This window comes from Acinetobacter sp. AND/436 (genome assembly GCF_049546925.1).
In the GTDB taxonomy this organism is placed as follows: domain Bacteria; phylum Pseudomonadota; class Gammaproteobacteria; order Pseudomonadales; family Moraxellaceae; genus Acinetobacter; species Acinetobacter indicus.
Map to the genome: position 1 here is coordinate 57672 of NZ_JBMXBO010000008.1, position 56570 is coordinate 114241.

Sequence of the window (56570 nt, forward strand, 5' to 3'; positions counted from 1 at the left end):
TCTGATCGGCATAGTGCTCAAAGATCTTTTGAATGGTGGCTTGAGTATCTGCTACTTTAAAGTTGATTTCGCCTGAGCACGGGAACTTGGCAATCATCTCTTCCACCAGACTCGATAAAGATTGACCGGTTTCAGACAGCACCGCAATTGCCAGTAGCCATGGAATCATGCCGCTATCACAATAGGCAAAGTCACGGAAATAGTGGTGAGCACTCATTTCTCCGCCATAAACCGCATTATGCTCACGCATCACATCTTTAATAAAGGCATGCCCTGATTTGGACTGGATTGCTTCACCCTGATACTGTTCCACCACATCAAAGGTGTTCCAGACCAGACGCGGATCATGCACAATTTTTTCACCGGACTGCTTCAGTAGGAAGGCTTGGGCTAGCAGCCCCACAATGTAATAACCTTCAATAAACTGGCCTTTTTCATCAAACAGGAAGCAGCGGTCAAAGTCGCCATCCCAGGCAATGCCCAGATCTGCGCCATGCGCCAGTACCGCCTCGCGGGTGCTATCGCGGTTTTCTACCAGAATTGGGTTCGGAATCCCGTTCGGGAAAGTGCCATCGGCTTCATGGTGAATTTTGACAAACTCCACCGGAACATTCAGGGCCTTGAATTTGTCTTCAATCGCATCAATCACATGACCTGCAGCACCATTGCCGGCATTCACCACCAGCTTCATTGGGCGAATCTTGGCTGGATCAATATAGGTCATCAGATGATCTACAAACGCCGGCAAAATATTGTAGGACTGGGTGGTTCCTTTAACTGCGACTTCGGTAAATGTACCGGCTTCTGCTAAGGCCTGAATTTCTTTTAAGCCAGTATCAGCACTGATTGGACGGGCATTTTCGCGTACCAGTTTCATGCCGTTATAGTCCATCGGGTTGTGACTGGCAGTGACTTCAATCCCGCCCTGGACATCCAGATGGAAGGCGGCAAAATAGACTTCTTCAGTACCGGTCATGCCCAGATCAAGGACATTTACACCTGCATCATTCAGGCCTTGGATGGTGGCCTGTTTTAAGTCTTCACTGCTTAAACGGATATCACAGCCAATCGCCACAGTTTTTGGCTGGTAAATCTGTCCATAGGCGCGACCAATTTTATAGGCAATCTCTTCGTTAAGTTCTGTACCGAGTTTGCCGCGAATATCATAGGCTTTAAAGCAAGTCAGTTGGGTCATTATTTGTTCTCCATGCAGAAGAAAAAAGGCCGGTGAACCAGCCTTTTTCTGTTTTGCTTATTCTACCGTCACCGATTTGGCCAGGTTACGTGGCTGATCCACATCGGTACCGCGCAGTACCGCAACATGATAGGACAGCAGCTGGACCGGAATGCTGTAGACAATTGGCGCCAGCACCGCACTGATTGATGGAATATGTACCACATGCTGACGCTCTTTGGTTTTAATGCCGCTGTGCTCATCAGCAAAGACAAACAGCTCGCCACCACGGGCCTGTACTTCTTCCATGTTGGATTTCAGTTTATCCAGCATGTCATCTTTTGGTGCCAGAATCACCACCGGCATTTCATTGTCGACCAGAGCTAGCGGACCATGTTTCAGTTCACCGGCGGCATAACCTTCGGCATGAATATAGGAAATTTCCTTCAGCTTCAGGGCACCTTCAAGCGCAATCGGGAACTGGGTGCCACGGCCGAGGAACAGGCAGTGGTTCTTTTCCACAAACAGCTCGGATAAGTGCAGAATCGCCGGGTTATGCTGCAGAGTATCCAGAATCACTTTTGGCGTGTGCCACAATTCCGCGATAATCTCGGTGACCGTTTTTTCAGCAATGCTTTGTTTGACCTGACCGATCTTCAGAATCAGCAGCATCAGCGCAGCCAGTTGCGTGGTAAAGGCTTTGGTTGATGCTACGCCAATTTCTGGTCCGGCTAGGGTTAACAGGCTGTGATGGGTTTCGCGCACCATTGACGAGGTGGCTACGTTACAAATTGCCATGGTGCAAATGTTTAGCGCTTTGGCTGCAGCACGTTTTTGGGTATCGCGCAGTGCAGCCAAGGTATCGGCCGTTTCACCTGACTGGGAAATACAGATGTACAGGGTGTTGTTGACAATTACCGGTGCGCGATAGCGGTACTCGCTGGCAATTTCGACCTGACACGGCACATCAATCAGCTGTTCAAACCAGTACTTGGCAATCATGCCGGCATGGTAGCTGGTACCGCAGGCAATAATCTGCACTTGCTGGATGTTGGCGAAGTCCTGCTCGGCCTGGGCCAGAAAGTCTTCACGCAGCGCATTGCCATTTAAGGCCTGAGAAATGGTTTGCTGAATCGCTTCTGGCTGCTCATAAATCTCTTTAAGCATGTAGTGCTTGTATTCACCTTTAGAGGCATTGCTGACCGTCGCATCCAGCTCTTTCACCGGACGATTCACCAGCTGACCATCCACAAAAACTTCAATGGTTTCACGGGTTAAACGGGCAATATCACCTTCTTCCAGATAAATAAAGCGATTGGTAATTGGCAACAACGCCAGCTGGTCCGAGCTGATAAAGTTCTCGCCAATCCCAACACCAATCACCAGTGGTGAACCTTCACGAACCGTGATCAGTTCATCCGGATGATCGGTATGGATAATACCGAGTGCATAGGCACCTTTGAGCTGTGGCACTACCTGTTTCACCGCTTCCAGTAAACTTGGGGTGGATTTCAGGGCATCATTGACCAGATGCGCAACCACTTCGGTATCGGTTTGCGAGGTAAATACATAACCAAGCGCTTCCAGATCATCTTTGAGTTCCTGGAAGTTTTCAATAATTCCGTTATGCACCACCGCCACATTGCCTGAAATATGCGGATGGGCATTATTTTCAGTTGGCTTGCCATGGGTCGCCCAGCGTGTATGTGCGATCCCCAACGAACCGGTTAATTCGGCTTCAATAACCGCCTGTTCCAGATTGGCCACTTTCCCGACACGACGTTCACGTAATACATGACCGCCATTGATTAGCGCCAGACCGGCAGAATCATAGCCACGGTATTCCAGACGCTTTAAGCCTTCAATCAGGATATTGCTAATATTACGTTCTGCAACGCCACCGACGATACCACACATAATCTTTTCCTCTTATTTTTTCAGTTTTTGGGGACGTTGATAATTATCTTTACTCAACTGTTTTGAGCGTTCAAAGGCCAGGCTATGGTTAGCCACATCACGGGTAATTACCGAGCCGGCACCCACCGTTGCGCCGTTGCCAATGGTTACTGGTGCCACCAGCGAGCTGTTTGAGCCAATGAAAGCCGCATCGCCAATGATGGTTTTGAATTTATTGGCGCCGTCATAGTTACAGGTAATGGTGCCTGCGCCAATATTGGAACCGGCGCCGACTTCTGCATCGCCTAAATAGGTAAAGTGATTGGCTTTGGAGCCGACACCAATTTGGGTGTTTTTGACTTCAACAAAGTTGCCAATATGCACCTCATTGGCCAGCACTGCACCCGGACGCAAGCGGGCAAATGGACCAATCTGTACATCTTCACCGACAACAGCATTTTCAAAGACGCTGTACGGCTGGACTTTGGTGCCGGCCGCAATTTTGCTGTTTTTAATCACACAGCCTGCGCCAATTTCAACCCGATCACCGAGTTCGACTTCACCTTCAATAATCACATTGATGTCGATACGTACGTCTTGACCTACTTTGAGTGAACCACGTAAGTCGAAGCGACTTGGATCAATCAGATGCACGCCTTGCTGCATTAACTGTTTGGCCTGGAAGCTTTGAAATTCACGTTCTAATGCGGCCAGTTGCACCCGGTCATTGACGCCTTCGACTTCAAAGGCCCGTTCCGGCTGCACCGAAGCCACCTGCATGCCATCGGCAATGGCCATGGCCACAATATCGGTCAGGTAGTATTCGCCTTGCGCGTTGTCATTGGACAGTTTTGGTAACCACTGATGCAGTTTGGCATTGCTGACGCAGTAAATGCCGGTATTGATTTCCTGAATCTGGCGCTGTGTCTCAGAAGCATCTTTGTGTTCAACAATAGCCTGAATCTGGCCATTGTCACGCACAATACGGCCGTAACCGGTCGCATCTGGCAGGGTTAACGTGACCAGACCAATGCCGGTAGCCTGACTGGCCTCGACCAGTTGCTGTAAGGTGGCCTGGCTAATGCACGGCACATCACCGGATAGAATAATTGAAACACCATCTTGACCCAGTACCGGCAGCGCCATTTGGACCGCATGTCCGGTCCCGAGCTGCTCGGCCTGTTCCACCCATTGAACCGTTTCATGGGCAAAGGCCTGTTGTACCTGTTCGCCGCCATGGCCATAAATGGTAATAATATTATCTGCTTGTAATTGTTGTGCCGTTTCAATCACGTGACCCAGAAGCGGGCGTCCTGCAAGGGGTTGAAGCACTTTCGGAAGGCTGGAGCGCATACGCGTTCCTTTCCCTGCGGCAAGAATAATCACGGTGGTAGACATGTATAATCCTAGTTATTGCTAAACCAAAATAAAATAAAGATAAATTAAAATACAGATTGCTGCCCAGAGTCCGGCAATCAGATCATCCAGCATAATGCCAAAGCCGCCATCGACCTGACGGTCAATCACCCGGATGGGCCAAGGTTTCCAGACATCAAACAGCCGGAACAGGGCAAAGCCTGCAATGACCCACATCGTATTCATCTGGCCAAAATAGATCAGCGGTAAAAAGGTAATCGACTGTCCGGCAAACTCATCCCAGACAATACGGCCATCATCATGGACGCCCATGACCCGTGCGGTTTGCCCGCAGATATAAATCCCGACCAGTGACATCAGCAGAATCGCCACAACCGAATAGGCAAAACCAAGCCACAGCCACAGCGGAATAAACAGCAGCGCAAAAGCCGAGCCGAAGGTGCCGGGAGCTTTGGGTAACAGGCCTGATCCAAACCCTACCCCACAGAAGACAACCAGGCGGTCGGGCCAGCTCATCGCTTTAAAATGAATGGCAGGTTTAGGCAAAGTGTTGGTATCCCTGGAATTGGAGCGAATGATCTACGCCATTCTGCACAAAATGAAGTTCGGGTGCTGCATGAATTTGTCCAATCTTGGTAACGCGGACATTCAGCGGTTGTTGTAAAAGTTGTTCAAAATGCTGTGGGCTGATGCTAAAGCACAGTTCATAGTCATCGCCGCCAGCCAGCGCATATTGCCAGCGCTGTGTGTCAGGTAAATGACGCAGAGTATCGCTAAGCGGTAACAGATCCAGATCCAGCGTAGCACCAACCTTTGAGGCTTTAAGAATATGCCCCAAGTCTTGGGCCAGACCATCTGAAACATCAATCATGCTTGAGGCCAGACCTTTCAGTTGCTGGCCCAGTTCGCAGCGCGGGGTTGGATAATCCAGACGCTGCTGCAGCGCATGTCCCGGATGCTTCAGGCCAAAGGCGGCATCACCGACGGTGCCGCTGACACAGATATAGTCGCCCGGCTGGGCACCTGCTCGGGTAATCGCCTGACCGGTATCCATCCAGCCTAAGGCGGTCACGGATAAGGTTAAATGTGGACTTTGGGTGGTATCTCCACCAATTAAGCGCACCCCAAATTGATCGCAGCAATCATACAGACCTTGGCTAAAGGCTTTCAGCCAGTCGTGATCAATTTGGGGTAGGCTCAAGGCCAGTAGAATACTGTGCGGCGTGGCACCCATGGCAGCAATATCGGAGAGATTGACTGCAACAGATTTCCAGCCAATGGCATGTGGATCAGTATCTAATGGGAAGTGTCGTCCAGCAACCAGCGTGTCGGCGCAAATCACCAGCTGTTGCTGTGGGGGAGGAGTCAGCACGGCTGAGTCATCACCAACACCTAAGTCGACAGAACTACCGTGCTGCCGATTGAAATAGGTGTCAATAATGGAAAACTCAGCCATCGCATCAATCTGTCAATTATTTAGATTGCTGTTTTTCTGCTGCACGTAATGAGCTGGCCAAACGGTCAAGAACACCGTTAATGTATTTATGGCTGTCTGCACCGCCAAAATGTTTTGCCAGCTCAATGGCTTCGTCTAAAACCACGCGATATGGAATTTCCAGATGTTCTTTCAATTCATAGGCGCCCAGACGAAGGGTTGCGAGTTCAACGCCGTCAAGGGCATCAATTTCGCGGTCAAGCACAGGGATTAAGAGCGCATCCAATGCTTCATGATTGGCAACCACTTGAGTCAACAATTCATGATAATAGCCGAGATCCACTTTGTGCATGGCATTTTCGACACGCGTGCGTGCTTCAATCTCGTGCACCGGATTGTGGCTCATCTGCCATTCATAAATTCCTTGTACAGCAAAACGACGTGCTTTACGTTTTGCTGCATAAGTTGCTTGAAGTGTTTGCGACATAGCGTTAAATAGCCTTTAACAAGTTAACCATTTCAATTGCAGTTAAAGCAGCTTCGCTACCTTTATTACCTGCTTTTGTACCCGAGCGTTCAATCGCTTGTTCGATACTATCCGTAGTCAATACACCGTTAATGACCGGTAAGCCAGTGTCCAGGCCAACCACACCTAAACCTTTGGCACATTCGCCTGCAACAAAGTCGAAGTGAGGCGTGCTGCCACGAATCACCGCGCCCAGTGCAATAATGGCATCGAAACGATCAGATGCTGCCAGTTTTTTCGCAACAACCGGAAGTTCCCACGCCCCTGGTGCATGAACAACAGTGATATTATCCTCTGATACACCATGACGTTTCAATGTGTCGATGGCACCTTCCAGCAAATGTTCCACCACAAAGCTATTAAAACGACCAACTAAAATCGCGTAACGGCCTTCGCTCGCGAGATGTAACATACCTTCAATACGGCGAACTGCCATAGCAAACCTCGATGATTTCTTAAGTTGTTTGTTGTGCGGTGACGTATTCCACCACTTCCAAGTTAAAGCCGGACAAGGCATTGAAACGTAATGGCGAGCTGAGCAGCTTCATTTTTTCAACACCTAAATCACGTAAAATCTGTGCACCTACCCCAATGGTCTGATACTGCTGAGACAGCGCCGCATTGGATTTACTTTTCTTCGGTGCATTTAAGCTGTCCAGTGCCGGACCTAAATCCTGCAGATGACGCTGGCCAATCCAGACCAATACGCCACGATCACTATTGGCAATTTCTTTTAAGGCACGGTCCAGATTCCAGGCCGGTTCACCATCCTGCTTGTTCAGTTTTAGCAGGTCACGGGTTGGGTTAAAACCATGCACGCGAACGGTGGTCACGCCATCTTTTGGCTCACCTTTGACCAGCGCCAGATGAATATCCGGGTTACCCAGTTCACGGTAACGATACAGGTCAAAGCTGCCATATTCGGTATCAATACTTTGCTGATCTAGACGCTCAACGGTTTGTTCATTGGTCATGCGGTAATGGATCAGGTCGGCGATGGTGCCCATTTTCAGACCGTGTTTTTCGGCAAACACTTCCAGATCGGCACGGCGCGCCATGGTGCCATCTTCTTTAATAATTTCACAAATCACTGAAGCAGGTTCTAGACCAGCCAAACGGGACAGGTCACAGCCGGCTTCAGTATGACCGGCACGGTGCAGCACACCACCTGGTTGCGCCATCAGCGGGAAAATATGGCCCGGCTGGACAATATCGGCCGGTTTGGCATGGGCGGCAACCGCCGTGCGAATGGTATGCGCACGTTCAGCCGCGGAAATTCCGGTGGTGATGCCTTCTGCGGCTTCAATCGACAGGGTAAAGTTGGTGCCATGCTGGGCGCCGTTGGCATCGACCATGAGTGGCAGGTTTAACTGCTGGCAACGCTCACGGCTTAGGGTCAGGCAGACCAGACCGCGGGCATGGGTGATCATAAAGTTGATGTCTTCCGGGCGAACATGCGTGGCAGCCATGACTAAATCGCCTTCATTTTCACGATCTTCATCATCCATCAGGATAACCATTTTTCCTGCACGGATATCTGCTACGAGCTCTTCAACTGTATTGAGCGGCATCAACCTTCACCTTCTTTTTGTCTCAACGGACATTTTCATGACATTAATTGTGGCATAGTCTAACGCTTTTTCGTAGGTTTTGCCTATGCTTATCCGTTTCCCGGTCTGCTTCATTGTTATACACAGTGGCTGCTGGCTTGAAAAGGGCCGGTGTCTGGAAAAAGCTTGAATTGTGCAGAATATTTAAGCAATTGATCTGTAAAAAAATATAAACAGCAAGCCGCGAAAACCAGGAATTTTTTTAAAAACGCTTTTATACATTTAGACTACGATTTAAATCAGCCAGATAAAACAGGAATGGCGAACAGGCTTGGGGTGAGGTTCAAAAATTTTAGAATAGGCAATAAAAAAGCCCCAATCTTTCGATCAGGGCTTTTTGAATTTGGAGCGGGAAACGAGACTCGAACTCGCGACCCCAACCTTGGCAAGGTCACCGAGATTTTTCCCCTTAAGTGACATTAATTATAAGTATTTGATTTAATTGGTAGTAAGTGGTTTTTAATAGAGTAAAATTTTGATCAATTAAGATCGTTTTAGGTTATTTTGGTCACTTTATTTTAGGTTTTATGTTTTCTGAAAGTCACCTATATTTTGATAGGGATTTTTATGATGAATAATAACAATATGCGATTTAATATAATGTTGATTAATCATTATACGGATAGTTTATATTTGATTCAGTAAATGAATATTATGCTCAATCCAGCCTTGGATCATCTGGAGGGTTTCTGATCGAATCTGCTCAGGTAATTTTTTGAGTGATTTTATTGAATCGGTTCTACCGCCTGTCAGTGGCTGGCTTTCGTACCGCTGATTTTAGTTGCTGTGACCAATAAATTTTATCAACTGCGATTAAAGAATTGTACCCAAACGGTTTTGATTTCAATGCGATTGGACTTGCAGCCTATACCGTGGCTATTGCGAAAACCTCTACGGTTTTGGCGGGGGTCACTGGTTCAGCCTCTGGTGGTATGAGCGGATCAGGGCACTGTTGCAAATAGAGATTTGAGTCGATGATGTTCCCTTTAAAAAGTACTTAGAGACCGAAAACCCTGTTGATTAGACACACTTCACCCTGAGGCTGACCATAATAAAATGACGATGCTTGTCCTTTACGTAGTGCACGCATGACTTCAATACCTTTAATTGTGGCATAAGCCGTCTTCATAGATTTGAATCCTAATGTGGCCCTGATGATCCGCTTTAGCTTGCCATGATCACATTCAATCACGTTATTTTTATACTTAATCTGCCTGTGCTCAAGGTCTGGTGGACATTTACCTTCCCGTTTTAACCGTGATAAAGCACGTCCATATGTGGGTGCTTTATCCGTGTTGATCACTTGTGGAATTTGCCACTTCTTCACATTATTTAAAATTTTTCCAAGAAAACAATATGCTGATTTGGTATTACGTCTAGAAGAAAGATAAAAATCAATGGTATCGCCACGTTGATCGACTGCACGATACAGATAAGACCATCGTCCATTCACTTTTACATAGGTTTCATCAATATGCCACGAGCTCAGATCTGTAGGATTACGCCAATACCAGCGTAAACGTTTTTCTATTTCAGGAGCATAACGTTGAACCCAACGGTAAATAGTCGTGTGATCAACATTCACACTCCGTTCGGCCAGCATTTCCTGCAGTTCACGATAGCTAATGCCATATTTACAATACCAGCGCACAGCTCAAAGAATGATTTCGCCCTGAAAATGCCGACCATGGAAAGGATTCATATGCTGCACCTTTAGCTAAAACAGTCTTCAGCTTACCATTCGTGGTTATTTGCAACAGTGCCCTTACTTCAAAGCCAAAATTTTTCGGGCACCATTAAGTACGAATAAAGAAACCAGTATGCCAATGATTAAGTCTGGATAAGCTGATCCCGTCCACGCCACGAGTACACCGGCAAATATAACGCCCATATTTACGACAACGTCATTCGCCGAGAAAATCCAACTGGCTTTCATATGTGCGCCATCTTCTCGATGACCAGAAATAAGATATAAGCATGTCACGTTAGCTATAAGTGCGAGCAGGCCAATAACAATCATGAGCGTTGATTCTGGCTCGCTTCCAAACATGAATCGTCTAATGACATCAACAATCACGATAACAGCAAGTAATAACTGAATCCAACCTGCGAAATGGGCTGCTTTTATTTGATATTTCGCAGCTTTTCCGACGGCATATAGCGCAATACCATAAACGGCTGCATCGGCAAACATATCTAGAGAATCAGCAATCAATCCTGTAGACGCAGCAATAATACCGCTGATGAATTCTATAAAGAAAAGTAGAGCATTAATACCTAATAACAGTTTAAGTACTTTAGCTTGTCTCACAGGATCAGGTTCATTAGGTATATCGCCTGAAGAAAGCTGTATTTCATCAAGTTTCGCCCCAAAACCCAGTCCTTCGAGTTTAGCCGTAATTTGCTGAATCCCTTCATTATGGAAGACTTTCAGTTTTCGATTGGGAAGATCAAAAGTAAGACCTTTAACTGCTTCAATATCTGCAAGAGCCATACGGACCATTTGCTCTTCAGCAGAGCAATCCATTTTAGGAATGGTGTAGGTACTTGTTTGCTTAGCCTGTTGATTGCTTATATAAGTTTCAGTCTTCACAAGCTTTGCACCAAAACCCAAAGCTTCAAGTTTGGTGGTTATATTTTCATCTTTTTGATTATGTAGAACCTTTAAAGAACGGTTAGGTAAATCAAAGATGAGTTTTTGAACACCATCAATTGAAGATAGCGCCATACGAACCATCTGTTCTTCCGCAGAACAATCCATTTTGGGAACTAAGTATTCACTCATGTAGTGCGAATCTTTTAAAATATCTTCAGTGCTTAAATTTTCTTTGGGATCAGAACCATAACAGGATTGAGCGGTATCTTCACAACTGTTTGAAGTGTTACAGCAAGGAGATGAAGATTTTTTTTCTTCCTCTTCACCACAACAGCTAAGCGTATTATCACAATTCTTTGAATTGTTTGCTTCTGCAATTGATGGATGATTTTCTTGTTGAGATTTCTTATCTTCGCATGGTGTTTCTTTACTACATCCACAACCACTCATAATTATACCCATTAAAAAAATTATAAACTTTGAATATTAGAATCCCTATAGTTACTATAGAGTCAAGAATCTTTGGAAATACTAACTCAATGCATTTAAAAATTGGTGAACTCTCTAAAAAAACCTCATGTTCAGTATTAACAATTAGGTTTTATGAAAAGGAAGGTTTAATTCCGGAACCGAAAAGAACGGAAGGAAATTACCGCCTTTACGATGTAGGCTATGTTGAGCGAATTAAATTTATTTTGAATTGCCGAACTTTAAATATGAGTTTGAATGAAATTCGTCAATTACTTACCTATAAAGACAAACCTGAGAAAAATTGTTCAGATGTGAATGAATTAATTGACTTACATGTCAGTGCTATCAGAGAAAATATAATCAAGCAACAAAAGCTTATTGAACAACTATCTGATTTAAGAGGTACTTGTGATGGTTTATGTACAATTGACCAATGTGGAGTTTTAAAAAATCTAGCTTGATTATCTAGACCTATGCTTTTTTCAAAAAATCGGCACTGTTGCAAATAACCACGAATGGTAAGCTGAAGACTGTTTTAGCTAAAGGTGCAGCATATGAATCCTTTCCATGGTCGGCATTTTCAGGGCGAAATCATTCTTTGGGCTGTGCGCTGGTATTGTAAATATGGCATTAGCTATCGTGAACTGCAGGAAATGCTGGCCGAACGGGGTGTGAATGTTGATCACACGACTATTTACCGTTGGGTTCAACGTTATACGAATCTAAAAATGGGAGCCTATAGCTCCCATTTTTATTGTTAAACGTTGAATCCTATATGTTTTCCTGTTGGAAGCTCTACATCGGCTAACTCGTGAAACCAAATATACAGTAAGAATCTTATATGATCAGTTGGCCGACAATACAGGCTTCATTCAGTATCGTAAGAATTTAGGTGCATAATTCTAAAAAAACGTGGAACACAATTATTCACATAAAAGGCCCAATCTAGTATGATTGGGCTTTTTATTTTACAATTAACCAATTGATTTTAAAGTAAAATTAAAATAATTTCGCATAACGTGTATTATGTTAATTTTAGGAAATCTTAGTCTTTAGCTAACATAATCTTCAGTTGATATTACTTGAGCATATGCAAATTCAAAAGCGGCCATTAATGTTGCATGGACATGACCAGCAGGTACTTTAACGCCATTAAATTCCAAGTCTAGTGTTGCACAAGCATCATGTATCACTTTTACCTTATAACCAAAATCAGAAGCAGCACGAACAGCAGCATCAACACACATATGCGTCATAGCACCAATCACGACTAACTCAGTCACTTGATTGCTATCTAAAATTTCTTTGAGATTCGTGTTTAAGAACGCATTGATGTGATTTTTAATGATCACAGATTCATCTTCTTGCGGCTTAACTGTGTCCTGAAATTCAATACCATTTGAGCTAGGTTCAAATATAGGAGATTCAGCATCAGCAATATGTTGGACATGAATCACTTGAGTACCCTGTTGACGGGCTTTCGCAATTACTTTCACTGCATTAGCAGCAGCTTGTTCAATATTTACCAATGGTAATTTACCTGTAGGTAGATATTCATTTTGTAAGTCGATAACTAATAAAGCTGATTTTGACATATCTGTTCCTTTACTTAACTAATATTTGTTTTGTTCTACTTAGGTTTTTAAAGAAGTGGAAGTATTCCATTTCTTTAAGTTACTTTAGAAAGAAAGTGTTTCACCATCGATAGGAATTAAAACCTTATCTTGAATTCCTTTGTCTTTTACATATTCTGCAAGCTCAGCACGTGTTACCGACATGTGGTTAATTGCATCCATGTGAACAGCAACCACTTTAGCATTTGGTGCTTTCTGAGTTGCATGATAAGTATCTTCTTTGCCCATAATAATGGATTCTTTAAAGCCATCAACCAAGGCGTTACCTGTATTCAAGACAATCACATCAGGTTTAAATGTTTGAATCGCTTGATCAACTTCAGAACGCCAGATGGTATCTCCTGCCACATAAACAGTTTCATGGCCAGCAGCTTCAAATACCACACCCATTGCTTCACCTAATCCAGCTTTAAGCTTAGGAATACGGTACATGGCATCAGTACCGTGTTGACCACCAGTTTTAGTGAGCTTAATCCCTTCAAAGGTCGCTTGAGTTAATACACGAACATCTTTGAAGCCTTGTGACTGAATGATTTTCTGGTCTTCTTTATTCTGTACAAACAACGGCATGTTTTTCGGAATAGTCGCTTGTGCTGCATCATCCCAATGATCTAAATGGGTATGGGTCACGATTACCGCATCTACACCTTCTAAAATCGTTTCGGGCTTGATAGGCAAATCGACTAATGGGTTCCGTAAATAGCTACGATGAGTATCAGGAAAACCTTCATAGAATCCTTTTTTAGCAAACATTGGGTCAATTAAAAAAGTCGTATCAGCATAGGTTACTTTAATCGTTGCATTGCGAATTTCTTGTATATGCGTAACTTTAGAAGTATCTCGCTGAACCACCTTATCATTCGCATATAAATGGACTGAAGCCATTGCCAGAGAGAGTGCAATAACAGAGCTACTTAAAATTTTATTCATGTTCCAGATCCAATCATTTAGTCATACTCGAATCATGATAGGAAAAATTAAGCAATAAAATTGTCCTTAAGGACAATCATCGAAACTATTGGGACAACATGCTATATTTATTATTTTAGAGAGGTAGATTGAATGGCTATACCAGTGATTGGATTGTTCGTATATCCCAATATAAATCTATTTCACTTCTCTATCCCCCATATCATTTTCAATATCAAGATTGAAGATAAACGCTTATTTGATCTGAAAATTTTTTCTATAGATGGCCAGCCCGTAACAACAGAACAGTCTATGATGATTATCCCTGATGGTGGGGTCGAGCTCATTAAAGAGTCGGATCTTATTATTATTCCTGGGTGGGATGATTTTAATCACGAGCCTGAACAAGTACTTATCGATGCCCTAAATTGTGCATATCAGACTGGAATTAGAATTGTAGGGTTATGCTATGGAACTTATGCACTGGCATATGCTGGTTTACTTGACCATAAAAAAGCAGCTACGCACTGGATGGCTGAACAAGATTTCAGTGAGCGGTTTCCACAGGTTCAACTTGATCATGATGCCCTGTATGTAGAAGACCAAAGGATTGTAACCTCTGCTGGAACAGGTGCAGCATTAGACTGCTGCCTATATTTGGTACGAGAAATCTATAATGCACGAATTGCGAATAAAGTCTCTAGAGTAATGGTGATCCCGCCTCACCGTGAAGGTGGGCAAGCTCAGTTTATTGAACAGCCAGTCGCAGAATCGAGCCAAGATGCACAAATTAATGTATTACTTGATTTTTTAAGAAAGAATTTAGCTTTACAACATAATATTGAAAGCCTCGCTGAACGGACACATATGACACGCAGGACGTTCACACGGCATTTTAAGAAAGCGACAGGCATGACCCTAGTCGATTGGCTGAATACTGAAAGAATCAGATTAAGTTGTGAACTTTTAGAAACGACAAACTTGTCTATCGAAAAGATAACCGAGCTTTCAGGTTTTAATAATACCGTGTCATTTAGAAAAAATTTTCGTGAAAAATATGGCACCAGCCCTCAGGCATGGAGAAAAGCTTTTGGGATCATTAATGAAAATAATCCACCCATTTAACATAATGGGTATTATTCGAAATTTATGGAAAATAGTATTATTTATCAATAATTTATGATATAAAAAATCGGGGCGCAAACCCAAAAAGTCGATTTAGAAACAAGTCGGCTTTTTTCTATTCGATCCTGGCATCTTTCGCCAATCAATTTGTTTAAAAAATAGTCTTTTTTGCGGTTTTTCCTGATTCTATCAGGTGTCCAGGGCAAAAATTATCCCCAATTTCTGCGGATAAAACCGGGACAACTTTTAGCCAGATTTGTACGCCCTGGCGCACAAACATTTAGGGATTTTGCGGCTAGGGGATCTGTAGTTTTTTGCTTATGATGAAGTCATACAGGAACAGGAAGTTCCGAAACATACAACAATAATGATAAGTTCAAGCACCAGGACGTGAGGTAGAACAGCAGCCTACCTAGCAGCCAAACACGAAAAACCCCGATATGTCGGGGTTTTTTATTGTCTAACTATGGTAATTAGTTAGTGGTATCTAATTGGTTCTGATTGATAAATTCAATCAGCGTATTCTGAATAAATTCTTCTAACTCAATACCTTGCTCTTTAATTAAGTTTTCAGCCTTTGTAATCGTTTCGCTATCTAATTCAAATGAGATTTCTGCTGAAGTCGATATCAATAAATCATAGTTGTTTTCTACGATTTTTCTAAAGACTCCCTCTGGATTATTCTTTAAGGGCACGTTGAAGGACAGTCGAAGAGCGCTGTTAATAATTTCAACATGGGTATATCCAATATGTACTGTACTTTTTCCTACAAATCCTAAGTGTTTCATAATGATTTTTAAATGTAGTGATAGCAATATCATCATACCTGAAGTAAGGATCAGAAAATATTCAAGGTGTTTCAATTAAAGATGATACTGAGCTTGATGATCTTATGGTTGATATTGTGGAATCACAAGACGAACACGAAATTTTGGCTTTAAAAGTTTCAGATTTTCTGAAAATTTAAAATAACCACAAAGACACCAACAATTCGACTTTAAAATAAGTCGGCTGATGCAAATTCTGACAAATAGATGAGCTAATTAAACATTATATTCAGCTCATATTGTGAGCCGAATATATGCTATATTTAACTCATCTTGGAACGATTCGAGTTATAGATTGAAGATGCAGGAATGGATTTGGCAAACAGAAAACTGGACAAACTTCACATGGCAAGATGAAATCATCCTGCCTAAAACTAGACAAATACATCAAAAAATAGGAATTCTTCTTGGGCAAAGTCAGCATGATTTAGCGAAAGAACAATTTACTTTAGATACTCTACTTGCCAATCTAGTTGCTTCATCAGCGATTGAAAATGAAACTCTAAATGTTTTTTCATTGCGATCATCTCTAGCTCGACGTTTGGGCGTTACTCTTGAACAACCTTATCCAAGCTCAGACAGATCAGAAGGTCTAGCGAATATCATGCTCGATGCGCTTAACAATGTGAAGCAACCGCTCACAGTTGAACGCCTCATGCAATGGCATCGTTGGCTTTTCAATGACCCGGATTGGACAATGCAACGTTTACGCATTGGTCAACTCAGAGGCTCAGAACCTATGCAGGTCGTTTCAGGTCGATTGGATTATCCTACGGTACATTTTGAAGCTCCTCCTAGAGAGGGGCTAGAAAGTCGCTTAAATGCCTTTATCGAGTGGTTTAACCATAGTCTGACCGATTCCTTGCTTGACCCCCTTTTACGCGCAGGCATTACTCATTTATGGTTTGTGACGCTACATCCTTTTGATGATGGTAATGGTCGTATTACACGTACACTGACAGATCTTGCCCTGGCTCAAATGGATGAACAGAGCATTCGTTTGTATGCCATATCTCCTGCGATATTAAACAAACGCAAAAGTTACTATGACATCTTGGAGCAAACCCAAAAAAATGATTCCAATATCACAGATTGGCTGGTCTGGTTTTTAGATACCTTGAATGACAGCCTTGAAACAACCTTAAAGCGGATCAATCGAACTTTATTTAAAAGTCAGTTTTGGCATAAATATTCTAGTTTAGACCTGCATGAAGGGCAACGAAAGGTTTTAAACCGTTTATTGGATGGCGGGGAAAATGGCTTTGAACATGGCATTAGTGCCTCACAATATCAAAAGGTTGCTAAAGTCAGTAAGGCAACAGCTACCCGCCACTTATCTGACTTGCTTGAAAAAGCATGTATAGTCAAATTAGAAGGTGGTGGACGTAACACACGTTATCAAATCAATACTCAATTATAGAAAGACAAAGAGATTAACTATGATGAATTACTTTGCACAGGATCCCTTCTAGGTAATGTTACCTAGGAGGAATCATGAAAAAACTGAAATATCAGTACCAACAGTCTATCAAAGCACATCCTCATGATTATTTTTGGAAAAAATATCCTAATCTGAGAAGTGTTTATTTTAAAAAGTTCAGTACGCAACAAGAAAGAAGTTTTTATTTCATGCATTGCATTGAATATAAAGACTATCCGCTCAAAATACGTGTTGCCCGTGGTAGTGGTTTGCCCTATGTTTGGGATGATTTCCCGACTTATGTCTATAAATTTTCCAAAAGTTGGAAGCACAATTCCAAACGGAAAAACCAGTACTATAAAGAACATGCGAAATGAGAGCACTTGATAAGCTTACTGGATAAAAATTGAAGTCTGACCCGTTTATCCTCAGCGCAAAATAGTCAAATCTTGATGAGAGGCTTTCAGCACATTGTGGACATACATGGCAATGCTCCAGATTTTCCAAACAATTCTATGCTTTGAAATGAAAGCTGTTATTTTGTAGGATCAAATGACCGCATTCCGTATTTTCTTTCATGTCAGAAACCCAACTCAGTCTCAGTGAATACCTGACCACCGTACAGGAAGTCATCCAGCTGACTTTCGATGAAGCGGTATGGGTCAAAGCCGAGATCCGTAATCTCAGCATCAAAGGCGGGCATTACTATCTGGAACTGGCAGAGAAAGATGAAGACAGCCATAAAGTGATTGCCAGCTGTAAAGGCACCCTGTGGAAATTCACCGCACAAAAAATCGTGTTAAGGTTTGAACGGGAAAGCGGCATTGAACTGTCCAGAGACTTGAATGTCCTGATCAAGGTCAAAGCCAAATTTGATCCGCAATATGGTTTCTCCATCAATATTGAAGATATCGACTCCAGCTTCACCTTAGGTGACATTGCCAAACGCTATCAGCAGATCCTGCAGCGCCTGACCCAGGAAGGCCTGCTCAATAACAACAAACAGCTACCGGCACCTTTTGATTTGCAGAACGTACTGGTCATCGCCCCGGAAAATGCCGCCGGGCTGGGAGACTTTAAAAAAGATGCCGATGCCCTGGCTCAGGCGGGTGTCTGCCACTTCGTTTATCATTCAGCCACCTTCCAGGGCAATACTGCCCCAACCAGCATCATGCAGGCTCTGGCCAGTGCACTCAGGCAGTGGGCTCAAGATTACCAGACCGCTCCCGACCTAATTGTGATCATCCGTGGGGGTGGAGCAGTGAATGATCTGGCGTACCTGAACGACTATGATCTGGCTGCACTGTTGTGTAAAAGAACAGTGCCGATCTGGGTGGGCATTGGCCACGAGAAAGACCGCACCATTCTGGATGAAATCGCGCATCGCTCCTTTGATACCCCAAGTAAAGTCATCGCCGGGATCCGTAACCTGATTGTCGAACGGGTCAATGAAGCCAGTACTGCGCTGCAAACCATCAAACTGCTGTCCCAGCATCAGCTGACCGCCTATCAAAGCCAGAATGACCAGTATCTGAAAACCATCCAAACCCTGGCACAAAGCCAGCTCAATGATGCGCAGCGTAGCGTTGATCTGCTGAAAAGCGATACCCAGTATTTTGCCCAGCAACAGCTGCGGCAGGCTGTACAGCAGACCGAATCCCTGATGCGGGAAACCTTGCTACAGAACCCACGAAACGTGATGGCTAAAGGCTATGCGATTGTCCGCAGTCAGGGCAAAGCCATCCGCTCAGTGCAACAAATCACTGGCCAGCAACTCCAGATCGAACTCCAGGATGGCATGATTGATGCCACCGTGACACAGGTAAATACACATGAACAATGAAGAACTCAGTTTCAAACAGGGCTACGAGATTCTGAAGAAGAATGCCGAACTGCTGGAATCGCAGGAAGAACCGGATATTGATAACCTGATGGCGATCGTTGAAGAATCCATGACCGCCTACAAAGCCTGCAAATCAAGGATTGAGGCGGTTCAGCAGGCGCTCAATGACACCTTTAAGGAATAGAAAAAAAGCCTAAGGACCATAAAAACGCTTTGTCTGTTCAGTACGTATTCCTGTACTTAACTGTATAAAACCATGTGTTAGGTACAAAAATATGGACTTAACGATAACGATCAAACCGGATCTGAGCACTCGACCGATTGAACAGGAGAATACCGTCCGTTACTGCAATCCATGCCGGTCTACCTATCAGTGTTTTGAATCTCGTGAAAAACCCCGTGTTCATCTACCTGCATGTGTGGAATCGGGGTATGGGTCAGTTCTGCGATCGCAATCAGGTTTGCGGACATTTGCTTGCCCAATAACGCTCTAGCTTCCGTTACTTTGTCAGAAACTTCACTGGCTTGAGCTGATTCTTCTACAGGGATTTCGTCCTTTGTTGTTTTAGCCATGCGATTTAAGCCTCCTGAGTTGCTTGCAATATGATGAGCTCAATGTTTTACCATAGCGATATGAGTATCTTCCCAGCAGCGATCCGTCCGCAATAGGGGGGCTGGATAGATGTCCGGTTGTTAATTGTCACCTGTTTAACCTAAAAAGGGGTGTTGGCTTAATGGGTAATTTTCAATAATCCCTGCCAGCTGAAATAGTTCTGGGTCAGATGTGTCCGGTTCATCGACCATTTCCGCTGTGGTAAATAACACGATCCCACTGCCAGTTTAGTCTTGCCATATCTGGCTTGCACGGCTTCTAAAGCCTGCATCAGCTGTTCGTTGCTTTCACGCTGGCGATGGTCTGTAAGCAGATCAGGCACATAGCGGGTCTTGCTGACCAGACCGGTCAGAATCACCCCACATTTTTTATACTTTACCTCTGGCTTATAGATGCCTTGCAGTAACTGCATCGCAGCATGAATCAGATCAAGTACACAGTCCGTGGGTTCCGGGAATTCAAAGGCCAACGATTTGCTGTAATACGCTGTGTTTTGATCAAAGGGATTGGATTGCACAAAAGCAATGATACAGCCACACAGCGAGGCATCCGCACGCAAGCGCATGACTGCATCTTGCACATACTTACCCATGGCTTCTTTCAGATCATCCAGCTCAGTAATCCGTTCTCCAAAGGAGCGGCTAGCCACAATCTGCTGCTTGGGTGCAGGAGCATCCTCCAGTTGCAAACAGGAGATGCCCTGTAATTCCAGCACCGTGCGCTGCATCAGCACTGAAAACAAACTTCCCATGCGATGCGCATCCTGCATGGCCAGATCCAGTACCGAATGGATGCCCATCTGGTTCAGCTTTTTGACCAGCTTACGTCCCACACCCCAGACTTCACCCACCTCAATTCCAGCATACAGCGTTTCCTGATCCAGATAATCCAGCTCCAGCACATTGCATACGCCTGCAAAGCCAGGCCATTTCTTGGCAAGGTGATTGGCTAGCTTGGCTTCGGTCTTGCTGCGACCAATCCCGATGGATACCGGCAACCCGATCCAGTCCCAGATCCGCTGTTTCATCTCTCTGGCATAGCGGGTCAAGTCAAAATGCTGTGCATAACTGGTTAAATCCAGAAAACATTCATCAATCGAATAGATTTCCTGTTCATGCGGAGCCACATAACCGGCCAAAATCGAATGGAAGCGATTGGACATTTCCGCATACAGGGCATAGTTGCTCGACAGCACCACCACTTGATGCTGCTGGACAATGTCCTGAACCTGAAACAACGGAACACCCATCTTGATGCCCAGGGCTTTGGCCTCATTACTGCGGGCTACTGCACAACCATCATTATTGCTCAGCACAATCACTGGACGGTGATTCAGGCTGGGATTAAACACCCGTTCACAACTGACATAACAGTTGTTGATGTCGATCAGGGCATAAATCCGCTCGGGGCTGTTCATCTGAACTTCTTGATGACACTGGTGACTACACCCCAGATCAGCAGGGTCTGACCGTCTTTCAAATGGATATCCGCATAATCCGGGTTTTCCGCCTGTAACCAGCGTTTGTCGCCTTCAATCATCAGTCGTTTGATGGTGAAATCATTGTCGATCAGGGCCAGAACAATATCACCATGCTTGGGCTCAATACTGCGGTCCACGATCAGCTTGTCCTTCAGATCAATCCCGGCATCGCGCATGGAAAGCGATTCCACCTCAACGATAAAGGTAGCCTGCTGGTTCTGGATCAGGAACTCGTTCAGATCCAGGGTCTTGTCGATATAGTCTTGGGCTGGGGAAGGGAAACCTGCAGCCACCTTTTGCAAGGCAACCGGAATCTCATAATGTGTTCTGGCTTCAACCGGAGTAATCGAAGCAACATCATTGCGGGCTGGTTTTTTTATCTGATCCAGATACTGCCTGATCTCCAGTACACGGGCTTCGGGAACCCGGATCACTTTGGTTGGGCCTTCATGAACTGGTTTGCGACCAGCACCTTCACGGGCACCACCATGCTGAAATTCATCCATTTTATTTGTTCATCTTGATTGTGTAACATAATCAAGATGGTAAAACAGCAGTGGAAAAAAACAACTCCATTCGTCGGATTGTGTTCTGAATATCTATCTCACCAGAAGGTGGTTATAGATTACTTAGAGCAATCAAACTTGAGCTAAAAATTATTTGCAGCCCAAGCTGTTGAGGTTCAACTTCTACTGCAGAAGGTTTAAATCAAACCTGAGGGAACATGCCACGTGCATAAGAAAAAGGGCACTGTTGCAAATAACCACTAATGGTAAGCTGAATCCTCTTTTAGCTAAAGGTGCAGCATATGAATCCCTTCCATGGTCGGCATTTTCAGGGTGAAATCATTCTTTGGGCTGTATTTGTCTAGGAAAGTGGTGGCAGTCCAGTTGATCGGTGAAAAGGTGCTTTATTGGGTGATTAGATCCTATTAGATTAAAGAAGTCTAATTAGACATTTACAATCTAATAGCGTCTAACAACTTGCTTTAAGCTCAATCAGTTTCGCGTGGTGTCGCGAGGAACTGGGATTTGCTATCAGGTCAATCTGGAATATCTGGCACAAGTGGTCTGGAGCAACGAGGTTGATGGGCAGGGCTTTGCCTTTTCTGATACCTTATTCGGTACCGATTCACAATTTATTCATCATATTCTGAAAATATTTCTTCAATTTCATCCCACTGCGGCAATTTATGCTTTTTTTTATTCACTTCGAATTGTAAACCAACACCATCAAGCACACGTTCAAATATGTCAAATGAACCTGTAAAATGGCCATTTTCCATCTCTGAAATTGTTGTTTTATTGACTTGAGTTTTTTCTGCAAGGCTTTTCTGTGTATAGCCTAACCCTTTTCTTGCCAAACGTATTTCTTTACCTATTTCACCTCGTGTAGCCATTTTTTCTCCCGAAATTTGTTAGCTATATAGCAAACTTTTAACTAATTATGGTTAATGTTCGCTATATAGCAAACTTTTATAATGATTCTTGAATAGCTAAATTGAACTTATAAGATTCAATTTAGCCTCGAATTAGGTTAATAGAATCCATATATGTATGACAGTTCTCAATAATGAGGCAGTTGTATACCTCTTGAGAAGAGGAACTTCTTATACCTTGAATTTGAATTATTAGACAAAATTATGACTTTTAATTTTCTGTGTAATGAAGCTTTGTATTTCTTAATATTTACCCTGAAGCCGAAGTCCTTCGACTACGTTTAATACAGTAGCTAATCCCTGAGTAGTCTGAATCTGTTTTATCGGAATGCCTTTGGTTAGCTTATTTGGTGACTTCATAAAATGCTGCATCCATTTAGCCTCTCCACCTGTTAGAGCATCTAGTGATATCGCAATACGAATTAAAATAATTGCGAGTTCTCCCTGACTTGAATCGGGATCTAACTCAAGCGAATTTAAAGTTTCCACTGAATCTAAATTGAGAACGATAGCAAGCTGGCTCTGTGTCAAACCAAGTTGATTTGCAGATGATAAAACAGCTTTAGCTAATACCTTTTTTTGTTTTGCAATTTTTTCTGGTGTTTTATGCATGACTGATCTCTGTTTCAGACGTTGCTGATATCTAGAGTTTATACTATTTGATTATCGTTTCTCAGAGTTAAAATTTTTATTACAAACAGCTTAAGGATGAGAAACTATCATGAGATACATCAGTAACTTGAATACCCCAAGTGCTTTTGCATCTTTACCCTTGAAGCAGAACTTAATTCGCCTTTCATTTTCATTCAGGCTGAAGTTTTCTGGCCGTAATGTTAAATCCTGTAATGTCTTTTTGAGCTCTGTCTTGCTCTGCTGAGAGAGTTCTAAATGAAGATATTTTTTGGGAAATAAGCTATGAATAAAAGAAAGAAGTTTCTTCAGTTGCCGTTTTTCATTCAGTTCAAAAATTAACTGGGCTGAATTGGGCTGAACTTTTTCAAGATAAATTGAGTAGATCGCATTGAGCTGTTTTTTATATTTACTTTGTACATTTGCATAACGCTCCTGGACATGGTGAATGATCTTTTTCTCCTCCTGATTGGTCGGTAACATGGTGACCAATGCCTCGGGAGTTTTCCTTAAAAAGTCCGTGGTAAACAGCCGGGAAGATTTTTTTTGGTTTACACAGGAGGTTTTCAAATGCAGAGCTCTGGCACGTAATTTTTGCGCGATTTGCAAAGGAATGGCTTCAGGTAACAGAAGGTCTTGCTCTTTTTCTACTGCAAGAATGTGATGCAATAGTTCAAAAGTCATCTCTGAGTCATGAGCTCCTAGCATCAGTGAATCAGGTGATTTCTGTTGCCCTGGTTGATATTGATGATCATGTTGCTTGTAACGGTCTTTAGTAAGTTGGTCAAATAAAAACTTTTTGATAGCCCGTTGCTGTACAGGATATTTAATAGCATCATCATGTTTCAGAATATTGAAATAGGCTTCTTTAGGGAGTGGACTTTCGATTTGATTCAGTTGGTAGCTAATTGCCAGGTGCATTAAATGCAGATAGCTTGAACAGGTCGTTTCAGGGGTTAGATGCCCGGCAAAATGAGAAAGTGCATACCAGGTTTGCTGAGTATTTCTGTTTCGTAGCAAGGCATAACGGATACGTAATTGCTCATGTGGGCTATAGTCAGTAAATGCATCTGCAAGAGTTGAGTTTTTTAAAACCAGGTAAAGATGATTAAATGCAGAATGGCGCAGATTATGGTAAGTAAAATTGTGTTCTCCAAAAACTGGCTGGATCAATTGTTTCAATAGGGAATTCACTTCATTTTCATGAGTTTCTTCTAAGGACTGTTTTAAAAACAGCGGTTGTGCAACTGATTTTCCTTGTTCTTTTAGCAGACGTTTTCTATTCTGACTATATGTTTTAAATGCATGTAATTCGTCTGCTTTAAGTAGATGATGCAGAGGAATCTTGCGGTAAGCAGAGTAGCTTTTTTGATTTTTATTGCGATTGTTGCGAATGGTGAGCATCACAGCATCTTCACTAATAAATAAATCACGTACAAAGATATTCAATGTTTCATTGATCCGTAGTCCGACTCTGAACCCCAGAATAAAAATCAGTTTAAATATATTTTTATCCTGAATCGAAATATCTTGAGTATTTTCGAGCTGCTCTAGCATGTGGTGAAAAATATGGGGCGAGATCAATGCGGTTCTGCAGATTTTTACCTGGATTAAATTATCCAGATCAACAGTGGGTGCGTTAAAAAATAAGGTCTGTTTGTGATGAAACTCCTGTAGACGTTTTTGTAAAGTCGCTCTAGTTGTTTCTTTCTTTAATAGAAGCATTTCTCCATACAGATCTTCAAAATCAGCATCTGAAAATGATGAAATATCTTTGTCTTGCGTTGCCTGCAGCCAATGGACTGCAAATTGTGAAAACATGGTTTTTAGAGAGCTTTGTTTAATTGGTTGAAAATCTGCGCGTATAAGCTTGCGCTTAAATCGTTGCTGCTGCTGAATAATATGATTGAGAAGGTCCAGTTGAGGTTCCGTTACTTTTGAGCGTAGAATGCTCCACAGCAGCAAACGTTCCAAGGCTGGAGATTGTTCTTTAGCATATAATTCTATGAGTTGATCGCTATAGTTTTTTGCACGAATAGCTTGACGTATTTCTACTAAAATATCGGCTATATCTAATGCAATAGTGACTGTAGACTGGTCCTGAGGGTTCTCATAAACTTTCTGAATCGTATGGGTAGGCGTGGGTTCAGGTTGAATAAAATAAGCTGCTAATTGTTTTTCAAGAGGACTGGAACTGTAAATTTCATTTTTTAAGATACAAATGGACATTTGATCTAGCCCGCTGTTTTTCAGGAACTGTGTATAGTAAAAACCGTATTTTAACAGGTCTTTACAACGCACCTTTTCCTCAGGGAAGCATTCAATAATACAAGCGTTAATCAGATGTTCTGCATCTTCAATATCCGAAAATAAATCAAATTTCTGATGTTTTAGTCTGTAAATCCAGCATTTCACAATATCGTGTAGCACAAACGTTTTTGTATAGCTGACTGAAAAATCAGGGTCATTTATACGCTGATTACCGAAATTCCGGTTCGGGATATCAAGTGAAACAATATGATTCAGGTTTAAAAAACTTTGAAATTTCTTTGTTTTTAAAATGATTTTTAAAAACTTTTGCAGTTCGGCATGGTTATAAATGCCATTAAATAATATTGAACTGATCAAGCAGAAGCCAAGTGATTGGGTTGGACTGAAGTCATTATGTCGTGTCCAGTAAGCAATCATATTTTTGGCAAATTGAGTAACTTTTTTACCATGTTTTAAGGTTTCAATATTTTGTAGTGGCAGAGACCTTTCGTGCCTCACGGGGGCAGCAGGCACCGGATAGTGGTGATCCGATGAAAGATTAAAGCGCTTGATATATTTAGCAAATTCTATACGTGCTATTTGGTAGCTTCGGATATTGGATTTACAGCGCTCTAAAAGCCGGTCATCAATTTGTCGATAAACTTCAGGATAATTTTCAGGTGTCATCTTTGAGCATTTTTCGCTAAATAATTGCAGAAGAAACGCTTTTCTCTCTCTATGTTTCTTTAATCGTTTGAGCGAGTGAGGATGTTTGCTCATGTAATCATTATTCCTGTGAAACTTGACATGCTTTTAAGTTCTAAAATTTCGACCAGCTTGTCTTGTGCTGCTCTAATTTGATCGTAATCTGTTGTCTCAAAACCTGAATAGCGGTCAAACAGTTCCTGCATAGCTTCGTCATGACCAAAGATGCCTTTTATTAGATCTTCATTGCAGTATTGGGCAAAAAAATAGCGAGCGAAGTGGCGGGTCCAATTGCGCTGTAATGCTATTTCAGTACAGTATTTTTGAATATCAGAAAGTTCCAGATTTCGGATATATCCTTGTGGATCGTAAAATAATAGAAAGGGGCGTTCCCCCTCGAAGACCTCTTGGATTGCTTGTACTTGTTCTTGCGACAGATAGGCTTTAGTGAGGTGCAGAAAATGTTTCAAATACTTTAGGTAATGCTGTATTTCATCACGAAGAAAATTATTAAAAGGTAAATAGCGTCCAATGGTGCCCGAATAACGCTGCTCTTTATCTGCAACAGCCATCAATTGGTTGTCAAGGTCAATATAATCTAGATTGGGTGGGAAGGACTCACTCGGCCGTGCTGAAGTTATCAGCATGCAAATATGCCACAGCCAGATTGAATAATGATTTAAAGTCTGAAAGGGATTGGGATTATTCCGAACTTGGTGGTCAAGCTGGTAAAAAAAAGACTGGACGAATGGGAGATTAGGTGTCTGCTGGCTACCAAAAGAATGCGGATTGCTGAATTCTTCAAGATATTCAGTTTCCAGTTGAGGAACAGTCAAAATTAGAGTTTGAGTATAAATATCAAAAATATCTACGATCTGTTTTGAAAAGTAATGGCATGGAATATAGTGCTGAACACTTTCTCCATTCAGTAATTTGCTTTCCAGCTCATACCCCATTTCATTCAATGCAATATCACTGAGTAAGCGAGGAAGATTTTGTGATGTTAACTGGAAGGTCAGCCCTTTATTAATTTTTCGTAAATACTCCTGTATCTTGAAATCAATCTCAACACCATCCATTTTTTTCAACTGATTTAGATTTTCCAGATAATATCTAGGCAGTGGAATCGTAAAAGAATTCACGGTATTCAACCTATGTTTTCTTAAAACAAAATCCTTGAATTTAGAGACTTCAAAACTTTGCTTAAAGAAACATTTTTGGGGTTTCAGTGATACTTCTTTGTTTTTTGTACTGACTCGTAAATTTTTTTGAAATACCGGCAGATCTTTATAATGAGTAAGACTGAGGACTGAAAATAAAAGCAAGGTATGAATTGGAGAGTTTTCTGCCTGTTCTAATAAAATTTGCATAATGTACTGTGCGGTAGGCAAATCGAAGACCCGAGGATTCGGCTTGCTCATTAGCTCATTCTTGTTTTGATGCAGAATTTTATTTTTGAGATTATTGATCTGAGCTGTAATAGAACATTGCTCTAGTGAGTTAAATTCAAAATTATGATCTTCAACTTTTTCTATAGTTTTATCCTCAGGTGGCTGTTTTGCCACACCTCGCTCAAAATGAGTTTGATATGTTTTTTCTCCATCAAGTGAAATTCTTAATGTCTTTTTAACGTCAGTTTGAGACGGTTTTTGGGGGGGTGGATTACTTTGACGATTTCTTTTTTGACGTTCTGATTGAGTATGCGCATAGGTATAAAAAACGCGGATTTCTGCCAATTGGCCCATTTCCGTTTTCTCTAAACTCTCTTTAGATTTGTCAAATAATTCCCCATTCTCAGTCTCAGCTTTTTTTAGAAATTTAACAAGATCGTCTAATTCGATCGGAAGAGACGGTAAAAAATTGTAAAGCCAATAGTATTCTTTCTTTGTACTTGCTAAACGAAAACGCCTACATAGATTAGCTACAGTTGCTGTATGTTCTTTACTATTCAGTAACTCGATACATTGAGTATTGAAAATAGCCCATTTCAGTGCATTTGATTGATATGCTGATGGAGTGTTGATCAGTGCCAAGAGATAATGCGCCAATGGATATTTACTAATCGATAGATCAGTAGGATGCTGAGTCATAATTTTAATTAGTTTAACGACTTCAGTTGGTTGGATGAAATCATTCAGCTTAAAGAAGTCCTGATCATTTTTCAGTTTTGCTTCCGCCAGTGCTTGATAGAAGTCTCGAAATGGCTCAAGCTTTAATTCTTGAGTATCTTCTAAATAACTATATCCGTTCATTATGCAATTCCCTCCAGAATCTTTTCTAATGACAGTGGGCCGGCATAATTTGAAACAGAACTTACTGGACTTTTGGATTTAGACAGTCCTGATAATTCTCGTAGATGATCGATAGTTAAAACTTCATGACCGAAAACGTCCTGAAGATGTACAGCTAAGTATTGTTCATTTAGCCAATTTGAAATGACGTCTAAGCCATGAATTGATTGATGTAATCCGGAACACAGTAAGGCCCTTACTTCGCTTAAAGCCTGGATGGTGAATTCGTAGGAATTATTTTTCTCATAAGCTCTGAACTTGAATTCATTTTTATTTTTGCTGTAAAAATAGGCATAGATCCAGCTGAAATGACTACTAAAAAAATAGAGGTCCGGTTTATTAGTTGTAAGGAGCGGGATGTTGATATTCTGTTTAAAAGTAAAATCCAAATGATAGCTTTGCTGTTTTTCATTAAGTTGAAAAAATAAAGCGATCCAAACTTGGTAGGCGTGCATACAGTTTGGATAGCATATTAATTGCAGATTTTTTGCAGGTACGCGGTAATTGGGTATGCTTTTCTTTTTTACAGACATACAGTGATACTTGCCCATATTTGTGCCAAATGGCTGAAAATAAAACAATAATATTCATATAATTTTCATTAGTAGGGCAATGGCTAAAAATTCCATATATTGTGCATATAAATTTCAAAAACCACTATATATAGTATTTTTGAGCTTTTTTTAATGGTAGCTAAAACCAAACAGGAATCAATTTTTGATAAGTATATAGATAAATTTAACTTGATTGATGGAGAGAACCAAGTATGGAAATTAAACAATTGAAACTGTTAGAAGTCGTTACAGATGTTGTATGTGATGTATGTAATCAATCAACGAAACTGAAATTTGGAACTTTATCCGCACATTGGGGGTATGGTTCCAAGCATGACGGGAAAGATATGAATTGCAGTTATGTGAAAAATGTTTCTTTTACGCCTTGGCGACATTAAAAAAAGAGCGAGCAGATGAGTTTATGTTTGATGAAAATTTTGACCTTTCAACCCTGGATGGGTTTGGGTTGAAGTGAACCTATCATCGCGACAGGTTCTAAGAATCCAGAAAATACTGATTCAGATCCACGCCAGCAGCTTCATTTTTAATGGCGAGTAAGGGATTCAGGAAAAATATTTTTCTTTGCTTCGAGGTTACTGAGTTCGGAAAATGCTTGAATACCGCCTGCGGCTTTAATTCCATCTAAAGCGACAGATAGAGCTTCCTGATCTGACGGGAATGTTTCATCCCATACAGTAGAAGTACCACTTTGGTTCACCACTTCCAGTGTCCAGTCACTACTAGGTAATCGATAAATTAGAATTTCAATTTGCTCATTATCCTCTTGTAAAACTTGAGATAAGGGAGAGTCGATTAAATCATTTTCATCATAATCCAGAGTACTGTCATGATCAGACATCAGCGGCAACCTTTATTGTATTTAACATCCCTCCATAGTAATGAATGAATTAAATTTTGCCTAGCAGTGGAGATTATGGGGTACAAAGAATGGCTAGATTTAAAAAATAATTGCCCCGACAATAAAACAAAATAATCCAAAAATCACCCAAATCCAGACATTAGATTTGGGTTGCTCAGTATGTGATGTATAGAACGATTGTTGTTCCTGAGTAGGATTTTCTGGGTTGCCAACTCTGTTCTTATAGGGCTGGTGTTTTGAATAGGATAGGCCTGTGCCAGGAATACCAACGCTGGTTCGGGTGCCTTTTTTGCCAATATTTAAAGAAGCACCAGGCTTGCCAATGCTTGCACTGCTTATGCCTTTGTGTGTCAGATTAATTTTTAATCCAGGTAGCAGTTTAATACTCTTGCGAAATCTGAAGCCCATTTTTTTTCTCGAATATTAAATGATAAAAATAAAATATAGTTTACCTTGAAATTTACTCATAATTTATTTAAGTTGTTGAAAAATATTTATTTTGTTATCTAGTTGGAAAAATCAATTTATTGAATATATATGTCAATAGTAGTAACCTTACTGGAGGGAAGTCTCCAGTGAATATTTTTAATGAACTCTACTAAATTTACGTTACATTTTTCAGGGCATGAAACTTTTGCTCTGCGTTATGGTTGGTTAAATAAAGCTTATAATATATTGAATTTAAATGAAAAAGATATTGAGAAGCAAGTTGTTGAGTTAGGTGTAGGAAAAAATATGGTCAATAGTATCAAATATTGGGCCGATATTTCTGGTTTAACACCTTTACAAAATAAAGAGAATAATAAAATAGGTTATGAAACTAAATTAGGTGAAATTTTTAAAAATTACGATCCTTTTTTGGAGTTAAATGAATCAACTTGGCTGTTACACTATTTCATTCAAAAACGATTTAATGACTTAACTTTTGCTAGGTGGTATTTTAATTTTTCAAATAAGCAAGTCTTTGATAAAACAGAATTAGTTAGTGACTTGATTAGTTGGTTAGAGTCAGCAGGACTTAAAGTTCCCTCATTAGCAACCTTGCAAAAAGATTTTGACTGCTTTGTCTTATGTTATGCAAAAAGGCTTAGTAGAAAGCAGCTGAATGAAGATGCGTTTGTTTCCCCATTGAATGAACTAAATTTAATCTATCAAATTGAATCTCATAAATTTAAAGCAGACTTGCTAGAGCAAAAAAATTTACCTGTGCAAGTTTTTTTATATTGCTTAGCCGATTTTTGGAAAGAAAATTTTAATCAATCACCTACTATTAGTGTCGATAGTATTGCAACAAATCCTGGAAGTCCCGGGAAACTATTTCGTTTGAATAATGCAGCTGTCGATTATTTTCTAAATCAGTGTGCATTAATTGATGATCGGTTTAAATGGACAGATACCTTAGGTATGAGGAGTTTAGCTTGCGATCAAATCAATGAAGTTAATTTAGATGAACTCTTAGTAAATATTTATCGTGGAAAAACAAAAAATGACTAAAGTAGAAAATTTGAATCATTATTATCAGATTCATGTTAATCATCTTTTATCTACACGATTAGATACAGATATATCAAAAGAGTTTTTTGATAAAGTTGTTTTTCATGGAACAGCTTATAATTCTTTACAGACGATTATTGATTCATTCGAAACTTCTGGGCAGTCAACTTTCACTTTGACAGGAAGTTATGGAACAGGAAAATCTACTTTAGCTGCCATATTAACAGGTCTGTTACATCAGAATGATGCTATACGCACTGCAGCACGAAATCTTGTTAATGATAAAAGACTGCTTAAAAAATTTGATAAGTCTTTTAATTTTTCTGAAGAAAAGCCTTGGCTAATAATTAAAGCTGTAGGGGGGGTAACTTCACCTACAGAGTTGTTTTATAAATCTATTTTGAAAGCTTTACAGGATACAAAACTGATAGAACTTTTTCAGGATGATTTGTTTTTCTTATCTGAAGAAATTAAGAATGAACAACAGCTAATAGAGTGGATAGATCAGGTATTTCGTGCACTAGATGGTAAAATATCTGGCAGCATTTTCATTTTGGACGAGATGGGTAAATTATTAGATCATATCGCTAGAAATAGTGGTGATTTACATCTTTTCCAGGAGTTGTCGGAAAAAATTAACAGGCTTTCTTCAAAAGAGTGTCCTTTTATATTTTTAGGAGTCCTTCACCAGGCTTTTTCTGATTATGCGAAAGGCTTAAGTCATCAAATAGCAGTTGAATGGGCTAAGATTCAAGGGCGATATATCGATATCGCATATAGAATTTCTTTAGATGAGTCTGTTGCTTTAGTCTCTAAAACGATAAAAAGAACAAAAAACAAAATTCCTGATCCTGTTGCGATTCTAAATGAACGATTAATTGATGATGCAATGCTATCAATTAGTTCAAGATTGACTGAAAGTAGTCCTAAAATTAAGCAGTATTTTATTAATGCTTTACCATTGCATCCATTGACTACTATTTTGTTAGGAGCTATTGCTAAAAGTAGTTTTAGTCAAAATGAACGTAGTATTTTTAGTTTTCTTTTATCAGTTGAGCCTTTAAGTTTTAGAAAATTCTTAGAAGCTGATGTTGAGTTTTATAAAACCTATACTATAGTCGACTTATGGAATTATTTAAGTCATAACTTACAACATCAAATTTTAGGTTCTAAAGAAGGGCACTCTTGGGGAGTTGTTGAAGAGTCTCTTACTTTATTAAGTAAGCAGCTAAATAAGTTAGAAGAGAGTACAAACGCTCATTTAGATGAGCTGTATTTTAATATAGTTAAAGCTATTGCGATGATGAATTTATTTGGAAAATCATTAGGGGTTTATCCAACAAAAAAACTAATAGCTAATGCTTTACCTACTTCTGCCGATTCATTAGACTCTCTTGATGAATGTCTAAATAACCTGAAATCTTGGGGGGTTATAACTCATTGGAATCGTACAGATTCTTATGAAGTTGTTGAGACATCTGAACTCAATATCCAACATTTGTTAGAAGAAAAGTTACAAACCTTAAGTAATCAACAGGATTATTTCGAGCATATTGATTATAAAGGCACCTCTATCTTAGCGAAAAGACACTATCAACAAAAAGGTGTAATGCGCTGGATGGATCAACATTTAATCTCTGATATTTCGGGGTTAAAGCGTTTATTTAATAGTGGTAATTTACAAGATACGAAAGCATTTGCACATTTCGTTTTAATTACAGGCCAAACTTTAAACTCTAAGCAACTGGCTGAAATTTCTTCTCAATACCCTGGTTTAGTTATTTCTCAGCTAAAAAAATTAAACGAGATTTTGAACTGGTCTAAAGAAATTTTTGCCTTAAAAGAAATTCATAAAGATCAACCTAAATTAATGATAGATCCAGTTGCTAAAAAGGAATATGAGCAACGATTAAATTATGCATATCAGCAGATAGATTCTTTATTTCAACAATCTTTTGAAAATGTTGACTGGTATTTTTCTGGAGAAAAAATCTTATCTAAATCATTATCGATGGTTGCTTCTGAAATCGCGGATAAGATATTTTTTGCTTGTCCTTCAGTGTCGAACGAGTTGGTTGTTCGTCATGATGTCTCTAGCTCTGCAGCAGCTGGGCGTAGAAAGCTTTTGGAAAAAATGCTGGAGAATTTTGATCAAGAGAATTTAGGTATAGATAAATTTCCACCTGAAAAAGCTATTTATTTATCTTGTTTAAAGCAATTAGGTTTGCATCAGTATCAAGAGGATAAGGATGCTTGGTCATTTGTCATTCCTAAATTTAATAATGAAGAAAATTCACAACGCCAATATAATTTAGAGCTTGTTTCTGAAATGTTTGAAACAGGTTATAAACTATTTAAATTAAATAAAAGGTTAGTAACGTTATCAGAACTATATGCTGAATGGTCCAAGCCGCCTTTTGGAATACCGCAAGGTCTATTACCAATTTTTGGCTTAACATTATTATTGGCTAAAGAAAATGCTTTAGCATTTTATGATAAAGATATTACCCAGGAGTTTCGTTTTATCAGCTCTATGGATGATGAATTTCTTAATAAATTAATAAAGCGGCCAAATGAAGTTGCAGTAAAATTTGTTAAGGAACCTGATGAAAAGAACCGTTTTATCCAGTTGTTAGCTCAAAGTATTAATTCTATATTTTCTATTGACATACAAGCGACCCCATTAATTGTTGCTCGCTTTATCGTCTCTCATGTAGTTAAGCAGTCAACCTGGGTTAAATTTTCTAAAGATGCTGAATTTTTTGAAACTAAAGTACAGCTACTTAGAGGTTTTATTGTAAAAGCAGATGATCCGTATAAATTATTATTCGAGGATATGTACGATCTCTTAGAGGTTGAAAATAAGTCTGACAATGAAATTCTTTCGGATATTTCAGACTTCTTTATCAGTATTAAGAATGCAAAACAGGACTTATGCAAAAAATTCAAGAAAAGTTTGCATAAAGAGTTAGGTGAAATTACACCTACAATTATTGAGCAAGCTAAAGCGATTAGTCAGTCAGCAGCTGATTGGCAAATGAAAAAATTTGCAGAGCACTTATCTAGAAGTTCAGGTCAATCAACTCAGTGGATCAGTAATATGATCACGTTATTAGGCCAAGTGCCTGAAAGAGATTGGAGTGATGATAGCTTGAAAAAAGCTTTTGAGGCTTTACCAAGTTATATCCAGCGTTTTAAACAGTTAAGTTTTTTTGTTAAAAATGCGCATCCTGATTTGACTTCAAATCAACAGCATAAATCATTAGCAATTATCGTAAGTACTGCTAATGGTTTTGAGGAGTACAATAGGGATGTCATCATTGACCACAGGATTCAAAGTCAACTCGACAATTTAGAATTAGTTTTAGATGAAAAAGTTAATGCTATAGAGCTAAGTGACGATGCTAAGGCGGTAGTCTTGTATCAACTTTTGAAAAAATATTTGTACCCGATCGGTGAGGAAAAAAAACATGAAAATTGATAAACCAATCAAGCATGTTTTAGGGTTGTCTGGCGGAAAAGACAGCGCAGCATTAGCTGTCTATATGCGAGATAACTATCCTGAGTTAGATATAGAGTATTTTTTTACTGATACAGGAAAAGAATTACCTGAAGTGATGGACTACCTGAATAAGTTAGAAGCTTATTTAGGTAAGCCAATTTTACGATTAGGTGCCGATAAAGATTTTGATTATTGGCTTAAAGAATATAATCACTTTCTTCCCTCGGGACATCAGCGTTGGTGTACTGTCCAAATGAAATTGGTCCCATTTGAAAAATGGGTAAAGCCTTTTTTAGATGAAGGTTATGAAATTATTAGTTATGTCGGCATTCGTGCAGATGAGCCATGGCGTGAAGGTTATGTCCCGACTCAGAAATTTTTAACTACTAAAATGCCATTCGCTGAGGATGGATTAGTTAAAGAGGATATTATTAATATTCTAGAAGGTACGGGATTAGGCTTGCCTAAATATTATGAATGGCGTTCTCGTAGTGGCTGTACTTTTTGTTTTTATCAAAGAAAGATTGAATGGGTACGTTTGAAGGAGCGTCATCCAGAAAAATTTGAAGAAGCTAAAGCTTATGAAAAGCAGCTAGCTGATGAAAAGTCGACAAATGGCGAAACTTATTATTGGATGGGGAAAAACACGCCTTTGAGCACGCTTGAAGATCCAGAGCGTATTGCACAAATTAAGGCTGATCATGAGAAAAAGCTTGAGAAGTTTAAGAAAAAACGTCGTCGTAATGCTCTTTATGATGATCAATTAATCGAGATGATTGACTTAGATGCAGTCTATGATGAAATTGAAGGTGCTGGTGCTTGTGTGACCTGTTATAAATAAAAAATTAAAGGAGCTTAGGCTCCTTTTTTAAGATTTTTTATAAATTCTTGTAGTTGATTTTGAGTTATTCCATGAGCTAAAGAAACTCGAATACTTTGATTTCCTTCATCAAAATTAAGGCCAATTTCTCTTAGAACGTAAGATATTTCAATATTCATTGATGAGCAAGCTGAACCCTGAGAGCAGATAAAATCTGAATTGGCTACAAACTGTGAAGCATCAAAATTGGGGAATCTAATATTTAAGATATGAGGTATATAATCTGAATTAGGTGAATTAATTATCCCCCCATTTTCTGTAACTTTACTGCGGAAAAACGAATTTAGCTTTTTAATATTATCAAGATTTCTCTCAATAGTGTCATCTGCCACAGCTGCACCAAAACCAAGAATCAGTGGAGTAGCAAGAGTACCACCTCTTAAACCATACTCTTGTCCTGCACCGTGAATTACTGGTTGGATTCTTGTTTCTCGTAAATCTCGGATATACAGTGCACCAATTCCTTTAGGTCCATAAATTTTATGGGCTGAGATAGAAAGCATATCAATATTCAAGTTATCTACATCAATTGCAATTTTTTTATAGGATTGAGCTGCATCAACATGAAACTTAATACTTTTATCAAAGCAAGCTTTACCAATGAGCTCGATTGGTTGTATTGATCCTAGCTCATTGTTCACATGCATGATGCTGACTAATACAGTATCTTCTCTCATAGCGTCAATGACATCTTGAGCATCAATAATCCCATTTTTTTTAGGTGAGATATATGTGATTTCATAACCATATTCTTTTTCTAAGAAATGGCAAATTGTTAAAATGCATTTATGTTCAATAGAAGAGGTAATGATATGTTTACCTTTATGTTTATTTGCTAAAACATATCCTTTAATAGCTAAGTTGTTTGACTCAGAGGCGCCACTAGTGAAAATGATTTCACTTTTGTACGCACCTAAAGAATCAGCAATTGTTTCTCTTACTTGCTCAATTTTTTCTGAACTATCTCTACCAAGTCTGTGGGCTGAAGAGGGATTTGCAAATTCTTCATCTAGAGTTTTGATAAGTATTTCTTTTACTGAAGGTGTTAGAGGGCTTGATGCTGCAAAATCTAAGTAAAGCATGTGTTTCTCATCATTTTTTCGTTATTATAAACCTTTAATTATTTTATTAGAATAAATTGGGGTAGAAATGCATTTTTTAAAGAATTGGTCTAGGGTGGATTTCTTCGACTTTTTTGATAAAGAATACAAAAACAATATTTTAGCTATAGAAAAGTATGATCTTGTAAGCCTTTCTTTAGAATATTTAGCACTTAATTATTTGCATGATTTTTTTCTGTTCTCAGAGAATAGACAGCTACAAATAATAGAATTTATTGTAAATAAACTTGATGAAGAGGAAATAAGTAAAGTCTCTAATAAAAAACATTGTAATAATTACGAGTTAGCAATAAAAATTTTTAAGGAAAATCGTCAGTATTTTTTAGATTTTCTTAATGTAAAAGTTTCTCGAATAGAAAAACAAACAGTAGAAAATCATTCTATTAAAGAAGTTAAAGTAGCATATCCTTTACGCTCTTACCAAATAGACTGCTGTAGAAAGATTAACAATCTTAAAAATACTTCTGTCAAAAGAGCATTATTACATCTTCCTACAGGTGCAGGTAAGACTCGGACTGCAATAAACTTTGTATGTGAGTATTTACGTCAAAACCCTAAAACCTTAGTTGTGTGGTTAGCTGATACAGTTGAACTTTGTGATCAGGCTAGGAATGAGTTTGATAAAGCATGGGCTGTTTTAGGAAATTGTGATTTAAATAGTTTTGCTTTCTATGGGAAAAATGATATCTCCCTTGGAGGTATTAATTCGGGTTTTTTGGTCGCAGGACTTCAAAAATTTAGAGCAGAGAACGCCACAGAAGAACGTAGTGTTCAACTCCAGCTCAGTGAGTTTATGTCAAAGGTTGGGCTAGTAGTATTTGATGAAGCTCATAAAGCTCTTGCGAATACCTATAAAACCTTAACCGAAAATATAATTTCATATTCCGACAAAGACTGTTTTTTGTTGGGGTTATCAGCCACTCCAGGACGAGGATTAATTACAGATGCTGATGATGAGACAAAAAAATTAAGTGAGTTATTTGATAATCAAAAAGTGAACATGGATATCGATGGATATAGATCTCCTATTGAATTTTTAATGGAAAAGAAATATTTAGCTAAACCAACATTTGAAATAGTCAACTATGATCGAGGTCAAATTATTTATGATTTGTTCCATCAGGATTCAGAGCAGTTTGTTAATAAAGTATTAGCACATAGCGATAAGCGTAATTTGGCAATCATTGATGCTATAAAAAAGCAATTTGAGAAAAATGAAACAACTCAAATTATTCTATTCGCTTGTTCTGTGCAGCATGCTAAAGAACTTGAGATTTGGATAAATGGTATCGGGATTATAGCTAAAGCTATTACTGGATCGACAGACTCAGAGTTTAGGCAGGATTATATTGAACGATTTAAAGATAGGCAGATACGAGTTTTAATCAATTACGGAGTCCTGACAGCTGGCTTTGATGCTCCATGTACAGATTGTGTGTTAATCACAAGACCAACCAACTCATTAATCCAGTATTTGCAAATGGCAGGACGTGCAATGCGTGGGCCTGCCAGTGGTGGAAATGAAGCTTGTATGGTTTATACGGTGAATGATGAATTGGAAGAATTTAAAAATATGTTTAAAGCATTTAGTTATTGGGATAGTAATTGGGCATAAGAGGGTAAATCATGAACCAATCAAAATTATATATTAGTCCATCAGTTGTTATTGAATCGATGCGTGATAATGGCTATAAAAATACGGCCTACGCTACAGCTGAATTAATTGATAATAGTATACAGGCAGGGGCTACTTGCGTACGTTTAGCTTGTTTTGAGAAATATAAGACTAGAGGGAAGCAGATTGAACAAATTGCAATTATTGATGACGGTAAAGGTATGCCATCTGATGTATTGCATTTAGCGCTTGAATTTGGTGGTTCTAAACATCGAGAAGATGAAAAAGGGATGGGTAAATTCGGTATGGGCTTGCCGAACTCAAGTGTCTCACAATGTCGCTTAACTGAGGTCTGGAGTTGGACTAATCCTGAAGAAATTCTTTATACATTTCTTGATATAGATAAAATTAAAAATAAAGAAATAGAGTCAATTCCTGCACCTATAGCAAAGGAACTCCCTGAGCATATTAAACAAGCTTTTAATGGTGAAATACCAAACTCGGGAACAGTAGTATTATGGTCAAATTTAGATAGATTACATTGGAAAACTTCAAAAAGTATTAAACTGCATACTGAGGCATTAATTGGGCGTATTTATAGACGACAATTGAGTGAAGAGAGTAAATATAATGAAAATAGAAACCCTTTAAGAATAGTATTCCAATGTTATGAGTTTAATGATTTAACGAAGAGTTATTTAGAAATTAGTAGTGAATCATTTAAGGCAAATGATCCATTGTATTTGTATTCTGATACAACTTTACCTCATTTGCCTGCCCCCTTATCAAAAGTTTCTGCATTTGCAGTGAAAGATTTTAAAAATATTGAAGTGGAATATGAAGAAGGAAAGTTTTCTACTGTAACTATTAGAACATCAACCATAAAACCAGAAGTTGCTAAAATTTTACGTAGTACAACAGGCGATAAAATTGGAAGTACAATTTGGGGGAGGCATATGAAAAAAAATATAGGTCTCTCAGTAGTTCGTGCGAACCGTGAATTAGATTTAATAAGTGACTATTATATTGCAGATAGTAATTATTTAGATCGTTACCTTGGTATTGAAGTTGAATTTGAGCCTGTACTTGATCAGTTTTTCGGTGTCACTAATAATAAGCAGAGTGCTAATAAAATTAAATATATTCCATTAGATGTCTTGGCTGCAGAAGTTATTGATACTGAGGGGAAAACAAAAGCTGAACTCGAATCAGAATATTTAGACTATTTATCAGAAGAAGCTCCTGTAGATGCTAAAATTGCTGATATTAATAGTAAAATTAAACAGATGATCGTTGATGCTTATAATTCTATTAAGTCTATTGGATTTGATGGGTTAAAAAATACATCAGATAATGTGACGGATAATAGTAAGATTCCTACCGATCCTGTAAATATTCAAGCTACTAAAGCAGAAAGTAATAGAGCAGAAGAGTTTGAGATAGAGGGAGATGAAGCGGAACCAGATGTTAAAGGGATTAAAGAGCTCTTAATTAATGAGGGGATGCCGGAAGAGGAAGTAGAAAAAACAATTCAAGAAATTATTACAAATAACCTCAAAGTTAAATTTGAGTATCGAGACGGTTTAGATGATTTTTTTGATATTGCTTCATTCCAAGGCTTTACATTAATACGCATTAACACTGCCCATTCTTTTTATTCAAAATTTATGCAAAATGCGAATGAGGATGAGCGAAATCTATTGAATTTATGTTTAGCTGCTTGGGGGCGGATGGAAAAAGAAGTACCTCCAAATATCATGAAAGAGTGTCGTAATACAAGAAGACGCTGGAGTAATATGCTAGAGGAATATTTGGGTGAAACTGTAGAATGAAAATTCTCTTAGGCTCAGCTATTTCTACTCATTTTCAGCAGCTATTTTTAGCTGCTGAAAATGTTGACTTAATTACAGCATATTTAACATCTGGTCTCTTTAATCTTCTTGAAGAGGAAGAGATTTCTAATAGGCGAATTAATTTATTTATTCGAGGTAACAGAAAAGATTTCCAAACTAAAGCATGTGATATTTTGGTTTTAGAAAAATTACACCAATTAGGCGTAAATTGTTTTTTAGTTAAAGATCTACATTCAAAAGTTTATATTTTTGATCAAGAGGTTGCCTTAGTTGGAAGTGCAAATCTTACTAATAAAGGTTTAGGCTTTGCATCAAATGGAAATAATATTGAGTGTCTATGTGAGTATGAGATTTCGAATACAAGTTATTTAGAGTTCTTATCGATGACAAAAGGTGCAATAGTTGTTGATGAAGAACTTTTAAATTTCATGAATTTGAGCTTGGATAATAGCAATGATAGTAGTTCTAATTCTTGTGATGAGTGGGAGTTTTTACTTAACATGGATATTGTTGAGAAGCTAACTATAAATGATTTACCTTTATATAATTTGAATAATAATACAAATGATGTTGAAAGTTTTGAGCATGACAAAATAATATTGGGGTTAGATCAAGATTTAAATAAATTTAGAGATAAGTTTAAAAAATCAAATCTATATTTTTATCTTCTAAAACTTTTGCAGAGTCGAGAGCAAAAACAAATATTTTTTGGAGAGTTCTGTACATTAGTACATAATGATTTGCTATCTGAACAAGATTTATCTAGGAGAGAAATAAAGCAATATATTATTAATATATTCAGTTATCTTAAAAAATTAGATTTTGATAATATAAAAGTAGATCGTCCAAATCATAGTGAAAGAATTTATCTCATTTAAAGTGTGTTCTAGTTTGAATAGCCAATTATCTCAGTAAGATAATTGGCTTGAGTAAAGAGTTTGGCTATCCGCTTATTCGTCGGTCATCCCAATAACATGGCACTACAATCAAATTGTTCTCATGTAACCGCGACCATAACCGGACACCTAAATCCCGCTGCATATTCTGGACTGTGAAATTGGAAATCAGCAGGGTAGATTTCATATTGTCATAACGACTATACAAAACCTTATGCACCATCTCCAGGCGTTTTTCATGCCGGTCATGCAGGCCATATTCATCAATCACCAATAAATCAAAACTGGAGAAATGGTCGATGACTTCTTTCTCAGAGCGTGAAGCATCTGACCAGGTATCCATCATTTTTTGAGCAATTTCTGCGCTGGTATAGTAGCGAGCAGATTTCAGACTGTTATGCAGAATATTACGAATAATGGATGCACTCAGATGGGTTTTACCTGTACCCGGTGTACCAATCATCAACATGTTCGGATTGTGGTCAGAAATAATCTGCTGTGCAAAGGCCTGACATAGTTTGATGGCATTCTCTTGTGCAGGGCATGCAACTACATAATTCTTGAAGCCACGATCCAGGTAGCGTTTATTGAGCCCTGAATTTTTAATTTTCTGTTGTAGCAATCGCTGTTGCAATTCATCTTCATAGGCTGCATGTGAGTGATGGACGGTTTCTTTGGCACACAATTTACAGAGCCTGTGACCTGCAATTTCCATCAGGGGTATATGATGGACAGGGCAAAGTGTTTCCGTTGTTTCTGCGCGAAACTGGAGCGTTTTAAGCATGGTATTCATGATCACTCTCCTAAATCCATTTGGAATTTTCTAAAAAATCCTCATTTTTTTCTTCAAAATTTGAAGATGAAGATGAAGATGAAGATGAAGATGAAGATGAAGATGAAGATGAAGATGAAGATGAAGATGAAGATGAAGGGCATGATTCAAGCATGACTTGAGTAATACTCTGGCTCTTCTCAGGAGCTGCTTGAGCATTTACTTTTCGTTGCTTGGTTGATGCTTGAGCATTACTTGCGGATTTCCCCCAACGTGCTTGAGCTGCATTTTTAGCTTTATCAGATTTCATTTGCTGATTTTGCAATGCCTGGCTTTTTAAACTGGTTAAAAAATTTGAATGAATCTGCTCAGATTCGACTTCAAATAATTCCAGGGCCATTAGCGTATTCAACAAAGTTTTAGCCTTGGTATGTTGCGATAATTTCGTGATGCTACATACAGTAGCTAGGTCATGAGGAATGGCACCATTTTTCCAGAAATCCATCATTAACAGCAGTGCCGCACCAATTTGTTCTGCCGTCATTCGTGCAAATTTTGCCTGTAGGTCGCCAATATAGAGTGGCATCCAAATTGAAATATCTTTATGCATGTGTTCACCTTTTTATAGGTATAGAGGGGCTAAGGTCATCGATTTGATGACCTTTTATGATTGTTTTATTAGTGAGCTAGGCTCATTAACCGGAAACGGGCCTGTTGAGCCAAGTCATCGTAATGAGCTTGCCCTTCATCCAGCATTCGCTGTAGCCAGAGTCTTAATGCTTGGTGATCATCGAAGCATTTATTGATTTCCAGCAAAAAGGCCAGATTGTGCAGTTTGGGAATGTGTAGCTCATGGATTAATTCACGAGCGACCATATCTGCTTCTGGGCTAACGACTACGCCGCCAAAAAAAGCTTTACTGTTCATGGACAAGCTCCTCTGTATTCAGTCTCTCCAGCATGGCTTCAAAAGCACTACCATCGCGGCGCGTAACATTAGGGATGTAACGGCTATAGACCCGGAATAGCATTTCAGTCGTTGAATGTCCCAGCTGGCGTGCAATCCATTCTGGGTTCTCGCCTGCCGACAGCCAGAGCGTAGCTGCAGTATGACGTGTTTGATAAGCACGACGAGGTTTTAGCCCTAAATAGCGTAGCAGGGGATGCCAGACACGCTTATTGACCAGGCGATAATCAAGCGGCCCACCATCGCGATTACAAAATACAAATTCTGATTTTCCAGAATTTAAGCTTTTTTGTTGCAGAAAGGCCTGATAAACCCGATCACTCATCTGGATCGTGCGGTCAGAACCATAAGTTTTAGTTCCACCAAGCTCCCCATTCACCAATGCTTCACGAATGTGGATTTCCCGACGTTGTAAGTCCACATTTTTCCATTGCAAGCCATCGATCTCACTGGTGCGCATACCTGTGAAAAATCGAACAGTATAATAAGGCTTAAAATCATCACGAACTGTGGCAAGGATTGCGTGTACTTCCTTTAATGAAAAAGGTGTTACTTCAATCTTTCCTTGCTTTAAGTTATTGATATTTTTATAAGGGCTATCAAATTCATATCGTTCGGCAGCACTATCGAGTATCATACGAAGCACTATCATAATCTGGTTGATTCTTGATGGTGAAAGGCATTCTTGGTTTTTTCCGTGAGTCACTTTGGCGAGGGATGAACGGAATCCAAGAATGTCTGACTTTTTAATATTAATAACAGGAATTGCGCCAAAAAAAGGGATCAAGTACTTTTTGATTACAATTTGAATTTTCTCCTTATAGCTTGTACGCCACTCTATTTCTTTATCAGTGAACCAGATTTCACAGAACTTTGAAAATAGAGGTGTTTTAGAGCTGATTTCATTTACTCTGTTTTCTGCATTTTTGATTTCTTTCAAACGAGAACTTTTTGGAAAGTACTTAGCATAGTCAAAAATACCCAATAAGATTTCCGCTTCCATTCGCTCAATCACTTTTTCAAGCTTTTTGCGATTCGGAGCATTGTCTTCAAGAGCTGTTGTTTCACGACAACGGATGTTTAAGTATCGAAAATCGACACATAACTTACCGTATCTAGTACGGATGGCAGCCATAATAATATCCTCCTTATTGAAGTTGTAGGCTGTGTAGCGAGCCTAAAGTGGTTTTAGTCATATCTTCTTCAATACGCTCCCATACATATAAAATTTTGCGTCCACCAAAAGGGCGGATGTAATGAATACCTTCGATTAGAACGCTATCTTTTAACTGATTACGAATGGTACGTTCGTTATAATGGATTCGTTCTGCCAATTCTTTTGTAGTAATATAAGTAAGATTCATGTTTGTATCCTTTTATAAAGTATCACAATGGTGTTATTTAAGATCACAATGCAATAATAAATGCGTTTAATACATCATGCAAGTACTTTATTACACAATGGTGGTAATTAATGATAGTTTGTAACTTGCCTGTTCTTTTGGCGGAACGAAGAATGAAAGTGGCAGATGTAGCTCGGGCAACCGGAATGAGTAAGACGACTTTACATAAGCTTTATAATGGTCAATCAACTCGTATTGATTTTGAAACATTAGAAAAATTGTGCGTATTGTTAAATGTAGACGTTGGTGATTTATTAAAGTTCAAGCCAGATGAATAATTATTGCTAATAAAAAGCGTCATATAATTTAATAATTTTCTAGTTAGTATATTGTTTTTATTAAGTATTTTTGGTGACCAAATTTGGTCACCATTTTTTATAAGAGATTAAAAAGCTTTAATGAAAGCCATAAGGGAGTGCTTCAGGTTTTTTTAAAAATTACTCAGTTCATATTGAGTAGAATTCATGCAAAAACTTAAACATGTTGATCTATAGTTGACATTGATAGGGCACGTTTTGGTCACTTTTGGTCACGTAAGCCCACTCTTAACTGATCTAACTTAACTTTTTACTCACTTTGAAGCTGATAGCTTTATAGACTGAAAGAAAAAATGTTATTTAAAATCAACAACGAAAAAGCCCCAATCTTTCGATCAGGGCTTTTTGAATCTGGAGCGGGAAACGAGACTCGAACTCGCGACCCCAACCTTGGCAAGGTTGTGCTCTACCAACTGAGCTATTCCCGCAGGGTCGATCAATTTTTTACTTTAAAAAATGAACAAAAAAGAATTTGGAGCGGGAAACGAGACTCGAACTCGCGACCCCAACCTTGGCAAGGTTGTGCTCTACCAACTGAGCTATTCCCGCATGCGGTGTATAATACATTATGCAAAAACAGGGTCAATAACTTTGTGAAAAAACTTGTGCTGATTGCATAAATAAAAGCCATTTTGACCAAGGTTTAGATGATTTCTGCTGTGAAATCAGCCAATAGCGGCGGTTCAAGCGGGAAAAAGGTGGTTTTCAGCCGGTCGCCACAATATCGCAAAAAGAACAGGGTATACTAAGATTAATCTCAGGCCTTTTGGATGCATGATCATGAGCATAGAACAACAACTGATTGAACGCTTACACACCCTGAACCCGACACATTTAGACGTGGTGAATGAATCTTCTGGCCACGGCGGCTATTATCCGGGGAAGGAATCTCATTTTAAGGTGGTAATCGTCAGTGAACAGTTTGCCGGTTTACGTCTGGTGCAGCGTCATCAACAAGTCTATGCCGCGGTCGGTGATCTGTTAAGTCCAAGCAAGATTCATGCGCTGGCAATTCATGCCTTTGTTCAGGATGAATGGCAAGGACAGGATACCTCAAGCCCGGAATGTGCCCACGCCCCGAAACAATAACCCGGAACAAGAAATAGAGATCAGAACAGTTCATGGAAACCCAACTTTTACTTAAAATTATTCATATGGCCAGCATCAGCGTATTGCTGGTCATTCTGCTGGCCCGTGGCCTGACCTTATTTAAAGGCGTGCAGGGCAACCAGCCCAATCCGGCCGGACGCACACTATGGGTGGCGCTACAACATTTATCGGTTACGCTGATAGTAGTAACCGGAATTGTGCTGCTGGCATTAAAGGATTTTCAGGTCGAAACCTGGTTTTATGCCAAAATCATTTTATTCCTGGTGATGCTGTCTTCGTTAATGAAAGCCTACCGTAAAACGGACAGTATTTTACTGGTGCAACGCCGCGCCGGCTGGGGTATAGCCCTGGTTGCATTACTGGCGATTATCGCGCTGGTGATGATCAAGCCAAGTTTTGGTTAATTGTTCGACAATAATGTCTATCTCTCGGCTATACTTCGCTACACTTGAGCCAATTAGAATATAAAATCAGAGGGATAGACATGCGAACACGTGTGGTCTTTAACCAGAAAGGCGGCGTTGGAAAATCCAGTATTACGGTCAATCTGGCCGCTATCAGTGCCCATCAGGGCTTTAAAACCCTGGTCATTGATTTGGACCCGCAAGCCAACTCCAGCCAGTATTTACTGGGGGATGATGCCACCTATTCCACCCATAAGCCGGCACTAGAGCCAAATATCCAGAACTATTTTGAAGAAGTGCTGGGCAATACCCAAAGCAAAGGCTTAATTGGCAATGCCCTGGGCTCGATCTTAAAAAGCCGCGCCAAGGGGCTGGAAGCCTATGTGCATCAATCGCCCTTTCCAAATCTGGATGTAATTCCAGCCAGTCCGGACTTGGGCAGTCTGGCCCATGCCTTAGAAAGCAAACATAAAATCTATAAATTACGGGATGCCTTGGCCTCACTGGCTGGGCGTTATGAGCGGGTCTTTATTGATACACCGCCGGCGTTTAACTTCTTTACCTTGTCGGCACTGATTGCGGCTGACCGGGTATTAATTCCGTTTGACTGCGATGTGTTTTCCAAACGTGCCCTGCACAGCCTGATTGAAAATGTGCTGGAAACCCAGGAAGATCATAATGCCGAGCTGGAGATTGAAGGCATTGTGGTGAACCAGTTCCAGGCCCAGGCCAAGCTGCCACGAGAAGTGGTCGAGCAGCTGAAAGAGGAGCAGTTACCGGTATTTAACAGCATGCTGCCACCCTCAGTCATCATGAAAGAGTCGCATCATAAAAATCTGCCGCTTATTCATTTTGCTACAGATCATAAATTGACGCAGGCCTATCAATCGTTGTTCAATGAGATTGAACAGAAACAATCCTGAGATGGGCATGAAAACACTGTATATCAGCCTGCTGGCTGCCGGAACCTTGCTGCTGGGTGCCTGTGCCACGACGGTTAAACCGACCTATGTCTCGCCTACACATTATCAGGCGCTGAACTGTCAGCAGCTGCAAAGCGAATATAACCGGATTCAGTCCTATATTGATCAGGGCGTACAGGCGCCTAAACGGACCGGCGTTGGTGTGGGGGTGGGTCTTGGCGGAGGCTGGGGCAGTCGTGGCGGCTGGGGCATTGGCCCAAGTGTTTCGGTCAATATGGGACAATCATCGAATACCAAAAATACTGAACTGGCACGGGTGCTGGGCGAGCAGGAAGCCATTGTGCAGGCGGCGCGTTTTAAAGGCTGTCCAATTGTTGTACGCACCAAGCAGGCCAGTTAAGGCTTCGCATTTTTCACGCTGGGCTGGCAGTTTATGCGAGTCACGTCGTGAAAAATCTTAGCAAAATGTTTCATAAAAAATTATTAAAAATCTTAAATTTAAATAAAAATAAAGGCTTTTTTATCTGTCCAAATATCCTCCCAGTCGTGAGAAAAACTTGTCAGTTTTTATCAAATTAATATAAGGTGTGCGCCTAATTTCAGGTAATCTCAGGTGTCTATGATTGAAAGTTGGCTGTTTGTGCTGGCAATGATTGCGGTTCTGCTTATTCCGGGACCAACCAATGCTTTGCTTGCAAGTTCAGCACATCAACATGGAATTGCCAGAACCAGTTTATTTGTGCCTGCCGAGCTGCTTGGCTATTTATATGCCATCAGTTTGTGGGCGCTGCTGATTCATCTGACCGTCCCAATCTGGCCGTATTTAAGCCATATTCTGCATGGCTTGAGCGCACTATATGTGCTGTGGACGGCTTTTCATTTGTGGAAGCATGCGCATCTGGTCAAGCATAACCAGCTCAACCCGTCTATCCGCCCGCATCAGCTGTTTTTTGCCACCTTAAAAAATCCCAAGGCACTACTTTTTGCTGCCGGGATTTTACCAACTGAAACCTGGGATAATCCGACCAATTTCTTGATGGTCTATGCAGTGTTCTGTTTGGTGCTGTTGCCGACTGCGCTGTTCTGGATGTCTTTTGGTCGCGCGATTTTATCGGGAGAATCCAAGCAAATAAAAGCCGATCTCTTGTATAAAGGATCGGCCATGTTGCTGGTGCTGTGTGCTTTTCCGGTTATTCTGCGCTTTTTCGCTTAAGCGCGGACCTGCTTTTTCAGCTTCTGGCGGGCAAAACCAATCACCCCCGGCAAGACACTTAAAATAATGATGCCAAAAATCAGATAGGTAAAATTCTCTTTCACAATTGGCATGTTACCAAACAGATAACCCAGGGTAATAAATGAGCCAATCCAGCAGAAAGCGCCCACTACGTTATAGGTTAGAAAGTATTTATAGTTCATGCTCCCGGCACCGGCAACAAAAGGGGCAAAGGTGCGGGCAAAAGGCACAAAACGGGCAAAAATAATGGTTTTACCGCCATGCTTGGCAAAGAATTGCTGGGTGGCAATTAGGTGTTTTTTATTAATAAAGCGTGATTCAATTTCAAATACCCGTGGCCCAATATATTTACCAATATGATAGTTCAGGGTATCGCCCAAGACAGCGGCAATAAACAGTAAGCCGCCCAATAACCACGGGTCCATGGCACCGGTCGAGGCCGCCAGCGCACCGGCTGCAAATAACAGGCTGTCCCCCGGTAAAAAGGGCATCACCACCAGACCGGTTTCAACAAAAATAATCAGAAACAGGATGGCATAAATCCAGACCCCATAATTGGTAATGAACTCAAGTAAATGCGCATCAACATGCAGGATAAAATCAATCAGTTCCATGAGGGAAAAACAAGCAGAAATGTAGTCAAATCCTATCAGTCCGGTTGGTGAAAGTCAGTAGAAAAACGTAAATAAATTTCCGCTGTCATCATTCTAAATTTGCAACGATACATCTTTGAAATGGTGATTTTTTGATATTCGGCCAGTCCCTAAGATAGCAGCATCTTTTTACTGATCTGCTGTAGGTTCTCTCATGTTTAATCCAAATACTGTGGTTGCCAAAATCTTTCAAACCCCTGCCTTAAACAACCTGTCGCTGGTACTGGCGCGTGTCTTGTTGGCTTATATTTTTATTGTGTCGGGCTGGGGCAAAATTGCCGGCTATAGCGCAACGGTGGGCTATATGGAAGCGATGGGGGTGCCGGGTGGCCTGTTACCGCTGGTGATTCTGCTGGAGCTGGGTGGTGGTCTGGCAATTTTACTGGGTCTGCAAACCCGTCTGGTGGCATTGGCACTGGCAGTATTCAGTTTGCTGACTGCATTTATGTTCCATGGCGCACCGGAAGATGCGGTTAACCTGATGAAGAACCTGGCGATTTCAGGTGGTTTCCTGCTATTGGTGCTGCAAGGTGCAGGTAAACTGAGTCTGGATCATCTGATTGAAAAATAAGATGTGATGCAGGGAAATAATGTCCCGTCATTTAGTACAGGCAGCTCCGGCTGCCTTATTTTTTGCCTAAATAGATAATAAAGAAGAGGGTCGAGAACATCTGCCGGTAGCGGCCTGATTCGGGGATCCGCACAGACTGATCTGAATCTTGTGTTTAATGCGCAGAAAAAATGCTAGAATACGGCGCTTATATTCGTTTGCCTCTCATAGTTGTTTGTCATGACTACCAATACTCAAATTACTGAAGATCGTATCCTGATTCTGGATTTCGGTTCTCAATATAGTCAGCTCATCGCACGTCGTGTTCGTGAAGCTGGCGTATATTCTGAAATGTATGCCTATGACATGTCTGAAGAAGACATTCGTGCATTTAATCCAAACGGTATCATCTTGTCGGGTGGACCTGAAAGCGTTCACCAGGAAGGCAGCCCGCGTGCACCACAAGTGGTGTTTGAACTGGGTGTGCCGGTATTGGGCATTTGTTATGGCCTGCAAACCATGTGCGAACAGCTTGGCGGTAAAGTTGAGCCAGGTACTGTCCATGAGTTTGGCTATGCAGAAGTAGACATCGTGGTGCGTGACCAGCTGATTGGTAACCTGCAAGACCGTGAAAACCAGCTGCATGTCTGGATGAGCCACGGCGATAAAGTTGCCCGTATTCCGGAAGGTTTCCAGGTGACAGCGCAAACTCCAAGCTGCCCAATTGCCATGGTATCTGACGAAACACGTCGTTTCTACGGCATCCAGTTCCACCCGGAAGTAACGCACACTTCTAAAGGTGCGGAATTACTGTCGAACTTCGTACACCAGATTTGTGGCTGTCGCGGTCTGTGGACACCAGAGCACATTATCGACCTGCGTGTAGAACAGCTACGTGAACAGATTGGCGATGAAAAAGTACTGCTGGGTCTGTCAGGCGGTGTGGATTCTTCTGTGGTTGCTGCATTGCTGCATAAAGCAATTGGCGATCAGTTGACCTGTGTATTCGTAGACAACGGTTTGCTGCGTTTAAACGAAGGCGACCAGGTTATGCAAATGTTTGCTGACAACATGGGGATCCGCGTGATTCGCGCCGATGCGGAAGATCGTTTCCTGTCTGCACTGGCAGGGGTCACTGATCCTGAAGCGAAACGTAAGATTATTGGCCGTGAATTTATTGAAGTGTTTGCTGAAGAAGCACGTAAATTAGATGGCGTGAAATTCCTGGCACAAGGTACGATTTATCCAGACGTGATTGAATCTGCAGCCAGCAAACAGGGCAAGGCGCATGTGATTAAATCACACCACAACGTGGGTGGTTTACCGGATGATTTGGCTTTTGAACTGGTTGAACCGTTACGTGACCTGTTTAAAGATGAAGTACGTAAACTGGGCACCACTTTAGGTCTGCCACACAGCATGATTTACCGTCATCCATTCCCGGGTCCAGGTTTGGGCGTGCGTATTCTGGGTGAAGTGAAAAAAGAATATGCCGACATTTTACGTCTGGCTGATGACATCTTTATGCAGGAACTGCGTGCCAGCGGCTGGTATGACAAAACTGCACAAGCCTTTGCTGTATTCCAGCCAGTGAAATCTGTTGGGGTGGTGGGTGATGGCCGTCGTTATGCCTGGGTTGTTGCCCTGCGTGCCGTTGAAACAGTTGACTTTATGACAGCACGTTTCGCGCACCTGCCATATGATCTGGTAGATCGTATTTCAACTCGTATCATGAACGAGATTAAAGACGTTTCACGTGTGGTATATGACGTATCGTCTAAACCACCTGCAACAATTGAATGGGAGTAATTCAGGGCTTTCGGATAGTACTGCTGTCCGCCTGAATTACGCCAAGGGCTGTGCCCGCGGCAGTGGGGTTTTACGAAGCATTGCTTTGTGCCTGAATTACGCCATGAGCCCATTTTAAAGCATTGCTTTTAAAATCGGCGCAAGGTGCGCGGCAGTTTAGAAGCCCGAAATTATTTAAAAAAGAGCGCCTCGGCGCTCTTTTTGTATTTAAACCACCCAGGAAATATTGGACGGGCAGGCCGGTTTTTTCGGTTCGCTCATGCCAATATCATAGTGCAGTACACAATTACGCCCATGCTGTTTGGCCGCGTATAAGGCAATATCAGCTTCTTTAATTAATGTGGTTAAATCAGGCTGTTCGGCTTTGAGCTCAGATACCCCAATCGAAACGGTAAAATTCAGGCTGATATTCTGGCCAATATAAATCCGGTGCTGGGCAATTTTGGTTCTTAAACGTTCGGCAATCAGCAGTGCATCCTGCAGACTGGTTTCGGTGAGTAAAGCGGTAAATTCCTCGCCACCAAAACGCGCCAGAATATCCTTGCGCCGCATTTCCTTACGGGCAATATCAGCAATGGTCTGCAGCACCTGATCACCGACATCATGACCATGGGTGTCATTAATCTGCTTGAAATAATCGACATCAAACATCAGCAGGCAGGTCGAAGCATGCTGCGGCCATTCATGTACCTTATACTCGGCAATATGCACAAACTGGCGGCGGTTGCTGAGTTGGGTCAGCTCGTCGGTATGCGCCAACTCTTGCAGAATATGGAAATTCCAGTCATTTAGCATGGTTCTGAGAAAATTACGCCGTGCATTCAGGGTATTGGTCCAGCTGATATATAAACTGAACAGCCAGATTGGCAGATAGACCAGCGCAAAAATAATGGTTTCAATGGCGCTGGTTAAGTTAGATACGCCTAAAAACACCACGGTACTGATTAAAAACGAGGTATATAGCGCCGGCTTAAAGCGCACCTGAATACACAAATTGGCCAGCACCACAAAAATGACCGAGGCATAGATATAGATATCGATATAGGGGCTGTTCGACAAGGACATCAGATAAAACCACAGGCCGGCACAAACCAGCGTGCCGACCGGTAAAATCTGGTCATGGATCCGGATATCTTTCACATATTTGAACAGGAAATAATTAATGCTGATGGCCAGTACAATCACGATGACTCTGGCGATACCGGAGAGCAGACTGACATCGGGCAGTACAAAATAATCGGCGAAAAAGTACAGTAAAAATGCCAGCTGGCCAATGTGATTGACCTGTTGTAAATACAGCTTCTGGTGAATGGTCTGGAATTTATAAAAATAGTCTTCAAACTGGGGCGGAATACGGGCAGCCGGATCTTGCAGGGCCTGTTCCAGGGCCTGACGACTTTCCAGGTCGCACTCTGACGCTTGTAAAATATGTCGATCCGAATCATCGGGTGCAAGATCTGTTGAATTCGTCGACATTCTAATCCGATTTCCCATCTTCATAGAATTGCCCCAAGTCTTTAATAAAATCAAAGTAATAGTATAGCTTTGACGATTAAAAAAAGACCTCCCTAAATATGGGTAATTTGCTGAAAAAAAGCCTCAAAACGGCAGGAAAAGAGAGGAAATTGTGCGCTGGTGCTCACATGAATCCTTACAACAAAAAGCGATTTTTTGATTGTTCTGCCAGGAGAATGCTGCATATTAACTGAACTATAGCAAACTCATGCAGCATCCGCGTATAAGATAAACAACAAGATGAGCGACATGGAACATCGCCAGAGTTAGGATACAACTATGACCAATGCCAACTATACCGAACTGTCCCATTCAGACGATTGTGAAAAATATATCCAGCAGTTTATTCAGGAAGTGCCGCTGCGCCGTGCAGAAATCGGGCAGGGCACCGTCATTAAACGCGCCTTGCCCAGCCGTCATAAACGCATGATTGGCGCCTGGTGCTTTTTAGACCATGCCGGTCCGGTCAGCTTTCCGCAGGGTGACGGGCTAGATGTCGGACCACATCCGCATATTGGCCTGCAAACCTTTACCTGGATGATTGAAGGCACCCTCATGCATACCGATAGTATCGGCTCCAAACAATTGATCCGGCCGAAACAGGTCAACCTGATGACAGCCGGGCAGGGGATTTCGCATACCGAAGTCGCGCCAGAGCAGGAAACCCACATGCATGCGGCCCAGCTGTGGATTGCCTTGCCGGATGCCAAGCGCAATATGCCATCGCGTTTTGACCATTATCCTGAATTACCGGTGGTGTCACGAGATGGGGTTGAATTTACCGTGCTGGTCGGGGAGTTTCTGGAAACCCGCTCGCCGGTTGAGGTGCATAGCCCGTTACTGGCAGTGGACTTAACTGCGGCAGAAACGGTGCGCACCCGGCTTCAGCTGAATCCGGCCTTTGAATATGGCTTTATGGCGCTAGAAGGCACGGCGCATATTAACCAGCATGAACTGAACGAAGACAATATGGTGGTGCTGGAGCCGGGTCTGCAGGACATTGAGATTGAACTGCACCAGGGTGCACGCGTACTGTTACTGGGCGGTGAGCCATTTGAATCCGCGATTTTACTATGGTGGAACTTTGTCGGACGTACCCAGGACGAGCTGAGCGAGGCACGTGACCAGTGGGTCAATCAGGACCCGCGTTTTGGCAGCATTCCAGATTATAATGGGCCACGGCTGGAAGCACCGGCCCTGCCAGATAAAATGCGTGCTTCACGTTAAGCAGGCATGATGAATTGAACTTCAGGCCCAAGCGTCGCGATCGATGGGTGGGCCTGATGATGCTGAGTTGCCGCAACCGGTCAAGGTGGCCGGTGGTTCTTTATTTCAAGAAAAACAATCAGAGTGTCATTATGATTACTGTGCATCATCTGGAACAGTCGCGTTCCTTTCGTATTTTGTGGGCCTTAGAAGAACTGGGCCAGCCTTATCAGATTGAATTTTATCGCCGTTTACCGAGTTTTGCCGCACCACCCGAGTTAAAACGGGTGCATCCGCTGGGTAAGGCACCAATTTTGACAGATGGTGGGCAGCCGATTGCCGAATCTGCGGTGATTTTAGAGTATTTACAGGAACAGTATGATCCGGCGCAGCAGTTCAAGCCAACACATCCGGCCGATCAGCAGCAGTACCGTTACTGGATGCACTATGCCGAAGGTTCACTGATGCCATTGCTGGTGATGCAGCTGGTGGCCAGTAAAGTGCCGCAGCGCGCACCCTGGCTGATTCGTCCGGTGGCAGCAAAAGTCAGTGAAGGTATCCAGCAGGGTTTTATTCAGCCGCGACTCAAAGATCATATCCAGTTTCTGGAAGATTATCTGGCCACACATGACTATTTTGCCGGCACATTTTCCTTTGCCGATATTCAGATGGCCTTTCCGCTACAGGCCTTGCAAAGCCGTACTGATGGCAAATATCCGCAGATTGAGCGTTATCTGCAGCGACTGGCACAGCGCGAGGGCTATCAGCGGGCGTTCGCTCGTGAACAGAAGCTAGAGGCACAGTTGGCCTAAACAAAATTTGAAGCTATAAAAAAAGATGCTTGCGCATCTTTTTTATTATTGGCGTTTCACCACAATCGAATCAATCCCGCTATGTTGCAGGGTTTGCTGGGCAATCAGTGCCGCCTCTGCAGAGGTATATGGCCCCGAAATTACCCGATACCAGGTTTCACCACCTTCTACGGTTTTGACCACATCGGCGGACAGACCATTCAGAATAATTTCAGCTCGACGTGCATCGGCGGCATCCGGATCGGTATAGCTGCGGACCTGCAGAATATAGCTGGCAGGCGCGGCCACGGGCGGTTCAGTTGGCGTGATGCCCGCCGTCGCTTCACTGGCGGCTGCGGACGCTGCCGGCTCAACAATTGGCGCTTCGACAATCACCACTGCCGTCTGTTCCTGGGTTTCAGGTACGGCCTGCTCCGGAATTGGTGTTACCTGTTGCTGGGGCAGCAGGTCATAGAAGCGGTAATCCTTGTTGGTGTCTTCCTGATAATGTTCAGAAGTGATCTGGCCTTTTGGTGGCACAGGTTCCCACGGCTTCCACAGCATTAAGGCCACTGCGAAACATAACACGACCAGAATCACCACCAGTGTGCCTAACCAGGTCGGAATGAGTGGTTTTTTGGGCTTATTTGGTCGTTCTGATACACCGCGTTGCGTTTTTCCAAACACGAGGGAACCTCTTTATTCTGATTATTGGCTGATTGGCTGGACAGGTGCGTGATGGTACGCCTGCCCAGCAGAAGAATGTCTTGGTTTACATGCTTTCAGGTGCAGAAACACCTAATAATTCTAAACCATTGCGCAAGGTTTGTTGTACGTTTACTGAAAGCAATAAGCGGGCTTGAGTAAGCGCAGCATCATCATTGAGCACTTTGTGTTCATTATACCAGCCGTGGAATAAAGCTGCTAATTCTTTCAAGTAGTTACCAACCTGATGGGGTTCGCAGGCATTGGCAGCACGGGTCACAATTTCAGGATAGGCCGCCAGCTTGGCCAGAATTTCAGTTTCAGCCTCCAGTTCCAGCTTGGCCGCAAACTGACGCGCGTCAAGCGCATTAAAATTCACGCCTGTGCTGGCTGCTTTTTCCAGCATACGGCAGATACGGGCATGCGCATACTGGATGTAATACACCGCATTGTCTTTGCTTTGTGAGACCGCTAAATCCAGGTCAAAGTCGATGTGCTGTTCAGATTTACGCATGACATAGTAGAAGCGCGCTGCATCGTTACCGACTTCTTTACGCAGGTCACGCAAGGTCACGAACTGGCCAGAACGGGAAGACATCTGTACCATCTCGCCGCCGCGCCATAAGCTCACAAACTGCACCAGTAAAACGGTTAGTTTTTTCGAGTCATAACCCATCGCATCAATAGCGGCTTTCACCCGGGAGATATAACCGTGGTGGTCAGAGCCCCAGATATCAATCAGGTCGGTATAGCCACGTTGTAATTTGTTCAGGTGATACGCAATGTCTGAAGCGAAATAAGTGGTTTGACCATTACGACGTTTGACCACGCGGTCTTTTTCATCGCCAAACTCAGTCGATTTAAACCAGATGTTGCCATCTTGCTCATACAGATAACCACGCTGATCCAGTGTTTGCAGCGCTTCATCAATTTTTTCAGTTAAAGAGGCTTCGCTAAACCACTGGTTAAAGGTTACGCCAAACTCACCGAGGTCATCTTTAATGTCATCCAGAATGGCTTTTAAAGCCGCCTGATGGAACACGCGATAGCCTTCGCCAATTAAAGCCTGTGAATTGAAAATCAGACCATCAATATGTTTTTCTTTATCGCCAGACAGGACCACCTTGTTGCCTTCTGCATCCGGTTCAGCTGCATACTGCACATCTT

The 56570-nt window shown here is 41.2% G+C and carries 55 protein-coding genes, 2 tRNA genes and 5 pseudogenes (2 of these 62 cut by a window edge); 27 read left to right on the top strand and 35 right to left on the bottom strand.

Annotation, left to right across the window (positions count from 1 at the left end):
• The 8 genes in view from ACPEPR_RS07990 to ribBA are tightly spaced (at most 57 nt apart) and all read right to left on the bottom strand, a layout consistent with a single transcriptional unit that may run on beyond the window.
• Nucleotides 1-1195, bottom strand: the 5' portion of a protein-coding gene (locus ACPEPR_RS07990; protein WP_423562282.1) for a phosphomannomutase CpsG. It extends 176 nt beyond the left edge of the window; only the first 1195 of its 1371 coding nucleotides appear in the window; its start codon is at nucleotides 1193-1195; the stop codon falls past the left edge of the window.
• Nucleotides 1196-1252: 57 nt separating this feature from the next.
• Nucleotides 1253-3091 (bottom strand): glutamine--fructose-6-phosphate transaminase (isomerizing), encoded by a 1839-nt coding sequence (glmS, locus tag ACPEPR_RS07995; protein ID WP_286391632.1) that lies wholly within the window; start codon nucleotides 3089-3091, stop codon nucleotides 1253-1255.
• A gap of 12 nt (nucleotides 3092-3103) precedes the next feature.
• Nucleotides 3104-4468: a bifunctional UDP-N-acetylglucosamine diphosphorylase/glucosamine-1-phosphate N-acetyltransferase GlmU gene (gene glmU, locus ACPEPR_RS08000; RefSeq protein ID WP_423562283.1), complete on the bottom strand. Its 1365-nt coding sequence runs from the start codon at nucleotides 4466-4468 to the stop codon at nucleotides 3104-3106.
• An 18-nt stretch (nucleotides 4469-4486) separates the two neighbouring features.
• Nucleotides 4487-4963, bottom strand: coding sequence for a phosphatidylglycerophosphatase A family protein (locus ACPEPR_RS08005; protein WP_104472366.1), 477 nt, complete (start codon nucleotides 4961-4963; stop codon nucleotides 4487-4489).
• 22 nt (nucleotides 4964-4985) lie between these two features.
• A complete protein-coding gene (gene thiL / locus ACPEPR_RS08010) occupies nucleotides 4986-5903 on the bottom strand; it encodes a thiamine-phosphate kinase (RefSeq protein ID WP_075167632.1) in 918 nt (305 codons plus the stop codon).
• 16 nt (nucleotides 5904-5919) lie between these two features.
• On the bottom strand, nucleotides 5920-6369 hold the full coding sequence (gene nusB / locus ACPEPR_RS08015) for a transcription antitermination factor NusB (RefSeq protein ID WP_005181335.1): 450 nt from the start codon (nucleotides 6367-6369) through the stop codon (nucleotides 5920-5922).
• A 4-nt stretch (nucleotides 6370-6373) separates the two neighbouring features.
• Complete coding sequence (ribE, locus tag ACPEPR_RS08020; protein ID WP_005181338.1) at nucleotides 6374-6844, bottom strand: 6,7-dimethyl-8-ribityllumazine synthase; 471 nt, start codon at nucleotides 6842-6844, stop codon at nucleotides 6374-6376.
• 19 nt (nucleotides 6845-6863) lie between these two features.
• Nucleotides 6864-7979 carry a bifunctional 3,4-dihydroxy-2-butanone-4-phosphate synthase/GTP cyclohydrolase II gene (gene ribBA / locus ACPEPR_RS08025; protein WP_016658863.1) on the bottom strand — a complete coding sequence of 372 codons (1116 nt, stop codon included), beginning with the start codon at nucleotides 7977-7979 and terminating at the stop codon, nucleotides 6864-6866.
• Nucleotides 7980-8753: 774 nt separating this feature from the next.
• Between ribBA and ACPEPR_RS08030 the strand changes: the two are divergent.
• Nucleotides 8754-8923, top strand: a pseudogene (locus tag ACPEPR_RS08030) (GntP family permease); the annotation flags it as partial.
• A gap of 92 nt (nucleotides 8924-9015) precedes the next feature.
• On the opposite strand, the gene ACPEPR_RS08035 reads toward ACPEPR_RS08030, so the two are convergent.
• Together ACPEPR_RS08035 and ACPEPR_RS08040 are read right to left on the bottom strand one after the other, a co-directional pair.
• A complete protein-coding gene (locus tag ACPEPR_RS08035) occupies nucleotides 9016-9669 on the bottom strand; it encodes an IS6 family transposase (RefSeq protein WP_423562284.1) in 654 nt (217 codons plus the stop codon).
• A 114-nt stretch (nucleotides 9670-9783) separates the two neighbouring features.
• On the bottom strand, nucleotides 9784-11064 hold the full coding sequence (locus ACPEPR_RS08040) for a cation transporter (protein WP_346799635.1): 1281 nt from the start codon (nucleotides 11062-11064) through the stop codon (nucleotides 9784-9786).
• 89 nt (nucleotides 11065-11153) lie between these two features.
• On the opposite strand from ACPEPR_RS08040, the gene cadR reads away from it, so the two are divergent.
• Both cadR and ACPEPR_RS08050 read left to right on the top strand, forming a co-directional pair.
• On the top strand, nucleotides 11154-11546 hold the full coding sequence (gene cadR / locus ACPEPR_RS08045; RefSeq protein WP_180088912.1) for a Cd(II)/Pb(II)-responsive transcriptional regulator: 393 nt from the start codon (nucleotides 11154-11156) through the stop codon (nucleotides 11544-11546).
• A 93-nt stretch (nucleotides 11547-11639) separates the two neighbouring features.
• Nucleotides 11640-11801: pseudogene (locus ACPEPR_RS08050) on the top strand (IS6 family transposase); the annotation flags it as partial.
• A 336-nt stretch (nucleotides 11802-12137) separates the two neighbouring features.
• Here the strand turns inward: ACPEPR_RS08050 and ACPEPR_RS08055 are convergent.
• Nucleotides 12138-12680 (bottom strand): cysteine hydrolase family protein, encoded by a 543-nt coding sequence (locus ACPEPR_RS08055; RefSeq protein ID WP_004637127.1) that lies wholly within the window; start codon nucleotides 12678-12680, stop codon nucleotides 12138-12140.
• An 84-nt stretch (nucleotides 12681-12764) separates the two neighbouring features.
• Nucleotides 12765-13649 (bottom strand): MBL fold metallo-hydrolase, encoded by an 885-nt coding sequence (locus ACPEPR_RS08060; RefSeq protein WP_160232241.1) that lies wholly within the window; start codon nucleotides 13647-13649, stop codon nucleotides 12765-12767.
• A gap of 132 nt (nucleotides 13650-13781) precedes the next feature.
• On the opposite strand from ACPEPR_RS08060, the gene ACPEPR_RS08065 reads away from it, so the two are divergent.
• Nucleotides 13782-14753 carry a GlxA family transcriptional regulator gene (locus ACPEPR_RS08065; protein ID WP_423562285.1) on the top strand — a complete coding sequence of 324 codons (972 nt, stop codon included), beginning with the start codon at nucleotides 13782-13784 and terminating at the stop codon, nucleotides 14751-14753.
• A gap of 473 nt (nucleotides 14754-15226) precedes the next feature.
• Here ACPEPR_RS08065 and ACPEPR_RS08070 read toward each other — a convergent pair whose 3' ends face one another.
• Nucleotides 15227-15541 carry a hypothetical protein gene (locus ACPEPR_RS08070; RefSeq protein WP_095706048.1) on the bottom strand — a complete coding sequence of 105 codons (315 nt, stop codon included), beginning with the start codon at nucleotides 15539-15541 and terminating at the stop codon, nucleotides 15227-15229.
• 59 nt (nucleotides 15542-15600) lie between these two features.
• Between ACPEPR_RS08070 and ACPEPR_RS08075 the strand changes: the two are divergent.
• The 5 genes and pseudogenes from ACPEPR_RS08075 to xseB all read left to right on the top strand — a co-directional run.
• Nucleotides 15601-15720: pseudogene (locus tag ACPEPR_RS08075) on the top strand (type II toxin-antitoxin system death-on-curing family toxin); the annotation flags it as partial.
• A 161-nt stretch (nucleotides 15721-15881) separates the two neighbouring features.
• Nucleotides 15882-17000 (top strand): Fic family protein, encoded by a 1119-nt coding sequence (locus ACPEPR_RS08080; RefSeq protein WP_095706045.1) that lies wholly within the window; start codon nucleotides 15882-15884, stop codon nucleotides 16998-17000.
• A 74-nt stretch (nucleotides 17001-17074) separates the two neighbouring features.
• A complete protein-coding gene (locus ACPEPR_RS08085) occupies nucleotides 17075-17377 on the top strand; it encodes a hypothetical protein (protein ID WP_127801937.1) in 303 nt (100 codons plus the stop codon).
• Nucleotides 17378-17577: 200 nt separating this feature from the next.
• A complete protein-coding gene (xseA, locus tag ACPEPR_RS08090; RefSeq protein ID WP_423562286.1) occupies nucleotides 17578-18843 on the top strand; it encodes an exodeoxyribonuclease VII large subunit in 1266 nt (421 codons plus the stop codon).
• The gene (gene xseB, locus ACPEPR_RS08095; protein ID WP_005180690.1) at nucleotides 18833-19027 is read left to right on the top strand and encodes an exodeoxyribonuclease VII small subunit; all 195 of its coding nucleotides are present in this window, start codon (nucleotides 18833-18835) and stop codon (nucleotides 19025-19027) included. Before xseA ends, xseB begins: the two co-directional genes overlap by 11 nt.
• Nucleotides 19028-19206: 179 nt before the next feature.
• Here xseB and ACPEPR_RS08100 read toward each other — a convergent pair whose 3' ends face one another.
• The 3 genes from ACPEPR_RS08100 to ACPEPR_RS08110 form a co-directional block, all read right to left on the bottom strand.
• Complete coding sequence (locus tag ACPEPR_RS08100; RefSeq protein WP_016658935.1) at nucleotides 19207-19416, bottom strand: hypothetical protein; 210 nt, start codon at nucleotides 19414-19416, stop codon at nucleotides 19207-19209.
• Between the two features lie 158 nt (nucleotides 19417-19574).
• Nucleotides 19575-20873 (bottom strand): DUF4113 domain-containing protein, encoded by a 1299-nt coding sequence (locus ACPEPR_RS08105; RefSeq protein WP_423562287.1) that lies wholly within the window; start codon nucleotides 20871-20873, stop codon nucleotides 19575-19577.
• Nucleotides 20870-21442 carry a LexA family protein gene (locus tag ACPEPR_RS08110; RefSeq protein ID WP_005180682.1) on the bottom strand — a complete coding sequence of 191 codons (573 nt, stop codon included), beginning with the start codon at nucleotides 21440-21442 and terminating at the stop codon, nucleotides 20870-20872. The genes ACPEPR_RS08105 and ACPEPR_RS08110 overlap by 4 nt, the downstream gene beginning before the upstream one ends.
• Nucleotides 21443-21932: 490 nt before the next feature.
• Here ACPEPR_RS08110 and ACPEPR_RS08115 point away from each other — a divergent pair.
• A pseudogene (locus ACPEPR_RS08115) lies at nucleotides 21933-22070 on the top strand (hypothetical protein); the annotation flags it as partial.
• 4 nt (nucleotides 22071-22074) lie between these two features.
• Here ACPEPR_RS08115 and ACPEPR_RS08120 read toward each other — a convergent pair.
• The 5 genes from ACPEPR_RS08120 to ACPEPR_RS08140 form a co-directional block, all read right to left on the bottom strand.
• Entirely contained in the window at nucleotides 22075-22335 is a 261-nt protein-coding gene (locus ACPEPR_RS08120; RefSeq protein ID WP_004647603.1) for a helix-turn-helix domain-containing protein, read from the bottom strand.
• 282 nt (nucleotides 22336-22617) lie between these two features.
• Nucleotides 22618-22986 (bottom strand): MbcA/ParS/Xre antitoxin family protein, encoded by a 369-nt coding sequence (locus ACPEPR_RS08125; protein ID WP_104488357.1) that lies wholly within the window; start codon nucleotides 22984-22986, stop codon nucleotides 22618-22620.
• Nucleotides 22987-23076: 90 nt separating this feature from the next.
• The gene (locus ACPEPR_RS08130) at nucleotides 23077-26034 is read right to left on the bottom strand and encodes a tyrosine-type recombinase/integrase (protein ID WP_168400193.1); all 2958 of its coding nucleotides are present in this window, start codon (nucleotides 26032-26034) and stop codon (nucleotides 23077-23079) included.
• Entirely contained in the window at nucleotides 26031-28211 is a 2181-nt protein-coding gene (locus ACPEPR_RS08135; protein ID WP_168400192.1) for a hypothetical protein, read from the bottom strand. The genes ACPEPR_RS08130 and ACPEPR_RS08135 overlap by 4 nt, the downstream gene beginning before the upstream one ends.
• Nucleotides 28211-28705, bottom strand: coding sequence for a hypothetical protein (locus ACPEPR_RS08140; protein WP_168396133.1), 495 nt, complete (start codon nucleotides 28703-28705; stop codon nucleotides 28211-28213). Before ACPEPR_RS08140 ends, ACPEPR_RS08135 begins: the two co-directional genes overlap by 1 nt.
• 311 nt (nucleotides 28706-29016) lie before the next feature.
• Here ACPEPR_RS08140 and ACPEPR_RS08145 point away from each other — a divergent pair.
• A pseudogene (locus ACPEPR_RS08145) lies at nucleotides 29017-29279 on the top strand (hypothetical protein).
• A gap of 69 nt (nucleotides 29280-29348) precedes the next feature.
• On the opposite strand, the gene ACPEPR_RS08150 reads toward ACPEPR_RS08145, so the two are convergent.
• Both ACPEPR_RS08150 and ACPEPR_RS08155 read right to left on the bottom strand, forming a co-directional pair.
• Nucleotides 29349-29663, bottom strand: a complete 315-nt coding sequence (locus ACPEPR_RS08150; protein ID WP_168400191.1) for a hypothetical protein — start codon at nucleotides 29661-29663, stop codon at nucleotides 29349-29351.
• A gap of 99 nt (nucleotides 29664-29762) precedes the next feature.
• Entirely contained in the window at nucleotides 29763-30092 is a 330-nt protein-coding gene (locus tag ACPEPR_RS08155; RefSeq protein ID WP_168400190.1) for a DUF4236 domain-containing protein, read from the bottom strand.
• A 180-nt stretch (nucleotides 30093-30272) separates the two neighbouring features.
• Here ACPEPR_RS08155 and ACPEPR_RS08160 point away from each other — a divergent pair, with 180 nt between their 5' ends.
• The 3 genes from ACPEPR_RS08160 to ACPEPR_RS08170 are packed head-to-tail and all read left to right on the top strand — an operon-like array spanning nucleotide 30273 to nucleotide 35521.
• The gene (locus ACPEPR_RS08160; RefSeq protein WP_168400189.1) at nucleotides 30273-31178 is read left to right on the top strand and encodes a DUF4007 family protein; all 906 of its coding nucleotides are present in this window, start codon (nucleotides 30273-30275) and stop codon (nucleotides 31176-31178) included.
• Nucleotides 31171-34659, top strand: a complete 3489-nt coding sequence (locus ACPEPR_RS08165) for a P-loop NTPase fold protein (protein ID WP_423562288.1) — start codon at nucleotides 31171-31173, stop codon at nucleotides 34657-34659. Before ACPEPR_RS08160 ends, ACPEPR_RS08165 begins: the two co-directional genes overlap by 8 nt.
• Nucleotides 34649-35521 (top strand): phosphoadenosine phosphosulfate reductase family protein, encoded by an 873-nt coding sequence (locus tag ACPEPR_RS08170; protein WP_168400187.1) that lies wholly within the window; start codon nucleotides 34649-34651, stop codon nucleotides 35519-35521. Before ACPEPR_RS08165 ends, ACPEPR_RS08170 begins: the two co-directional genes overlap by 11 nt.
• A gap of 14 nt (nucleotides 35522-35535) precedes the next feature.
• Here the strand turns inward: ACPEPR_RS08170 and ACPEPR_RS08175 are convergent, their stop codons facing one another.
• Nucleotides 35536-36642 carry a cysteine desulfurase family protein gene (locus ACPEPR_RS08175; RefSeq protein ID WP_168400186.1) on the bottom strand — a complete coding sequence of 369 codons (1107 nt, stop codon included), beginning with the start codon at nucleotides 36640-36642 and terminating at the stop codon, nucleotides 35536-35538.
• A 67-nt stretch (nucleotides 36643-36709) separates the two neighbouring features.
• Between ACPEPR_RS08175 and ACPEPR_RS08180 the strand changes: the two genes are divergently transcribed.
• Genes ACPEPR_RS08180 through ACPEPR_RS08190 form a run of 3 tightly spaced genes read left to right on the top strand, consistent with a single transcriptional unit; the run spans nucleotide 36710 to nucleotide 41027 of the window.
• A complete protein-coding gene (locus ACPEPR_RS08180) occupies nucleotides 36710-38296 on the top strand; it encodes a DEAD/DEAH box helicase (protein WP_168400185.1) in 1587 nt (528 codons plus the stop codon).
• A gap of 11 nt (nucleotides 38297-38307) precedes the next feature.
• Nucleotides 38308-40128: an ATP-binding protein gene (locus ACPEPR_RS08185; protein WP_168400184.1), complete on the top strand. Its 1821-nt coding sequence runs from the start codon at nucleotides 38308-38310 to the stop codon at nucleotides 40126-40128.
• On the top strand, nucleotides 40125-41027 hold the full coding sequence (locus ACPEPR_RS08190; protein WP_168400183.1) for a phospholipase D-like domain-containing protein: 903 nt from the start codon (nucleotides 40125-40127) through the stop codon (nucleotides 41025-41027). The genes ACPEPR_RS08185 and ACPEPR_RS08190 overlap by 4 nt, the downstream gene beginning before the upstream one ends.
• Nucleotides 41028-41091: 64 nt before the next feature.
• On the opposite strand, the gene ACPEPR_RS08195 is transcribed toward ACPEPR_RS08190, so the two are convergent.
• From ACPEPR_RS08195 to ACPEPR_RS08215, 5 genes are all read right to left on the bottom strand, one after another.
• Nucleotides 41092-41838, bottom strand: a complete 747-nt coding sequence (locus tag ACPEPR_RS08195; protein WP_104501025.1) for an ATP-binding protein — start codon at nucleotides 41836-41838, stop codon at nucleotides 41092-41094.
• Between the two features lie 10 nt (nucleotides 41839-41848).
• Complete coding sequence (locus ACPEPR_RS08200; RefSeq protein WP_423562289.1) at nucleotides 41849-42427, bottom strand: DUF1376 domain-containing protein; 579 nt, start codon at nucleotides 42425-42427, stop codon at nucleotides 41849-41851.
• 68 nt (nucleotides 42428-42495) lie between these two features.
• Nucleotides 42496-42744 carry a hypothetical protein gene (locus ACPEPR_RS08205; protein WP_001084944.1) on the bottom strand — a complete coding sequence of 83 codons (249 nt, stop codon included), beginning with the start codon at nucleotides 42742-42744 and terminating at the stop codon, nucleotides 42496-42498.
• Nucleotides 42734-43918, bottom strand: a complete 1185-nt coding sequence (locus ACPEPR_RS08210) for a site-specific integrase (protein WP_168400181.1) — start codon at nucleotides 43916-43918, stop codon at nucleotides 42734-42736. Before ACPEPR_RS08210 ends, ACPEPR_RS08205 begins: the two co-directional genes overlap by 11 nt.
• 13 nt (nucleotides 43919-43931) lie before the next feature.
• The gene (locus ACPEPR_RS08215) at nucleotides 43932-44147 is read right to left on the bottom strand and encodes a hypothetical protein (RefSeq protein ID WP_001054887.1); all 216 of its coding nucleotides are present in this window, start codon (nucleotides 44145-44147) and stop codon (nucleotides 43932-43934) included.
• A 110-nt stretch (nucleotides 44148-44257) separates the two neighbouring features.
• Between ACPEPR_RS08215 and ACPEPR_RS08220 the strand changes: the two genes are divergently transcribed.
• A complete protein-coding gene (locus ACPEPR_RS08220) occupies nucleotides 44258-44464 on the top strand; it encodes a helix-turn-helix domain-containing protein (protein WP_004280956.1) in 207 nt (68 codons plus the stop codon).
• A 391-nt stretch (nucleotides 44465-44855) separates the two neighbouring features.
• Here ACPEPR_RS08220 and ACPEPR_RS08225 read toward each other — a convergent pair.
• Nucleotides 44856-44931: transfer RNA gene (locus tag ACPEPR_RS08225), tRNA-Gly, on the bottom strand.
• Between the two features lie 45 nt (nucleotides 44932-44976).
• Nucleotides 44977-45052, bottom strand: a tRNA-Gly gene (locus ACPEPR_RS08230).
• Between the two features lie 231 nt (nucleotides 45053-45283).
• Here ACPEPR_RS08230 and ACPEPR_RS08235 point away from each other — a divergent pair.
• From ACPEPR_RS08235 to ACPEPR_RS08255, 5 genes are all read left to right on the top strand, one after another.
• Complete coding sequence (locus ACPEPR_RS08235) at nucleotides 45284-45592, top strand: BolA family protein (RefSeq protein WP_016658959.1); 309 nt, start codon at nucleotides 45284-45286, stop codon at nucleotides 45590-45592.
• Nucleotides 45593-45624: 32 nt separating this feature from the next.
• Nucleotides 45625-46017 carry a SirB2 family protein gene (locus ACPEPR_RS08240; RefSeq protein ID WP_423562290.1) on the top strand — a complete coding sequence of 131 codons (393 nt, stop codon included), beginning with the start codon at nucleotides 45625-45627 and terminating at the stop codon, nucleotides 46015-46017.
• Between the two features lie 80 nt (nucleotides 46018-46097).
• Complete coding sequence (locus tag ACPEPR_RS08245) at nucleotides 46098-46940, top strand: ParA family protein (protein WP_005181342.1); 843 nt, start codon at nucleotides 46098-46100, stop codon at nucleotides 46938-46940.
• A gap of 7 nt (nucleotides 46941-46947) precedes the next feature.
• A complete protein-coding gene (locus tag ACPEPR_RS08250) occupies nucleotides 46948-47340 on the top strand; it encodes a hypothetical protein (RefSeq protein ID WP_005181343.1) in 393 nt (130 codons plus the stop codon).
• 219 nt (nucleotides 47341-47559) lie between these two features.
• Nucleotides 47560-48153 (top strand): LysE family translocator, encoded by a 594-nt coding sequence (locus ACPEPR_RS08255; RefSeq protein ID WP_016658963.1) that lies wholly within the window; start codon nucleotides 47560-47562, stop codon nucleotides 48151-48153.
• On the opposite strand, the gene ACPEPR_RS08260 is transcribed toward ACPEPR_RS08255, so the two are convergent.
• Complete coding sequence (locus ACPEPR_RS08260; protein WP_005181345.1) at nucleotides 48150-48788, bottom strand: DedA family protein; 639 nt, start codon at nucleotides 48786-48788, stop codon at nucleotides 48150-48152. The genes ACPEPR_RS08255 and ACPEPR_RS08260 overlap by 4 nt on opposite strands.
• A gap of 193 nt (nucleotides 48789-48981) precedes the next feature.
• Here ACPEPR_RS08260 and ACPEPR_RS08265 point away from each other — a divergent pair, with 193 nt between their 5' ends.
• Nucleotides 48982-49398 carry a DoxX family protein gene (locus ACPEPR_RS08265; RefSeq protein ID WP_104473514.1) on the top strand — a complete coding sequence of 139 codons (417 nt, stop codon included), beginning with the start codon at nucleotides 48982-48984 and terminating at the stop codon, nucleotides 49396-49398.
• 219 nt (nucleotides 49399-49617) lie between these two features.
• On the top strand, nucleotides 49618-51186 hold the full coding sequence (gene guaA / locus ACPEPR_RS08270; protein ID WP_016658965.1) for a glutamine-hydrolyzing GMP synthase: 1569 nt from the start codon (nucleotides 49618-49620) through the stop codon (nucleotides 51184-51186).
• Between the two features lie 207 nt (nucleotides 51187-51393).
• Here guaA and ACPEPR_RS08275 read toward each other — a convergent pair whose 3' ends face one another.
• A complete protein-coding gene (locus ACPEPR_RS08275) occupies nucleotides 51394-52662 on the bottom strand; it encodes a GGDEF domain-containing protein (RefSeq protein WP_423562291.1) in 1269 nt (422 codons plus the stop codon).
• 318 nt (nucleotides 52663-52980) lie between these two features.
• On the opposite strand from ACPEPR_RS08275, the gene ACPEPR_RS08280 reads away from it, so the two are divergent.
• Both ACPEPR_RS08280 and ACPEPR_RS08285 read left to right on the top strand, forming a co-directional pair.
• A complete protein-coding gene (locus ACPEPR_RS08280; RefSeq protein WP_104498406.1) occupies nucleotides 52981-53928 on the top strand; it encodes a pirin family protein in 948 nt (315 codons plus the stop codon).
• A 131-nt stretch (nucleotides 53929-54059) separates the two neighbouring features.
• Entirely contained in the window at nucleotides 54060-54719 is a 660-nt protein-coding gene (locus tag ACPEPR_RS08285; RefSeq protein WP_160243630.1) for a glutathione S-transferase family protein, read from the top strand.
• Nucleotides 54720-54764: 45 nt separating this feature from the next.
• Here ACPEPR_RS08285 and ACPEPR_RS08290 read toward each other — a convergent pair whose 3' ends face one another.
• Both ACPEPR_RS08290 and argS read right to left on the bottom strand, forming a co-directional pair.
• Nucleotides 54765-55385 carry an SPOR domain-containing protein gene (locus ACPEPR_RS08290; protein WP_423562292.1) on the bottom strand — a complete coding sequence of 207 codons (621 nt, stop codon included), beginning with the start codon at nucleotides 55383-55385 and terminating at the stop codon, nucleotides 54765-54767.
• Nucleotides 55386-55470: 85 nt separating this feature from the next.
• Nucleotides 55471-56570 carry the 3' portion of an arginine--tRNA ligase gene (gene argS / locus ACPEPR_RS08295; protein ID WP_423562293.1) on the bottom strand. 691 nt of this gene lie beyond the right edge of the window, so 1100 of the gene's 1791 nt are visible here — the last part of the coding sequence; the start codon falls outside the window, past its right edge — the gene reads right to left on this strand; it ends in the stop codon at nucleotides 55471-55473.

What these genes read in the sequence shown, in the direction of transcription:
- ACPEPR_RS08040 (WP_346799635.1), bottom strand. Translation starts at nt 11,064, where the DNA reads ATGAGTGGTTGTGGATGTAGTAAAGAAACACCATGCGAAGATAAGAAA.
- ACPEPR_RS08085 (WP_127801937.1), top strand. Translation starts at nt 17,075, where the DNA reads ATGAAAAAACTGAAATATCAGTACCAACAGTCTATCAAAGCACATCCT.
- ACPEPR_RS08265 (WP_104473514.1), top strand. Translation starts at nt 48,982, where the DNA reads ATGTTTAATCCAAATACTGTGGTTGCCAAAATCTTTCAAACCCCTGCC.
- ACPEPR_RS08120 (WP_004647603.1), bottom strand. Translation starts at nt 22,335, where the DNA reads ATGGCTACACGAGGTGAAATAGGTAAAGAAATACGTTTGGCAAGAAAA.
- ribE (WP_005181338.1), bottom strand. Translation starts at nt 6,844, where the DNA reads ATGGCAGTTCGCCGTATTGAAGGTATGTTACATCTCGCGAGCGAAGGC.
- ACPEPR_RS08190 (WP_168400183.1), top strand. Translation starts at nt 40,125, where the DNA reads ATGAAAATTCTCTTAGGCTCAGCTATTTCTACTCATTTTCAGCAGCTA.
- ACPEPR_RS08240 (WP_423562290.1), top strand. Translation starts at nt 45,625, where the DNA reads ATGGAAACCCAACTTTTACTTAAAATTATTCATATGGCCAGCATCAGC.
- ACPEPR_RS08065 (WP_423562285.1), top strand. Translation starts at nt 13,782, where the DNA reads ATGGCTATACCAGTGATTGGATTGTTCGTATATCCCAATATAAATCTA.
- xseA (WP_423562286.1), top strand. Translation starts at nt 17,578, where the DNA reads ATGTCAGAAACCCAACTCAGTCTCAGTGAATACCTGACCACCGTACAG.
- ACPEPR_RS08170 (WP_168400187.1), top strand. Translation starts at nt 34,649, where the DNA reads ATGAAAATTGATAAACCAATCAAGCATGTTTTAGGGTTGTCTGGCGGA.
- ACPEPR_RS08255 (WP_016658963.1), top strand. Translation starts at nt 47,560, where the DNA reads ATGATTGAAAGTTGGCTGTTTGTGCTGGCAATGATTGCGGTTCTGCTT.
- ribBA (WP_016658863.1), bottom strand. Translation starts at nt 7,979, where the DNA reads ATGCCGCTCAATACAGTTGAAGAGCTCGTAGCAGATATCCGTGCAGGA.
- ACPEPR_RS08235 (WP_016658959.1), top strand. Translation starts at nt 45,284, where the DNA reads ATGAGCATAGAACAACAACTGATTGAACGCTTACACACCCTGAACCCG.
- ACPEPR_RS08280 (WP_104498406.1), top strand. Translation starts at nt 52,981, where the DNA reads ATGACCAATGCCAACTATACCGAACTGTCCCATTCAGACGATTGTGAA.
- ACPEPR_RS08070 (WP_095706048.1), bottom strand. Translation starts at nt 15,541, where the DNA reads ATGAAACACTTAGGATTTGTAGGAAAAAGTACAGTACATATTGGATAT.
- ACPEPR_RS08245 (WP_005181342.1), top strand. Translation starts at nt 46,098, where the DNA reads ATGCGAACACGTGTGGTCTTTAACCAGAAAGGCGGCGTTGGAAAATCC.
- thiL (WP_075167632.1), bottom strand. Translation starts at nt 5,903, where the DNA reads ATGGCTGAGTTTTCCATTATTGACACCTATTTCAATCGGCAGCACGGT.
- ACPEPR_RS08165 (WP_423562288.1), top strand. Translation starts at nt 31,171, where the DNA reads ATGACTAAAGTAGAAAATTTGAATCATTATTATCAGATTCATGTTAAT.
- ACPEPR_RS08205 (WP_001084944.1), bottom strand. Translation starts at nt 42,744, where the DNA reads ATGAACAGTAAAGCTTTTTTTGGCGGCGTAGTCGTTAGCCCAGAAGCA.
- ACPEPR_RS08060 (WP_160232241.1), bottom strand. Translation starts at nt 13,649, where the DNA reads ATGAATAAAATTTTAAGTAGCTCTGTTATTGCACTCTCTCTGGCAATG.
- ACPEPR_RS08285 (WP_160243630.1), top strand. Translation starts at nt 54,060, where the DNA reads ATGATTACTGTGCATCATCTGGAACAGTCGCGTTCCTTTCGTATTTTG.
- ACPEPR_RS08180 (WP_168400185.1), top strand. Translation starts at nt 36,710, where the DNA reads ATGCATTTTTTAAAGAATTGGTCTAGGGTGGATTTCTTCGACTTTTTT.
- nusB (WP_005181335.1), bottom strand. Translation starts at nt 6,369, where the DNA reads ATGTCGCAAACACTTCAAGCAACTTATGCAGCAAAACGTAAAGCACGT.
- ACPEPR_RS08150 (WP_168400191.1), bottom strand. Translation starts at nt 29,663, where the DNA reads ATGTCTGATCATGACAGTACTCTGGATTATGATGAAAATGATTTAATC.
- cadR (WP_180088912.1), top strand. Translation starts at nt 11,154, where the DNA reads ATGCATTTAAAAATTGGTGAACTCTCTAAAAAAACCTCATGTTCAGTA.
- ACPEPR_RS08130 (WP_168400193.1), bottom strand. Translation starts at nt 26,034, where the DNA reads ATGAGCAAACATCCTCACTCGCTCAAACGATTAAAGAAACATAGAGAG.
- ACPEPR_RS08005 (WP_104472366.1), bottom strand. Translation starts at nt 4,963, where the DNA reads ATGAGCTGGCCCGACCGCCTGGTTGTCTTCTGTGGGGTAGGGTTTGGA.
- ACPEPR_RS08220 (WP_004280956.1), top strand. Translation starts at nt 44,258, where the DNA reads ATGATAGTTTGTAACTTGCCTGTTCTTTTGGCGGAACGAAGAATGAAA.
- ACPEPR_RS08155 (WP_168400190.1), bottom strand. Translation starts at nt 30,092, where the DNA reads ATGGGCTTCAGATTTCGCAAGAGTATTAAACTGCTACCTGGATTAAAA.
- guaA (WP_016658965.1), top strand. Translation starts at nt 49,618, where the DNA reads ATGACTACCAATACTCAAATTACTGAAGATCGTATCCTGATTCTGGAT.
- xseB (WP_005180690.1), top strand. Translation starts at nt 18,833, where the DNA reads ATGAACAATGAAGAACTCAGTTTCAAACAGGGCTACGAGATTCTGAAG.
- ACPEPR_RS08185 (WP_168400184.1), top strand. Translation starts at nt 38,308, where the DNA reads ATGAACCAATCAAAATTATATATTAGTCCATCAGTTGTTATTGAATCG.
- ACPEPR_RS08215 (WP_001054887.1), bottom strand. Translation starts at nt 44,147, where the DNA reads ATGAATCTTACTTATATTACTACAAAAGAATTGGCAGAACGAATCCAT.
- ACPEPR_RS08275 (WP_423562291.1), bottom strand. Translation starts at nt 52,662, where the DNA reads ATGTCGACGAATTCAACAGATCTTGCACCCGATGATTCGGATCGACAT.
- ACPEPR_RS08080 (WP_095706045.1), top strand. Translation starts at nt 15,882, where the DNA reads ATGCAGGAATGGATTTGGCAAACAGAAAACTGGACAAACTTCACATGG.
- ACPEPR_RS08125 (WP_104488357.1), bottom strand. Translation starts at nt 22,986, where the DNA reads ATGCATAAAACACCAGAAAAAATTGCAAAACAAAAAAAGGTATTAGCT.
- ACPEPR_RS08110 (WP_005180682.1), bottom strand. Translation starts at nt 21,442, where the DNA reads ATGGATGAATTTCAGCATGGTGGTGCCCGTGAAGGTGCTGGTCGCAAA.
- ACPEPR_RS08055 (WP_004637127.1), bottom strand. Translation starts at nt 12,680, where the DNA reads ATGTCAAAATCAGCTTTATTAGTTATCGACTTACAAAATGAATATCTA.
- ACPEPR_RS08160 (WP_168400189.1), top strand. Translation starts at nt 30,273, where the DNA reads ATGAACTCTACTAAATTTACGTTACATTTTTCAGGGCATGAAACTTTT.
- ACPEPR_RS08200 (WP_423562289.1), bottom strand. Translation starts at nt 42,427, where the DNA reads ATGCATAAAGATATTTCAATTTGGATGCCACTCTATATTGGCGACCTA.
- ACPEPR_RS08105 (WP_423562287.1), bottom strand. Translation starts at nt 20,873, where the DNA reads ATGAACAGCCCCGAGCGGATTTATGCCCTGATCGACATCAACAACTGT.
- ACPEPR_RS08140 (WP_168396133.1), bottom strand. Translation starts at nt 28,705, where the DNA reads ATGCACGCCTACCAAGTTTGGATCGCTTTATTTTTTCAACTTAATGAA.
- ACPEPR_RS08175 (WP_168400186.1), bottom strand. Translation starts at nt 36,642, where the DNA reads ATGCTTTACTTAGATTTTGCAGCATCAAGCCCTCTAACACCTTCAGTA.
- ACPEPR_RS08250 (WP_005181343.1), top strand. Translation starts at nt 46,948, where the DNA reads ATGAAAACACTGTATATCAGCCTGCTGGCTGCCGGAACCTTGCTGCTG.
- ACPEPR_RS08210 (WP_168400181.1), bottom strand. Translation starts at nt 43,918, where the DNA reads ATGGCTGCCATCCGTACTAGATACGGTAAGTTATGTGTCGATTTTCGA.
- ACPEPR_RS08135 (WP_168400192.1), bottom strand. Translation starts at nt 28,211, where the DNA reads ATGAACGGATATAGTTATTTAGAAGATACTCAAGAATTAAAGCTTGAG.
- ACPEPR_RS08195 (WP_104501025.1), bottom strand. Translation starts at nt 41,838, where the DNA reads ATGAATACCATGCTTAAAACGCTCCAGTTTCGCGCAGAAACAACGGAA.
- glmU (WP_423562283.1), bottom strand. Translation starts at nt 4,468, where the DNA reads ATGTCTACCACCGTGATTATTCTTGCCGCAGGGAAAGGAACGCGTATG.
- glmS (WP_286391632.1), bottom strand. Translation starts at nt 3,091, where the DNA reads ATGTGTGGTATCGTCGGTGGCGTTGCAGAACGTAATATTAGCAATATC.
- ACPEPR_RS08260 (WP_005181345.1), bottom strand. Translation starts at nt 48,788, where the DNA reads ATGGAACTGATTGATTTTATCCTGCATGTTGATGCGCATTTACTTGAG.
- ACPEPR_RS08100 (WP_016658935.1), bottom strand. Translation starts at nt 19,416, where the DNA reads ATGGCTAAAACAACAAAGGACGAAATCCCTGTAGAAGAATCAGCTCAA.